Origin of the sequence: Janthinobacterium sp. SUN211 (assembly GCF_030587315.1) — a bacterium.
GTDB lineage: Bacteria > Pseudomonadota > Gammaproteobacteria > Burkholderiales > Burkholderiaceae_D > Janthinobacterium > Janthinobacterium kumbetense.
This window is the reverse complement of sequence record NZ_JAPWIC010000002.1, coordinates 974,476-1,032,146: the sequence shown is the minus strand read 5'-3', so window position 1 is coordinate 1,032,146 and position 57,671 is coordinate 974,476. Positions and strand designations below refer to the sequence as shown.

The window sequence follows — 57,671 nt, the reverse complement described above, 5'->3', positions numbered from 1 at the left end:
TGACGCAAGTACATTCCGTATGGATCGCCTACCCGCTGCTGATACTGATCGGCGCCCTGTCCGGCTTTTTCGTCGTGCCCATGAATGCTCTGCTGCAACATCGCGGCCACGTGCTGATGAGCGCAGGCCACTCCATCGCCGTGCAGAACTTCAATGAAAACCTGTCGATTCTGACCATGCTGGCCGTGTATTCGATCATGATCCGCTTGCACCTGCCGCTGAACATCATCATTACCCTGTTCGGCCTGTTCGTCGCCGGCACCATGTACATGATCATGCGCAAGCACAAGCTGAACCAGGCCGAGCACGACAATCTTTCCTTGATTGGCGAGCAAAAGCATTAATTTCGGGGGCTGACCCAGCGGATCAGCCCCCGGCATTACGCTGGCAGCATGCCAGCCAGCCGCCGCGCGGCAGCCTGCTCCGTCCAGTCAGGCGGCACGATAAAACCACGCGTGCACTCCACTTCCCAGCCTTCGACATTATCCACCGTGGCCACCATCACCGGTTGCGCCAGATCAAACAAGCGCGCGCGCAAGGCCTCCACGTCCAGCACTTCCACGTCGCGGCCCTTGAAGGGCGCCAGCCATTGCAATCGCGGCAGCACGACATAGCGCTGCGCCGGCAATTGTGTGGGCACGCACCAGAAGCCGTGTCCATGATCCTGGGAAATACCGTCCAGGGCGGGCGTGGCGTCCGGGGCATAAAACAGCCAGCCCTTGACCAGCGCCTGCGCCGCGTGCACGGGCTGCGCCAGCAGGGTTTGCGCGGCCGGATGGCGGGACAAGGCCAGTTGCTTGTCGAGGATCTTGCGCATCTTCAATCCCAGGGTGTCGGCCAGGTTGGGGCCGATCAAGTGATTGAAGACGCCGGGATCGGGCGCGCCTTCGAGCAGGTAGAACTTGGTGGCGAATTCCCAGTGCAGCAACGCGTCACCCTCCGCTCCATCGCGCAGCAGGAAATCGAACTCTCCCACCGTGTCGTTGCGGTTGACCTGCACTTGCAAGCCATGCGCTTGCAGCAGCCCGTGTTGCTCAAAATAAAAGGCCAGCAGCTTTTCAGCGTACAGGCCAAGGCGGGAATAGAATTTCGGCCCCAGCGCCGCATCGAGCGGCGACGGATCGTCTTGCAGCGCGCCCAGCCAGCTAATAACAGCAGGCGTGACGGGCGCGAGGCTGGCGATGCGCCCGCCCCAGTGGGAGCTGGCCGGGTCCAGCAAGTCGGGCGAGTCAAGCAGCCAGGCCAGCGCACGCACGCGGGGGTGCGTCAGATGCCCCCAGCGGCGCTCGAAGCGGGCCTGGAAAGTGCCGGCGGCGGCATCACTCACCGTGCGAATCACCGTGCGTGCTTTTCGCCAGGCACAAATCGGCCCAGGCGCGCGCCTTGGCCTTGCCCGTCTCGTCCTGCAGCAGCATTTCCGGGTGGAAAGTGGCAACGACGGCAGCCTTGCCCAGTTGGCGCACGGTACCGCGCACGGGTTTCTCGCCGGGATTGATGCCGGCGGCGGCCATCGAGCCGAGCGTCAAAATAGTACGCGGTTGCAGCAGGGCCAGTTCGCGCTCGAAATACGGGCGGCAGGCGGCCGACTCGGCTTCTGTCGGCAAGCGTTCCTGGCCCGCCTCGTCGAGCGGACGGCATTTCAGCAAGTGCGTGATGTACACATCGCGATCCGCATCGACGGCGATGGCTTTCAGCATATTGTCGAGCAATTTGCCCTGCTCGCCCGGCAAGGCGCGCCCTTCCCGCTCTTCCAGGCGCGACGGGCTGCTGGCCAGCATCAGCCAATCGCCCTGGCGGTCGCCACGGCCCATGACGACGCCCTTGCGCGTCTTGCACAGGTCGCAGCGCGCGCACTTGGCGACGGCCGCCGTCAAGCCATCCCAGTCGAGGGCGGCGATATCCGTATCGCTCAGCTGTCTGGCGGGCGGCGGTGGCGGCGCATCGTCGAACCAGGCCGTATCGTCGGATGCGGCGGGAGCGGCAGGCGTGGCGGGAGCGGGAGCGATGGCGACTGGCGCAGCAACGTCAACGGCTTTCAGCTCAGCAACGACCTCCGCTGCGGGTACGGGCGGCGCAACAGCTTCAACCACGGCGGCCACCGGTGCCGCTGCTGCTTCCACGATCTCGGCAACGTCAGCCGCTTCGGCGGCCTCGGCTGCGCCACCCTGGCGCAAGCGCCACAGGGGGCCGACGCCCATTTCATCGAGGAAAACGGCGCTGCGGCTCATAAGGTATAACGCATCACGATGGCGTCCTCACGTTGCGAGTTACTGGCCGGATAGTATCCCTTGCGCCGGCCGATCTGTTCAAATCCATAGCGCTGGTAAATATCGAGCGCGCGCACGTTCGACGGGCGCACTTCCAGCAACATCGATTCCATGCCCAGCTGGCGCGCGCAGGCGCAGGACTGGCTCAGCAGGAAGCGGCCCAGTCCCTGGCCCTGGATGGCGCCTTCGACGGCCACGTTGAGCAAGTGCGCCTCGTCGACGACCAGCATCAGCAAGAAGTAGCCAAGCAGGGTGCCATCCACGTCGCGCAGCACCCAGGCCGGATAGCCGCTCTTGAGCGAATCGACAAAGTTGCCGTGCGTCCAGGGATGCGGATACACGCGCTGCTCCAGCGCCAGCACTTCCACCAGGTCCGCTTCGGCCATCGGCTGATAGTCGAGGCGCAGCAAGTCCCAGCCGGCAGCGCGGTCCTGGTCCGCCACACTCATTGCGCGGACTCCGCAGCGGCCTTGGCCTGTTGCATCTCTTGCCGTTCCGCGCTGGTAAAGGCGATCTTGTTGCGCAAATACAAAGGCTGCGCCTCGGCCGCCGTCACGAACTGGCCGGCCGCAAAGGCGATGCGCGCCAGCTGCGCCACTTGCACGGCGTGCGGCATGATGGCGGCGTCGGCAGTCGCGGCGCACGGCAGCGGGGCCAGCGCCTCGGCGTATGCACTGAAACCGTTGCCGCAAGCGGCCACGTCGCCTTGCGGCGCCACGCCAGCCGGTGCGCTCAGGGCCGGTGGCGCAACAATCTGCAAGCCATCCTGGTAATCATATTGCGCCCAGTACACTTCGCCCATGCGGGCGTCGAGCACGGTCACGATGCGTTGCGCGCCATGTTGCTGATGGCACGCGAGCGCCATGGCGTCGAGGGTGACGACGGGCACGACGGGCAGCTTGGCGCCATAGGCCAGGCCTTGCGCGATGCCGCAAGCCGTGCGCACGCCCGTAAACGAACCGGGGCCGGAGCCGTAGGCGATGGCGTCGACGTCGGCCAAGGTCACGCCCGCTTCAGCGAGCAATTCCTGCACCATCGGCAAGATGGACTGGGAATGGGTGCGCACGCCCGACGACGCGCGGGACAGGACGACATCGCCGCGCAACAAGGCGCAGGAGGCGAGTTCGGACGAGGTTTCAATGGCAAGCAGGGTGGGAAGTAAGGTAGACATAGCGTATTTTACCTTGCCGCGCCATGGCATGGCACTCCCCGCTGCGGCATGCCGTGGCAAGCCGGGCAGCCCTCACGCCGATGCGGCTTGCACAGCGGCCCCGCGAGGACGGCTATAATGAAAGACGCGGCTCATTATTTGACCGGCATCAAGTCTGCCGCGCCAAGCAATCGCCTAGCAATCGCTGAGCAACATCGTCTTTCCACTCTTGCCCTGGTCCGTTCCGTGAATCCACTTCTTGCTAAACTGCAACCATATCCCTTTGAAAAGCTGCGCCAGCTGTTTGCCGGCGTGACGGTCAATCCCGAGTATGCGCCCATCAGCCTGGGCATGGGCGAACCCAAGCATCCGACGCCGGCTTTCATCGAGCAGGCATTGGTCGACAATATCCATGGCCTGGCCAGCTATCCGACCACCATCGGTTCGGAAGCCTTGCGTACAGCCATCGCCGGCTGGCTCGAGCGCCGCTACGGCATCCCCAAGCTCAATCCTGCCACGCAAATCCTGCCCGTGAACGGTTCGCGCGAAGCGTTGTTTGCGCTGGCGCAAACGGTGATCGATCCGGCCGCCGGTTCGCTGGTGATCAGTCCGAATCCGTTTTACCAGATCTATGAAGGCGCGGCCTACCTGGCCGGCGCCGAACCGTATTTCGTCAATTCCGACCCGGCGCGCAATTTCGGCTGCGACTACGACAGCGTACCGTCCAGCGTGTGGGAAAAGGTCAAGCTGCTGTTCCTGTGTTCGCCCGGCAACCCGACGGGCGCCGTGCTTACCCTGACGGACTGGGAACATCTGTTCGCCCTGTCCGAGCGCTACGATTTCGTCATCGCCGCCGACGAGTGCTATTCCGAGATTTACCACGGCGACACGCCGCCGCTGGGCGCGCTGCAGGCGGCGCACATGCTGGGCCTGTCCACCATCGAGCGCCCGTATGCGCGCCTGGTGGTGTTTTCCAGCCTGTCGAAGCGTTCGAACGTGCCGGGCATGCGCTCGGGCTTTGTCGCCGGCGATGCCGAAGTATTGAAAAAATTCCTGCTCTACCGAACCTACCACGGCGGCGCCATGAGCCCTGCCGTGCAGGCGGCCTCCGTCGCGGCCTGGAACGACGAAACCCATGTCGAGGAAAATCGCGCCAAGTACCGCGCCAAGTTCGACGCCATCACGCCGCTGCTGCAATCGGTGATGGACGTGCAATTGCCGGACGCCGGCTTCTACCTGTGGGCCGACGTCAGCCGCACGGGCCTGTCCGACACCGAATTCGCGCAACGCCTGTACGCCGAATATAATGTGACGGTATTGCCTGGCAGCTACCTGGCGCGCGACGCGCACGGCATCAATCCGGGCCGCAACCGCATCCGCATGGCCCTCGTGGCCGAAACGGCCGAAGGACTGGAAGCGGCCTTACGCATAGTAAAATTCTGCCAGCAGCTTTCCGCATCCGCATTAACTCACTAATAAGACATCATCATGAGCCAACAACTGCAAAACATCATCGACCAGGCCTGGGAAAACCGCGCCGAGATCAATCCGGGCAACGGCACGGCCGAACTGCGCGACGCCGTCTCCCACGTCATCAATGGCCTGGACAACGGCAGCATCCGCGTGGCGGAAAAAACCTCGGGCGACTGGGTCGTCAACCAGTGGGTCAAGAAAGCCGTGCTGCTGTCGTTCCGCCTGGAAGACAACGTCGTGCTGCCATCGGACGGCACGATGCAGTTCTACGACAAGGTCCCGACCAAGTTCGCCAACTACACCAAGGAAGACTTCGTCAAGGGCGGTTTCCGCGTGGTGCCGCCAGCCGCCGCCCGCCGCGGCAGCTTCATCGCCAAGAACGTCGTGCTGATGCCGTCCTACGTCAACATCGGCGCCTACGTCGATGAAGGCGCCATGGTCGACACCTGGGCCACCGTCGGTTCCTGCGCGCAAATCGGCAAGAACGTCCACCTGTCCGGCGGCGTCGGCATCGGCGGCGTGCTGGAGCCTATGCAAGCGAACCCGACCATCATCGAAGACAACTGCTTCATCGGCGCCCGTTCGGAAATCGTCGAAGGCGTGATCGTCGAAGAAAATTCCGTCATCTCGATGGGCGTGTACATCGGCCAGTCGACCAAGATCTACGACCGCGCCACGGGCGAAGTGACCTACGGCCGCGTGCCAGCGGGCTCCGTCGTGGTCTCGGGCAACCTGCCTTCGGAAGACGGCAAGTACTCGCTGTACTGCGCCGTGATCGTCAAGCGCGTGGATGCGAAGACCCGCGCAAAAACGGGTATCAACGAGCTGCTGCGCGGTATTTAATTACTGCACCGTAAGGTGCACGTAGCACCCTGAATGTCCCGCCCCGGCGGGACATTTTCATTTCCAGATAGCAACTTCAATCGTCGCGCAGCCATCACCCATCCTGTCCTATACTGGATGACATGAATACTCCTCCCGTATTGATCGTCGGCGCCGGTCCTACCGGCCTCATGCTTGCCTTGCGCCTGGCGCGCCATGGCGTCGATTGCCGCATCATCGATAAAAACAGCGGACCGGGCCAGGCGTCGCGGGCCATGGCCGTGCATGCGCGCACCCTGGAGTTTTACCAGCAGCTGGGCTTTGCCGACGAGCTGGTCAGCCTGGGCATCAAGATCAATGCCATGCACATCCACGAAGGCGGCGAGGAGCTGGTGAAACTGGCGCTGGGCGAGATCGGCGAAGGGCTGAGCCCCTACCCCTTCGTGCTGAGCCTGCCCCAGGACGAGCATGAACGCTTTCTTATCAGCAAGCTGGCGGCGGCCGGCGTACATGTGGAATGGAACGTCGCGCTGGACCTGTGGACGCAGGACGATAGCGAAGTGCAAGCCATTCTGCTCAACAATGGCGAGCGACAATATTGCACGTTTAACTATATTTGCGGCTGCGACGGCGCGCGCAGCAAGGTACGCGAAATCGCCGGCTTCGCGTTCTCCGGCGGCACCTACGACCACCTGTATTACGTGGCCGATGCGCAAGTGGCCGGCAAGAATACGGATTTGCACGCCCACCTGGGCGCGAACTCTTTTGCGCTGATGTTGCCCGTGCGCACCAGCGGCATGCAGCGCCTGATCGGCATCCTGCCCGACCGCCCGGAAGGCGCGCCCGCGCCCGTCTTCGAGGACGTGCGGGAACAGGTGGAAAGCTTGCTGAATATCCAGGTCGAGCACGTGAACTGGTTTTCCACCTATAAAGTACATCACCGGGTGGCGGCGCAGTTTCGCGAGCGGCGCTGCTTCATCCTCGGCGACGCAGCCCATCTGCACAGCCCTGTGGGCGGCCAGGGCATGAACACGGGACTGGGCGACGCCGTCAACCTGGCCTGGAAACTGGCGCAAAAGCTGCGGGGACAAAGCAACGACGCCCTGCTCGACACCTATGAAAGCGAACGCATCGTGTTTGCCCGCAAGCTCGTCGCCACCACCGACCGCGCCTTCCAGGCCATCGTCGCGCAAGGCATCGCCGGGCAATTCCTGCGCCGCTGGCTGGTGCCGCACGCGCTGCCCTTCCTGTCCGGCTTCGGGCGGGCGCGCCGCTTGCTGTTCCGGACCGTGTCGCAAATCCAGATCAGCTATGAAGACAGCGCCCTGTCCGCGGGCCACGCGGAATACTTGCGCGGCGGCGACCGCCTGCCGTGGTTCTCGGACGGCACGCAAGACAATTTCACGGCCCTGCGCAGCATGGACTGGCAATTGCACATCTATGGCGAAGCGGCGCCCGAACTGCTGGACGAAGCGCGCGTGCTGAAACTGCCCGTGCATTGCTACACCTTCAATGTCGCCGCCAAGCTGGCCGGCCTGGGCCGCGACGCAGCCTACCTGGTGCGCCCCGACGGCCACATTGCGCTGGCCCTGCACCTGCAGGAAAGCGGCGCCCTGCGCGCCCTGGCCCTGCGACTGGGCCTGCATTTCGGTCCGGCCGAATCGGGCAAGGCGGCGCCACGGCCTGTGTAACATCACAGAGTTGACGGTTTGTGCCACATCAAGCCAACCACCTTAATTTCTTTGCTTTGTTTGCTTTGTTTGACTTCCTGTCCTATGCTGAAACATGCGTTTCAAGGATAGGGCCATGTCGAATACATCGAACACCTCGGATACTCGCGCCCCTGCCGGCAAGGGCGACACCGGCACGATTGATAAGGCCGCCGCCGACACCGGGCATGCGCCTGCCACGCCCTCGCTGGCCAGCAAGCTGGCGGACACACTCGCATCCAGCGCCACCGGCTTGCGCTTTAATATTGCACAAGATACGTTCCAGGAAGCGTATGCATCGCTGCTGGACGCCGTGCCGCGCGACGACCGGCCCGCGCTGCTCGCGCAAATGCGGCGCGACCTCGATATCGTGGCCGAGCGGGAGTTGAACCGGGTTTCCGGCATCGACGCGCATGCCGGCCACGTCAGCACCCGGCAATTCATGCGCGGCCTGGAAGAGCAGGAACGGCAGCAGCGTGAAAAAGACTTGGCGTCGCACAGCTTGCTATCCGGCCCGGAACTGCGCGCCCGGCTGGAAGTCACGCCGCAAGCGCTCAGTGCGGCACTCAAAGCCAGACGCCTGTTTGCCTTGCGCGGCGCCTCCGGCGAATATGTCTATCCAGCATTTTTCGCCGATCCCCGCCACGACCGCCACATCCTGGAAAAAATCAGCAAAATCCTCGGCGACTTGCCCGGCGCCGCCAAATGGGATTTTTTTACTGTCCCGCGCCTGTCTCTGGGCGGCAAGTCGCCGCTGGAGGCCCTGACCAAAGGGAAACTCGATGCCGTGATGGCGGCCGCCCGCGCCTACGCAGACGAATAACAGCACGACCGTGGCAATCTTGCGCCTGCCCCGTCTGCCGCAACTGCCCGCAGCGCTGCAGACGGCGCGCTGCGATCCCGCCACGCTGTACCGGATCTCCGGCCATGCCACGGGCGAACCGTATTTCGGCAGGGCAAACACCTACCGCTTCGACGATCCCCATCCACAGGCGGCGACCCGATTCGGTACCTGCTATCTGGGTAGTTCGCTGGCCGTCGCCCTCGCTGAAACCTTGCTGCATGACCGCAAACCCATCCATAACCGCTTCGTGATCGAACTGGCCGTGATTCGGGCGCGTTTTGTCATTCGGCTCACGGGGGAAACGCTCATCCTGGCCGACCTGACAGGCGCCGCCCTCAGAAAACTGGGCGGCCATGGAGGGCTCAGCGGCACATCGTCGTACCAGACGACCAAGACATGGTCGGCGGCCATCCATGCACATCCGGACACCGTCGACGGCATGCTCTACATGTCGCGCCACAAAAACGATGAAACGGCCCTGGTGCTGTTCCACCGCGCCGCGTCCAAGCTCGCGATGGTATCCGCCACGCCGCTCTCGGTCCATCCGGACTTCGGCCAGGCCGCCACGCTGCTGGGCATCCGCAGCGCCTGGTCCTGAACCTGCCATGAACATGCAACCTTGTTGCACTGCCGCATCGACTGCGCATCGACTGTATAATGTCGGCTGACATCGCATATCGCGCCAGCGCAAGCGCCGCGATCAAGCGAACCGCATTCATACCCCCTTAGCCCTACCCATGACGACCATTACACTCTACGGTATCCCCAACTGCGATACCGTCAAAAAGGCCCGCACCTGGCTGGCCGCGCAGCAACTCGATTTCACCTTCCACGACTTCAAGAAGCAGGGCCTGGAACGCGCCACCGTCGAGGCGTGGCTGGCGCAATTGCCGTGGGACGTGCTGGTCAACAAGAAAGGCACGACCTGGCGCGCCCTGTCCGACGAGCGCAAAGCATCGATCACCGACGCGGCCAGCGCCCTGGAGCTGATGCTGGAAAACCCGTCCATCATCAAGCGCCCCGTGCTGGACAAGGATGGCCAGTTCAGCGTGGCGTTTTCGGATGCGCAGTACCAGACCCTTTTCTCGCTGTAACCATACTTAGTTGACCACCGGAACGATGTTGCCGGCACGACCTTACCCATGACCACCTCCAAAACCCTCGCCCTGACCGAAAAACTGATCGCCCTGTCCTCGGTCACGCCCGACGACAAGGGCTGCCAGCAGCACCTGATCGATATCCTCACGCCGCTGGGCTTTGTCTGCGAAACGATACAGTCGAACGACGTCACCAATCTGTGGGCGCGCCGCGGCACGACGTCGCCCGTGTTCGTCTTTGCCGGCCATACGGACGTGGTACCGACCGGCCCCGTCGAGCAATGGCGTTCGCTGCCCTTCATTCCCACGCACCGCGACGGCAAGCTGTACGGCCGTGGCGCGGCCGACATGAAGACCTCGATCGCCGCCATGGTAATTGCCTGCGAGGAATTTATCGCCGCCACGCCGGAGCACACGGGTTCGATCGCCTTTTTGATCACCAGCGACGAGGAAGGCCCGGCCACGGACGGCACCGTCATCGTGTGCGAGCAACTGAAGGCACGGGGCGAGCAGATCGACTATTGCCTGGTGGGCGAGCCGACGTCGAGCGCGCGGCTGGGCGACATGATCAAGAACGGCCGCCGCGGTTCGCTGTCGGGCCGTTTGACGATCAAGGGCGTGCAGGGCCATATCGCCTACCCGCACCTGGCAATGAATCCCATCCACGAAGCGGCGCAGGCGCTGGCCGACCTGGTCGAGGAAAAATGGGATGCGGGCAACGAGTATTACCTGCCCACCTCGTGGCAAATGTCGAATATCAACGCGGGCACGGGCGCGAACAACGTGATTCCGGGCGACATGGTGATCGACTTCAATTTCCGCTTTTCCACGGCCAGCACGGCCGAGGGATTGCAGGAACGGGTGCACGCCATCCTCGACCGGCATGACTTGCAATACGATTTGCAGTGGACCCTGAGCGGCCTGCCCTTCCTCACGCCGCGCGGCACCTTGAGCGATGCGCTGTCGGCCGCCATCCTGGAAGAAACGGGCCTCGCGACGGAGCTGTCGACCACGGGCGGCACCTCGGATGGCCGGTTTATCGCGCAAATCTGCCCCCAAGTGATAGAATTCGGGCCGCCCAATGCCAGTATTCACAAGATCGACGAGCACATCGAACTGCGCCACATCGATCCCCTGAAGAATATTTACCGGCGCACCCTGGAGCATTTGCTGCCCGTCTGAACCAGAATACCGAGGCCCGTCACGGCGGGCCAGAACACCGTCTTTTCGAGAATGCCATGACCCCGAACCCGTTTTCCACGCCACGCGACCTGCTGCGCTACGCCGTTACCCGTTTTAATACCGCCAAGCTGTTTTTCGGCCACGGCAGCGCCGAAGCGTTCGACGAAGCGGCCTATCTGATCCTGCACACGTTGAAGTTGCCGCTCGACAAGCTCGAACCGTTCCTCGACGCCAAGCTGCTGCCGTCGGAAGTGGCCAGCGTGATGAGCGTCATCGACCGCCGCAGCATCGACCGCGTGCCGGCCGCCTACATCACCAAGGAAGGCTGGCTGGGCACGTATAACTTCTACGTCGACGAGCGCGTGATCGTGCCCCGCTCCTTCATCGCCGAGCTGATCCCTGAATACTTCTCGCCGTGGGTGGCGGAACCGGAAGCCGTGGAAAACATCCTGGAACTGTGCACCGGTTCGGGCTGCCTATCGATCATGATGGCCGACGCCTTCCCGAACGCCCAGGTCGACGCAGTGGACATTTCCGCCGATGCGCTGGCCGTGGCCAAGCGCAACGTCGACACGTACAAGCTGCAGGATCGCGTCACCCTGATCGAATCGGACCTGTACACGAACGTGCCGGCCAAGAAATATGATTTGATCATCAGCAACCCGCCGTACGTGAATTCCGCGTCGATGGGCGCCCTGCCCCAGGAATACCTGGCCGAACCGCAAATCGCCCTCGACGGCGGCAGCGACGGCATGGACCTGGTGCGCAAGATCATCGCCGGCGCGGCCGAGCGCCTGACGGATGACGGCATCCTGATGATTGAAATCGGCAACGAACGCGCATACGCGGAAGCGGCCTTCGGCGAACTGGGCCTGACCTGGCTGACGACGAGCGCAGGCGACGACATGGTCTTCCTGCTGACGGCCGAGCAGCTCAAGCTGGTATAAGCGCTGGCGTCAGCGCGCAGCGCCTTAATTTACAACACAAAGAAAAAAATGATACGTTTCCTACAAGTAAGCCTGATGCGCGGCATCAAACCGTTGCTCGAACAAGTCGATGTCACCCTCAATCCGGGCGACAAGATCGGCCTGATCGGCGCCAATGGCGCGGGCAAATCGAGCCTGTTCGCCATGATGCGTGGCGAATTGCACCCTGACCAGGGCGAGATCGATTTCCCGGCCAAGTGGCGCGTGGCTTACGTGGCGCAGGAAACGCCGCCGCTGGACCGTGCCGCGCTCGACTATGCGATCGATGGCGACGTCACCCTGCGCAAACTGGAAGCGGAACTGGCGCGCCTGGAATCGGAGCCTGCCACGTCGGAAAACGGTATCGCCATCGGCGAAATCTACAGCGCCATGGCCGATGCCGACGCGTATACCGTGCAATCGCGCGGCGAGCAATTGCTGCTGGGCCTGGGCTTCACCCTGGACCAGATGCAGCAACCTGTGGCCAGTTTCTCCGGCGGCTGGCGCATGCGTTTGAACCTGGCGCAAGCGCTGATGTGCCCGTCCGACCTGCTGCTGCTCGATGAACCGACCAACCACTTGGATCTGGACGCCATCATCTGGCTGGAAGACTGGCTCAAGCGTTACGCCGGCACCTTGCTGATCATTTCCCATGACCGCGACTTCCTCGATGAAGTCGTCAACGTGGTCGTGCATATCGACGAGCGCAAGCTGAAACGCTACTCGGGCAACTATTCGAGCTTCGAGCGCCAACGCGCGGCGCAGATGATCCTGGCCGCCGGCGCGCTGGAAAAGCAGCAGCGCAAGCGCGCCCATCTGGAATCGTTCGTGAACCGCTTCAAGGCGCAAGCGTCCAAGGCCCGTCAGGCGCAAAGCCGCATGAAGGCGCTGGCGAAGATGGAAGAACTGGCACCACTGCGCGCCGCTGCCGAATTCTCGTTCGAATTCCGCGAGCCGCTGTCGGCTCCGAACCCGCTGCTGGTGATGGAAGACGTCGATGCGGGCTACAAGATCGAGAACGAAGCGACGGGCGAAATCACGCATAAAACCATCGTCAACGGCATCAAGTTTTCGCTGCAGATCGGCCAGCGCATCGGCTTGCTGGGCCAGAATGGCGCCGGCAAATCGACCCTGATCAAGACCATCGCCGGCGAACTGATGCCGCTGACGGGCGACGCCACCATGGGCAAGGGCCTGAACATCGGCTACTTCGCCCAGCACCAGGTGGAAATGCTGCGCCACGACGAATCGCCGCTGTGGCATCTGGCGAAGATCGCCCCGACCGTGCGCGAGCAGGAACTGCGCAACTTCCTCGGCGGCTTCAACTTCCCAGGCAACATGGTCACCGCGTCGATCGCACCGTTCTCGGGCGGCGAAAAAGCCCGTCTGGCGCTGGCCCTGATCGTCTGGCAGCGTCCTAACCTGCTGCTGCTCGATGAACCGACCAACCATCTGGATCTGGAAACGCGCGAAGCGCTGACGGAAGCGCTGGCCCAGTTCGAAGGCACCCTGGTCGTCGTGTCCCATGATCGCCACTTGCTGCGCGCCACCACCGACGAATTCATCATCGTTGCCGACGGCAAGCTGCAACCGTTCGACGGCGACCTGGACGACTACAAGGATTGGCTGTTCAAGACCAAGCTGGGCAAAGGCACGGACGTGCTGCCGGCCGCCGGCAAGGCCAACAAGACGGACTTCCCCGTGACGTCTTCCGTACCTTCGCCGGTAGCTGCCGCCCCTGCCGCGCCCGTGCGCGACAAGCGCAAGGAAGCGGAAGAGCGCCAGAAAACAGCCGCCCTGCGCAAGCCGATCGAAAACAAGATCAAGCGCCAGGAAGAGCAGATCGCCAAGCGCAATGCGCAAAAGGCGGAAACCGACGCCAAGCTGGGCGAGCCGACCATCTACGACGCGGCCAACAAGGCCAAGCTGAAGCAATTGCTGGCCGACCAGACCTTCTTCACCAAGGACCTGGCGCAGCTGGAAGCGGAGTGGCTCGATCTGCAAGATCAACTCGAAAAGCTCGGTTAATGCAGTAGCGACAAAAGACGACTCCCGGGTCGTCTTTTTTTATGCCGCCTGCATGGGGCTGGGGCTGCGGATCGCCATCAGGCGGTCGATGTCGACGAGGATCAATCGGCGTCCCGCCACCGTGCCCAGGCCCAGCAGGTAATCGGCTTCCGTCTCGCCCAGGCCGGGCACGGCGGCGATGTCGGCGGGCGCCAGGCTGACGATATCGGTGACGCCATCGACCACCATGCCCATCACGCCATTGCTCAGCTGCAGGATGATCACGTCGGTGGCCGGGTCGGGCGCGCCGTGGGCGCTGCCGAACGCGGCGCGCATGTCGACGATGGGAATGATCACGCCGCGCGAGACGGCCACGCTGTGCAGCACTTCCCCTTCCGAGGAAAAACGGTCGAGTTCCTTCAGGGGGCGCAATTCCCGCACGCAACGGTAATCGAGGCCGTATTCCAGGCCGCCCAGCCGGAAGCTCAAGTACTGCGTCAGGTATTGCGCGGTTGCGGCGCCAGGCGTGGTCGTGGGCTGCATGGTGTTCCTTTCATCCGGTAAGCGCTGCCAGGATGCGCAGTGGCGCAACGTTGGCCCCATGCTAACCAGCATCGCCGCAGGCGGCGTTGAGAAAACTCAACTTTCCCGGAAGGCCAGCCTGACCTCGGCGCCCCGCCTTGCGCCGGCGCAGCCATCTTCCCTTACAATACCGACATTCCCCCCCAACAGGCAGGCCATGCAACACCTCGTCAACCCCGCTGAAGTTGAATTTTCCGCCATCCGCGCCCAGGGCCCGGGCGGGCAAAACGTCAACAAGGTGTCCAGCGCCATCCATTTGCGCTTCCCCATCGCCGCCTCGTCGCTGCCGGAAGCGTACAAGGAACGGCTGCTGGCCCTGCGCGACAGCCGCATCAGCAAGGATGGCGTGCTGGTGCTCAAGGCGCAGCAGTCGCGCAGCCAGGAGCAGAACAAGGAAGAGGCATTGCGGCGCTTGCAGGAAATCATCGACAGCGTGACTTTCCTGCCCGCCGTGCGCCGCGCCACCAAGCCCACGCGCAGCTCGCAGCGGCGCCGCCTCGACAGCAAGAGCACGCACAGCGTCCTCAAGCAGTCCCGCGGCAAGGTCACGGATTAACTACGGTAACTACGGCGGCGGCGCATACGTCCAGTCCAGGCTGCCCGTGCTGTCCGCGAACACGGGCTGCGTGGCTGGCGTGGCGCTGCGCAGCAGGGCCTTGATTTCTTTCGGCGGCCGGTCGTAGACCTTGGCCGGTCCGGGCGGCACCACGAGGGCGCGCACCGTCGTCTCGCCATCGACGAGTCCCAGGGTGCAGCGCGACTGGCCCGCCGTCGCCTGCCGCTCCTGGCGCAATTGTTCCACCAGCGCCAGCATCTGCGCGTGCAGGATTTCCGACTGTTTCACTTCCACGCGCAGCCGCGCCACCTCCTTCAGCACGGGAGCGATGCGTGCGGCCAGCTTGTCGTACTGCAGCTGCTGCGTTGGCTGCAGCTGCAATTCGCCGCGCCGCAGCTGGCCCGCCAGGGTCAGGTAGTTGCGCACCTCGGGTAATTGCGCGATAGCATCGATTTCCTGCTGGCGCTTGTGCTGCACCTGCAGGAATTGCGCCGCCTTCGCCAGGCTTTCCCCGATCTTTTGCTCCAGCGCGCTCAAGTCGGGCACGAGGGGGAACAGCAGCATTTCCACCTGCCTGCGGGGACCGGCGCTGCCGATGCGGATGGTGCGCGCCGCCACGGCGCAGCCTTCGGCCAGTTCGATGACGACCTCGTCGGCGATGATCTCGCAATTGCTGGCGCTGTCGATCACCACGCGCGTGCCAGCGATGACGCAGCTTTCGGCCCGCTTCACATGCACTTCGCCGCTCAGCGCCTGCAGCACGGAACCGGAGGCGACGCCCTCGACGCGCACGTCTCCGTGCTCGTTGAAGGCCGTGCCGCCCACCAGGTTGCGCTTGAGCCATATCAACCCGCCATGCGAGTGCAGATGGCCATACACGTCGCCATGGATGGTGATGTCGCTGCCGTCGAGCTGGCGCTGCTCCTGCACTTCGCCATACTCCTCATAGGCGGCGCGCAGCTTCAGATTGCCCGTGGTGCGGCTGCTGACGCCTTCGCGGCTGACGATCTTGTTTTCGATCGACATCTTGCCGTGTTCATCGACATTCACATAGCCATCCATGGTGGCGACGACGAAAGCGCCATCGCTGAAATACTCGACCGACGTGCCTGGCCCCGCCACCGCAGCCAGGTCCAGCTCCAGCGGCGCGGGCGGCGGCAGTGCCTTGCCGGCCAGGTCATAGCCTGGCAAGCCGGGCGTGCCGGGCAGCAGGCGCAGCAGGCGCGCGTGCTTTTTCACTTGCGGGAAGCGGTTCTTGAAGCTGAGCAAATCCAGGCGGCCATCGGAACGTTCGCGCGGCGCGTCGTCGCGGTGGATGCCTTGCGACACTTCGACCAGCTGGGCGTCGCGCCCCGGCTGCGGCGGCAGCACCCGCGCCACCGTGATGCGCTCGGCCTTGCCGCTGGCGAGCATGGCGCGCACGGCCACGCTATCGATGCCGTAGTGCACGCCCTTGCACCACAAGTCAGCCACCAGCTCGTCAAACTCGCGGCGCGCCGGCACCTGGCCATCCGCGTCGGCAGGCAAGGTTTCAAAGTAAAACTCGGCGCTGTCGCCACGGATCTTGACCTGTTTATACAGCGCGCGGCGCGGGGGCGGGAATGGCGCCACGCGCACGGCGATGCGCAGCAAGGCATCGCCCTTGGGCGCGGCGCGGGGTGCGGGCGCATGGAACAGGGTCAGCAGGAACAAACCGTAATCTAGGCCCGCCAGCAACTGCCCCGACTGGAACAGCTGGTCGACGGCGGCGCGCAGCTGCGCCGGCGCCAGCGACAGGTCCAGGAACACGCCCTCGTCGCGCTGGACCAGGCCGTGCGGCAAGCCGCCTGCGGGGACCGCATCCGGAACGGGTGTGTCGTCGTCGCTCACGCCTTGCCTCCCCCAGCAGCCATTTCAAAGAATTGCCTCCGTGCACTAGAACAATATCACGGGGCGGGGCCGTGTGCCTGACTCAGCAACAATGCATGCGGCCAGATGCAAACAGGGCCATGTCTTGCGAGATGGCCCTGTCGGAGGGGGGGATGGCTGCCTAGCGGCGCGGCGGGTTGGAATAGATATCCTGGCCCACTTCGTTGATCTGGCGGCGCAGGTCGCGCCGCTCGTCGGGCGTCATGCGGCCCGTGCGGCGCGAAGCGTCGGCGCCTTCGTTGGCGCGGCGCTGCTCTTCGGCGCGCGTGTCGAAACTGCGTGCGTCACGCTGTTCGCGCAGTCGCGTATCATTGCTGCTGGTGCGCTGTACCTGTTCATACCGCTGAGCCTGCATTTGCTGCTGGTCGTCACGGCGTGGCGGCGGCTGGTTTTGCGCTGACGCCAGGCTGGCGGCAAACACGGAGCAAACGGCAAATGCGGACAGCACAGTTGTACGTGCGGCAATAGCTGCGCTGGGAGCGGCGTGAATTTTTTTAGTAAAGATATTCATTGAGTTCCTCTTCCGCGATGCCGTATAAACTTAAAGCTGATTTCCACTGTGGCCCCAGTGTATGATGCTTTACACGGTGCAGTAAGAGTAATTGGGTAAAGTTTGTAACACTTTGTAATGGGTCGCCACAGCCCCTTGCCGACGCCGCGCGAGGCGTTACTATAGCAACTAATATAAGATAACACGACACCCTAAATGACCACAACCTCCACTTCCGGCAGCAACACACCAACGCAATCGATCCACGGCCACCAGGCAAAAATCATGGTGGTCGATGACGATGTGCGCCTGCGCGACCTGCTGCGCCGCTACCTGACCGAACAGGGTTTCAATGTCTTTACGGCAGAGAGCGCGACGGCCATGAACAAGCTGTGGCTGCGCGAACGCTACGACCTGCTGGTGCTCGACCTGATGCTGCCAGGCGAAGACGGCCTGTCGATCTGCCGCCGCCTGCGCGGCGCGGGCGACCAGACGCCGATCATCATGCTGACGGCCAAGGGCGAAGACGTGGACCGCATCGTGGGCCTGGAAATGGGTGCCGACGATTACCTGCCGAAACCGTTCAATCCGCGCGAGCTGGTGGCCCGCATCGGCGCCGTGCTGCGCCGCAAGGGTCCCGATGAAATCCCGGGCGCGCCGTCGGAAACGCCGCAAACCTTCGAATTCGGCGACTTCGTGCTGGACCTGGGCACGCGTACCCTGAAAAAGAATGGCGAGACGGTGCCCCTGACCACGGGCGAGTTTTCCGTGCTGAAAGTGTTTGCCCGCCATGCGCGCCAGCCCCTGTCGCGCGAAAAACTGATGGAACTGGCGCGCGGCCGCGAATACGAAGTGTTCGACCGCAGCCTGGACGTGCAAATCTCGCGCCTGCGTAAACTCATCGAGCCTGATCCGTCGAGCCCGCTGTTCATCCAGACCGTGTGGGGCCTCGGCTACGTCTTCATCCCGGACGGACAGCCGCGCTGATCGCTGGCGAGGCATGATGAAGCTTTTTCCCGATATCAGCCTGGCGCGGCTGAAAAGCGGCTTGTTCTGGCGCACCTTTTTGCTGCTCGGCACCTTGACCACGGTCAGCATGATCGCGTGGTTCAGCATGATTTCCTTCATCCAGCGCGAGCCGCAGGCGCAGCAGATTTCCGCCCAAATCATTTCCGTCGTCACCATCACGCATGCGGCCTTGACGCACTCGGCGCCCGAACTGCGGCGCGAGCTGCTGTTCGACCTCGTCAGCAATGAAGGCATCCGCATCTTCTCGCTGGAAGAAGACGACCGCATCGAGCCGCCGCCCGACAATTACCTGATGCCCGACATCGAGGCGCTGGTGAAGGCCAAGCTGGGCAAGGACACGCGCTTTTCCGCGCGCGTCAACGGCGTGGCCGGCTTCTGGGTCAGCTTCAAGATCGACGACGACGAGTACTGGCTGATGCTGGACCGCGAGCGCCTGCGCGGCCTGACGGGCTTCCAGTGGCTGGGCTGGGCCAGCCTCGTGTCCCTGCTGTCCCTGCTGGGCGCGGCCATCATTTCCAGCCTGATCAATCTGCCGCTGTCGCGCTTGACGGCGGCCGCGCGCGACATCGCCAAGGGCAAGCAGCCGGCGCCGCTGCCGGAAAAGGGCCCGATCGAAATCATCGAGGCGAACCGCAGCTTCAACCAGATGGTCGACGACCTGAAACAGGTGGAATCGGATCGCGCCGTGATCCTGGCCGGCATTTCGCACGACTTGCGCACGCCGCTGGCGCGCATGCAGCTGGAAGTGGAAATGGCGAACCTGTCGGACGAGGCGCGCGAAGGCATCCAGTCCGATATCGGGCAAATGGACGCCATCATCGGCCAGTTCCTCGACTATGCCAGGCCGACGGAGGCGTCGAGCTTTACCGACGTCGACCTCAGCGGTTTGCTCAACGACATGACGCGCGAAGCGATGCGCCTGCCGGACGTGAAGATCAACGCCAGCATCGCCGACGGCGCGCATGCGATGGGCAACCCCACCGACCTGCGCCGCGTGCTCAACAACCTGATCGAGAATGCGCGCCGCTATGGCAAGACGCCGGACAGCGACGTGACGGAAATCGACATCGCCTGCCAGGTGCGCACCAGCCACGGCGCGAAAAAGGTGATCATCGAGGTGCAGGACCACGGCACGGGCGTGCCGGCGGAAAAGATCGAGCAGCTGATGAAGCCGTTTACCCGCCTCGACACGGCGCGCGGGCAGGCAAATGGCGCAGGCTTAGGTCTGGCCATCGTCGACCGCGTGCTGCTGCGCCACGGCGCCGAATTGCAAGTGCGCAACCGCGAAGGCGGCGGCCTCGCGTTTCAGATCAGCTTGCCAGCGGCGTAAGAGACACACGGCGCAGGCAGGTGGACGATAGTCTGGGCTTGGCCATCGTCGACCGCGTGCTGCTGCGCCACGGCGCTGAATTGCAAGTGCGCAACCGCGAAGGCGGCGGCCTCGCGTTTCAGATCAGCTTGCCAGCGGCATAAACGGACGGGAACGGCATAGCTGTGCCGTTCCCTGCCGCTCAGGCGGATGCCTGTTCCTGCGCCAGCAATTTATTCATTAACAATTCCGTCGCCCCATAGCCGTACAGGGAATCGCTTTCCATGCCCGGCGTATCGAAGGGAATCGATTCCTCGCGGTTCAGCTTGGCAGGGTCGGCATCCGCATAGCTGGCGCGCCAGGCGCGCTGCAAGGATTCATTGCGGCGGATAAAGGCCGGCATGGGCCAGGCGTCGCGCTCCCAGTGGCGGCTGTCGCCCAGCAGGGGCCAGCGCTCGTTGAGCAGGGCCATGTCGCCCGTGCGCAGGCGGCGCACGGCCTGTTCCGGGCGCAAGCCTTCCAGCTCTTCCAGCGTGGGCAAGCTGTCGCGCTTCGGCCCGAACATATACGCCAGCATGATGCGCCCGGCAGGCGCCCTGCGCGCCACCACGCCGACGGCATAGCCGCCGCCCGGCAAGGGCACGGCAAACCAGCTGCCTTCTCGGTATGGTAATGATCTCATTTCTTGAAGCCCCCTGAAATACACCGGACAGCCGCTGCTATCCGACGTTAAATTTAATTAGGGGCACAGTCTACGCGAAGCGATGCGAAAGTGGCGCATGGTACGCCACAGCAACAAACCAATAGTTACAATATTTTCTCGTCATAGTGATACTGGGCAACAATCGGCCCCGCCTTGAACAGCGCTTCCTTCATGGCCGTGTCCAGGCGCGCGTCGCGGCGGCGCATCCATTCGAGCAGCATGGCCGCTTCCTTGCGGCTGGTGTCGCCCGCATGCGCGAGCACGCGGCGCAGTTCCGGGTCCGTGCACGCCTCGAAGCGCTGGCTGTTCAAGTCCAGCGCCTGCAGTGCGGCGATGGTGGCGCCGATGGCGCGGTGCATGTCGAGCGCGGTGGCCGGCAGGCCGGATTCTTCCAGTGGGACGGTGGTCATGCGCATTCCTTTTCGCGTGGTGGTGACATCGGCTGCATTCTCCACCGCGCGGACGAAAAGCTCAAGCGTCCACGGCACGTTTCCACCCATTCGGCCATAATCATGGCTCAGCAACAGCCTAAACCTCAGCGGCAGGAGCCCCATGTTCAATTTCGACTTTTACAATCCGACGCAAATCCTTTTCGGCCAGGGCCAGATCGCCGCCATCACGGCGCTGATCCCGCCCCAGGCCAGAGTGCTCATGACGTATGGCGGCGGCAGCATCAAGCAGAACGGCGTCTACGATGAAGTCAAGGCGGCGCTGGCCGGCCATACGGTGCTGGAATTTGCCGGCATCGAACCCAATCCCAGCTATGAAACCCTGATGCAGGCCGTGGCCATGGTGAAAAGCGAGCGCATCGATTTCCTGCTGGCCGTCGGCGGCGGTTCCGTGGTCGATGGCACCAAGTTCATCGCCGCGGCCGCCCTGCACGAAGGCGTGGCCTGGGACATCCTGGCCAAAGGCGGCAAGATCGTCGAAGCCGCCCTGCCCTTCGGCACCGTGTTGACCTTGCCGGCCACGGGTTCCGAAATGAATGGCTCGGCCGTGATCACGCGCAAGGCCACGCAGGAAAAGCGCTCGTTCATGAGCCGCAAGGTCTATCCTAAATTCTCTGTGCTGGACCCGTCGAAGACGTTCACCTTGCCGCTGCGCCAGGTGGGCAATGGCGTCGTCGATGCGTTCGCGCATGTGATGGAACAGTATTTGACCTACCCTGTGAACGCGTCCGTGCAAGACCGCTTCGCCGAAGGCATTTTATTGACCCTGATCGAAGAAGGCCCGAAGGCCCTGTCGCACCCGGACGACTACGACGTGCGCGCCAACGTGATGTGGAGCGCCACCCTGGCCTTGAACGGCCTGATCGGCGTGGGCGTGCCGCAGGACTGGTCCACGCACGCCATCGGCCACGAATTGACGGCCTTGTACGAGCTCGACCATGCGCAAACCCTGGCCATCATCCTGCCCAGCATGTTGCGCGTGCGCAAACAAGCCAAGCGCGCCAAGCTGTTGCAATACGCGGCCCGCGTGTGGGGCCTGGACGGCGGCGACGAGGATGGCCGCATCGAGGCCGCCATCGCGCGCACGGAATTCTTCTTCCGCCACATGGGCGTCAAGACGCGCCTGGCCGACTACGGCCTGAATCACGCCAGCGTGGACGCCGTCGTGTCCGCCCTGGAAGCGCACGGCATGACGGCCCTGGGCGAACAGCGCGAAGTGACGCCCGCCGTCAGCCGCAAGGTGCTGGAACTCAGTCTGTAGATTCGCACCACACTGTTGTAAAACGGTCAGCCAGGTGGGACAGCTGGCCGTGGTTCATGCTAAGCTGTCATTTCGCTAGGGGTCCTGGAGCAGTCATCCGGGTGAGAGATACCCTTCGTACCTGATCTGGATAATGCCAGCGAAGGAAAGCGCAAAGTACCTCCCTCCTTTGATAGCTCCTGCGTTGGCGCCAGCCGAACAAGCAGCCTGCCGTGCTCTTTTCCGAGACGGCTTGAACCACGAGCAATCTATGTCCACACCGAATTTATCCGTTTCTGTTCTGACCCTGGCCATCCTGCACGCGTTTGCCGCGCCCGCCCTGGCTTCCGACGCAGCCGACCCGCAGGCGCAAAGCATGGCCGAAGTCGTCGTCACGGCCAGCAAGGCGCCGGCCGCCAAGCGCGCCTCCGTGGGCGGCTTCAGTGACGCGCCGCTGCTGCAGACGCCGGCATCCGTCACCGTCATTTCGCAAAAAGACATGCAGGACTTGCAGATCCGCAATCTCAGCGATGCCGTCAAGCTCGATGCCAGCATCAACGATTCCTACAACGCCGTCGGCTATGCGGAACAGTTTACGATACGCGGCTTCAAGCTCGACACCAATTCCAGCTACCGCAAGGATGGCGTGGCCATTCCTGGCGACACGCAAATCCCGCTGGAAAACAAGGAACGCATCGAAGTGCTGAAGGGCCTGGCCGGCTTGCAGGCAGGCGTGGCCGCGCCGGGCGGCGTGATCGACTTCATCGTCAAGCGCCCCACCGCCGCCCCGCTGCGCACGGTCACCGTGGAAACGCGCGAGCGCGGCACGCTGTATGGCGCCGTCGACCTGGGCGGCCGCCTGGAAGACACGCGCTTCGGCTACCGGATCAACGTGGCGGCAGAGCGCCTGCGCTCCTACATCAAGGGCGCGGACGGCAACCGCAAGTTCATTTCCGGCGCCTTCGACTGGCAGATTTCCCCGCAAGCCCTGCTGCAAATCGATGCCGACTACCAGGACAAGGCACAAGTGACGGCGCCCGGCTTCCAGTTGCTGAGCAATGGCAGCCTGCCCGCCAACGTCAGCGCCGACGCCATGCTCAACAAGCAACCGTGGACGCACCCCGTGGAAACCGTCACCAGCAATCTCGGCCTGCGCTTCCAGTACGCGTTCAATGACGACTGGCATGCCACCCTGTCGGCCAACCAGCACTCGTTCAAGCGCGACGACTACACGGCCTATCCGTATGGCTGCAGCCCGGAAGGCTGGATGCCTGTATTCTGCAGCAATGGCGACTTCTCCGTGTGGGACTTCCGCAGCCTGGGCGAGACGAAAAAACCGCTGAGCGCGCAAGCCATGATCCAGGGCAAGTTCGCCACCGGTTCCCTGCGCCATGAATTCACGGCCGGCGTATCGACCTTCCGCCGCAAGGACCGCGCCGGCCTGTACGTGTATAAGGAAGTGGGCATCAGCAATATCTACCGCCCTGTCATCGTTGCACCATCGCCGGCTTCGACTGGCCCCGTGCGCCTGGTGCGCGACGATAAGGAAAACGCCGTCTTCGTGCAGGACATCGTCAGCCTGGCGCCGAACTGGAAGCTGCATGGCGGCTTGCGCCACATCAATGTCGATGGCTACCAGTACGTACTGAAGGCCGACACGGAAATCCGCGCCAAGCACGACTTCCTGCTGCCCAACGTGGCGCTCGTCTACACCCCGCTCGACAATCTCTCCGTGTATGCGGCCTACTCGCAGGGCATGGAACATGGCGGCACAGCCAGCATCTATGAGAAAAACGCCAATGTGGAGCTGACGCCCAGCCGCTCGAAGCAGGTCGAACTGGGCGTGAAGATGGATGTGACGCCGGACTTCATGCTGGCGGCCAGCCTGTTCCAGATTCGCAAAGGTCTCGAATATGTGAACGCCGAGAATTATTTCGTCCGCAATGGCCAGGCCCAGCACCGGGGGCTGGAATTGTCGGCCCAGGGCAAGGCATCGTCCAGCCTGAGCCTGGGCGCGTCCGTAACGGCCCTGAACAGCCAGCAGTCAGGCACGGGCAATGCGGACCTCGACGGCAAGCGCGTGCCCAATGTGCCAGCCTTCAAGGCAGCCGTGCATGCGGATTACGCCGTGCAACAGGTGGCGGGCTTGAGCGTGAATGGCAGCTGGGAATATGCGGGCAAAAAAGCGTTCGAGTACAGCAACACGACCTTCGTGCCGTCGTACAACGTGTTCAACCTGGGCGCCGCGTACGCCACGCGCATCGCCGGCACGCGCGCCGTGCTGCGTGCCGCCGTCAACAACGTGGCCGACAAGTTCTACTGGCGCGACGTGACGCCGGAAGCGGGCGGCTACCTGTTCCCGGGCGCCAGCCGCACCTTCAAGGTCTCGGCGCAGTTTGACTTTTAATTGAGGGAAATGGCAGGCGCCGCAGCGAGCGCCTGCTGCAGCAAAGGCGCCGCCTGTTCCAGGCGCGCTTCCAGGCTGTCGCGCAGCACGTGGTAGACGATGCCGCGCGCGTCGAGCTCATCGAGCAGGTAGCGGTAGATCAATTGGCGCACGGCTTCCGACTCGCGCTGCAAGCCATCGGCCACCCAGGGGCTGTCGGGCGCCGTGACCAGGGTCAGATCGTACTGTGTGGCATCGGCCAGCGCCGCCAGTTGCGCATCGGCGCCGTGAAAATAATGGCGGCTGTAGACCACCGTCATCAAGGGCGTCGTGTCGCAGAACAGGAAGTGGCGGGCTTGGGCGGCAGCGGCCGCTTCGCGTTCGACTTGCGTACGCGCAATACCATACTGATCCGCCGCCACGGGCACCCTGCCTTGCGTTTCCACAAACTCGCGTAAATACTCGGGCACCCAGACGCTGCCATAGCGCTCGGCCAGGGCCGCCGCCAGGGTCGACTTGCCCGACGATTCCGCGCCCAGGATGGCCACGCGCACGCAACGCTCCATCACTTGAGGACCATCGCGCTCGGCGCGGCCGGGGCCGACTTTCTCCACGCCAGCAAGCCGATGACGGCCATCACGACGAAGAACGCATACAGCACGGCCGTCAGGGTCAGGCCCTTGTGCACATACAGCCACACGTACAGCACGTCGACGATGATCCAGGCGATCCAGTTTTCCAGTTTCTTGCGCGACAGCAGGAATTGTCCCACCAGGCTGCCTGCCGTGAGGAAACCATCCGCATGGGGCACGTCCGTGTCCGTCGTCGTCAGCAGCCAGGCGATGAGCAGGAAGCCTGCCAGCCAGCCGACGGCGCATGCCAGCCAGCCGCGGCCGTCGAGGCGCGTCACGGGCAGGGTCTTGCCGCCGCTGGCCGGATGCAGCCACTGGTACCAGCCCCAGAACGAGACGCTGATAAACAGCAGTTGCAAGGCCATGTCGCCATACAGGCGCGATTCGAAAAACACGAAACCGTAGGCGGCCGAGGAAATGATGGCGAACAGCCACGCCCAGTGATTCTGGCGGATGTTCAGCGCAACGGTTGTCAATGCCAGGACAAAGGAAATCAGTTCAAGCGGCGTGGTGGCAAAACCCAGCAGGAGAAGCGTATCGTTCATGGGAATCGTGATGAGGCTGGTGGTGCAGTATGCAATACCAGCCATGAATAAGCAAGATTGCCCGCACCGCCAGCCGCCTTCCCCGCTCAGGCAAAGCCGCCCTTGACGGCGCGCGCCAGCGAACGCTGCACGATCAGCTTGTGGAAGGGCCGGATCAGCAGGATGTAGGCGCGTCCCACCCGATTATGGCAATGCACGACGCTGGACATGGTCACGCTGCCATGCCGTCCCGCGTCGCGGTTGCGCAGCACCGACAAACGGAAGTCCAGGTGGCTGTCATCCTCGCCCACGATGATTTCATCGTCGCTGACGGCAAAGATGCGGAAGATGCCGATGCGCTTGCCAGGCCTGGCTTCCATCTGCCTGGCCGTCCGGATGCCGAAGCGCGCCACGATGGCGTCGCGCACCACCATCAGCTTGCGCGCCCAGCCGGGCTGACTGCCCAGCAGCACGCGCGCCAGGCTTTCCATGTCCATCTGGCGCGCCTGCGCAGTCGGCAGCTCGACGGCATACGCGTCGGCCAGGTGGCTGCCCGGGTACAAGGGGGCGATGCTGGCGCCCGGCGGCAAGGCCACGGCGCGTACCGCATTGTTCATCTCTTGCATGTGCTCTCCATGTGTTCAGTGATAACATGGCCATCATACACGACAATGTGAACAGCGATAACATAACATGAGCACGAACAGCAATTATCACCATGGCAACCTGCGCGACACCCTGGTCGCCGCCACCATCGCGCAACTGGCGCAGCAGCACGACGCCGCCCTTTCCCTGCGCGAACTGGCACGCACGGTGGGCGTGTCGATCGCCGCCGTGTACCGCCACTTCCCCAGCAAGGAAGCCTTGCTGGCCGACGTGGCGGCGGCCGGCTTCGCCAGCCTGATCGCCAAATGGGAAGCCGAACTGCCGCCGCAGGGCAGCCTGCCATCCGAACAGCGTTTTCAGCTGCTGGGCCAGCAATACATCGAATTCGCCCTGGCCGCGCCGGCCCACTACCGGCTGATGTTCGAACACCAGGACGTGCGCCAGTTCCCCGCCTTGCAGGACGCGGCGCAGGCATGCTTCCAGTACGTGCTGCAGACGGCAGGCGCGGCCGTGCGCGAAGCGGGCCTCGATGCGCGCTGGGACAAGGCCGCCGCCAGCGCAGGCTGGTCGCTGGGCCACGGCTACGTGATGCTGCTGCTGAGTGGCCGCCTGGCCATGGCGGACGGCGGCGACGAGCTGTCGCCGGCCATGGTGCCGCGCTTTTTTCAGTTGCCAGTGGAGGCGCTGCGGCAGCTGCCTTGCCAGGCGGGACAACCGCAATAAAGCCAAATTGACTCGCTTATCGGCAAGTGCCACCTTCAGGAACTGATGATTCATGGATAACATATCGATAGACACGCTCTCCGTGATTGCCAGGCAATGCCTTGCGCTCACGTGCCTGCAACGCTTTTGCCGGCAGCATGCCCTGCACCACCCGGCGCTGTCCGCGTTCGCCGGTCACGCGTGGAAGGTGGCGCAGCTCGCGCCGGGGGATTTTGCCGCCTGGGAGCGCGGCTTTGCTGGCCTGGCAGTGACGGGCATGGGCGATCCCTGGCCGGACGACCTGCGCATGGCGCTGCCCGGGCACCTGCTCGGCGCGCTGGAGCAACTTGTCGGGCATGTGCTGGAAACGAGCGCCTGTACCTGGCATGGCGATGACCTTGCGGCAAGCCGGCGCCAGCTGGAAGCCGTGCTTGAAATCTGTGCCAGGCATGGCGTGGCGGCGCCGCCGCTTGCGCACTATGTGCAGCACGATGCGGCGCTGCGTGGCGGCTGGGGGCCGATGCTGACGGACGCGGAAGTCAGGCGCTGGCAAGCCCTGCTATAGCGCGCGGCTTGCAATAGCGGCGGAGGCTCACGCCGGCAGACCCTGGCGCACCTGGTCGAGCAGCCGCTCCTCCTCCTCCGTATCCGCGTCGATTTGCGTGACGACGGTCCAGAATCGCGGGCAGGTCTTGATCTGCTCGAACGCATGGCTCGTTTCAAGCCGCACCATGGTTTTCCTCAGGCTGTGCAGATAGCCCTCCTCGATGGCATCGAGCAGTTCGTCATCGGCAGCGTCGATCAGCTCGAGCAGCGCGCCTTCGATCCTTGCATAGCCCTCCTCCCACAGCTGGCCGATTTCCGGCACGTCGACTTCGATGCACTCGTTCGACCAGTCCGGAGGATAGTAATCGCGCTCCCGGTTGGCGGGATCGGTGTCAAAACTCAGCGAAAGGGAGGGGAACGATACGGCGTTGAAGGCAAAGGCGGAAAATGCCTGGTCCTTGAATGGGGACGCGCCCAGCAAGGCCAGCGACGCGCTGGCCAGCTTGAAGCAGGTTTCTTCGACGTCGTAGGCAGTTTCAAATGTCTGCCAATCAAGTGGCAAAGCGGGAGTCGGGGGCATGGCGGGCCTGTCGAAAAAATAAGAGTGGAAAGTGATCGGAATTATACGTGGCGCAACCGATGCGGCAGGCGCCGGCCGCGCGTACGGTGCGGCCGCAAAAAAGCCGCATCGGCCCTGCGGCGGATGCGGCTTTGCGCTAGCGCAAGCTGAAGCTTATTTCTTGGCAGCTTTCACTGCCTTCGGATACTTGATCGTCATTTCCTGCAGCAAGTTATCCGCGTGGTCCACTTCCTTCATCACCCACAGCATGTAGCGGATGTCGAGGTGGATGGCGCGCGTGATGGCCGTGTCGAAGTACCAGTCCTTGGTGATCGATTCATACGTCGAATCGAAGTTCAGGCCGATCAATTCGCCGCGCTTGTTCATCACGGCCGAGCCGGAATTGCCGCCCGTGGTGTCGGCGCTGGTGAGGAAGTTGACGGGCACCGTGCCCAGTGCCGGGTCGCGGAACTGACCGTAGCGTTTTTGCTTGACGGCGTCAATCAAGCCTTGCGGCGCTTCGAACGGAGCCTTGCCCGTGACTTTCTCGACGATGCCTTCCACGGTCGTGAACGGCCCCTTGGTGATGCCATCGCGCGGCGAGTACGGCGATACCGTGCCATACGTGACGCGCAGGGTCGAGTTGGCGTCAGGATAGACCGGCTTGCCTTGCGATTTCTTCCAGGCAATCACGGCTTGCATGTATTGCGGAATCACGCGTTCCAGGTTGCCGTCGATTTCCTTGCGGCGCTCTTCCAGCGCCGCCTCGACGGGCTGCAGCTTGATGGCCAGCGCCATGAAAGCGTCATCGGACTGGGCAACAGCGGCCTGGTCCTTTTCCAGCCAGGCCAGGCGCTTGGCCGTGTCAGCCAGTTGCGTCTGCTGATACAGGGCCGCCACGGCGCCTGGCGCCGGCAGCAGCGCGTCCAGGCCTTGCGGATGGCTCTTCGCCGCCAGTTGCGCGTAACGCTTCAGACCGGCTTCAAAACGCGCCTGGTCAACCTTGTTGACATACGACTGTTCCAGGCGGGCCAGGCGGGCCTTGATGAAGGCCAGGTCGCGCTGCTGGAAGCCCGATTCGCGCTCGGCGTCCGCTTTCTGGCGCTCCAGCGACAGGCGGTAGATGGTGCGCGCGCTTTTCAGCAAGTCGCTGTTGGTGGCCACGCTCCAGGCGAACTCTTCTTCGCTCAAGGCCATGTCGCTGGCGATCGCCGCGTCCAGTTCGGCCAGCAGGGTCGGCGACACGTTCGGCTGTTTCGCGTACCAGGCGCGGAACTCGGCATCCTGCACGTCCTTGATGGCGGCGATGTCCTTGCGGGCGAAACCGTCGAGCAAGCCCTGGGTTTTCTTCAGCACGTTGTTGATGCTTTTCACCACGCTCGCATAGCGCACGGCAGCGGCCGCGTCGCCCTTCGTCGAGTCGGCCATCACGGCCAGGTCCGCTTGCAGTTCGGATACTTTCAGGGGGAAGGCCGTATCGCGCGCGAAACGGATTTCCGCCGGCAGCTTGTAGCGGCTGGTGCGGCCGGGGTAGCCCGCCAGCAAGATGCCGTCACCGGCTTTCAAGCCTTCGGCCGAGACCACCAGGAAATCCTTCGATTGGTACGGCACGTTGTCGGGCGACGGGTCGGCCGGACGGCCATCCTTGCCCACGTAGGCGCGCAGGAACGAGTAATCGCCCGTGTGGCGCGGCCACTCGTAGTTGTCGGTATCGCCGCCGAAGTTGCCGATCTTGTCCGATGGCGCGTACACGAGGCGCACGTCGCGTATCATCATCTGGCGGATGCGGTAGTACTCGAGGCCGCGGTGGAAGGCGGGCACGGAGCAGCGGTACATCTTGTCCGTTTCGCATTCGGCGATCAAGTCCTTGACGCGCTTTTCCACGGCTTCGTGGCGCGCGCGGCCGCTCATGTCGGCCGTCAAGCCCTTCAGCACGCGGTCGCTGACGTTTTCCACCTTGTCCGTCACATACACGAGGCTGTTCGGACCGCCCGGCAGCTCTGCGGCGCGCGTCTTGGCCAGGAAACCGTCGGTGATGTAATTGTGTTCCGGCGTGGAATTGCGCTGCACGGCGCCATACGCGCAATGGTGGTTCGTCACCACCAGGCCGGCGTCGGAGACGAAGGCGGCCGAGCAGCCGCCCAGCGACACGATGGCGCTCATCGGGTGCTTGCTCAGGTCGGCCAGTTTTTCTGCAGGAATGTCGATGCCGACCCGTTTCAGTTCGGCTTTCAGCTGTGGCAATTGGTGTGGTTGCCACTGCCCTTCGTCAGCGTGTGCGCCGGCGAACGCGCCCAGCAAGGCGACTGGTAATACGATTGTCTTGAACAAGATTTGCTCCTCCATAAAAAGCAGGCGAAAGTATAGCCTGTCCAGGCGGCCTGAGTCGGCAAAAATTATGGCTCTGTCATCGGCAAGTAGGGGAAATGCCGGAATCTTCCGTTGGCTGCGCTGTCTGACTCTGCATATTCACCACGCAGGGAGCAGATCATGCAGCCAGCCGAATGGATCAGCTTTATCGCACAGTTTGCTTACCTGAACCGGCGCCAGCGGCAGGCAAGCATGGCCTTGCTGCGTGGCAACGCGCCACACGACGCGACCGTCGCGCTACTGGAAAGCGTGGCGCAGCCGCGCCTGGCCTGTCCCGCCTGCCACGCGCATCAGCTGCACCGGCATGGCCATACGCATGGCTTGCAGCGCTACCGTTGTGTACCGTGCGGGCGCACTTTCAATGCCTTGACGGGCACGCCGCTGGCCCGCTTGCGTCACAAGGCCCTATGGATCGCCTATGCCGATTGCCTGCTCGATTCCAGGTCGGTACGCCAGGCCGCTCAGCAGCTGGGATTGCACCGCAACACCACGTTTCGCTGGCGCCACCGTTTTCTCCGCGTCGCCAGGACAGATCGGCCGCATGGCCTGCATGGCATTGCCGAGGCGGACGAGTTATATGTGCTGGAATCGGAAAAAGGATCCAGGCAGATGACGCGTCCGGCCCGCCGCCGTGGCGGCCATGCCCGCCAGCGCGGCATTTCCGATGAGCAGGTCTGTATCCTGGTGGCGCGCGACCGTACAGGCCAGACCCTCGATTTCGTCACGGGCAAAGGGGCGTTGACGAAGGCACAGCTGCACCGCTGTTTGTTGCCCGTCATCGATAAGGATGTCCTGCTGGTAACGGATGGCCATGCCGCCTACCGGGCGTTTGCCAGGGAAGCGGGCATCAGCCACCAGGCCGTCAACTTGCGCGCCGGCATCCGTGTGCAGGGCGCCGCGCATGTGCAGAACGTCAATGCGTATCACAGCCGTCTGCGGGACTGGCTGCGGCCCTTTCGCGGCGTGGCGACGCGCTACCTGCCGAATTACCTGGGCTGGCGCTGGATACTCGACGCCAGGCGCATCCGTTCACCAGAAACGTTATTGAAAGCAACGCTGGGAGCATTCCCACATTTGACGGTGACATAGCCAAAATTATCCCATTGCAATTTCTGTATCAGGCGGCCGGCCGTCCCGTCCCCTGCAAGGGGATCTGCAGGGCCAGCCGGCAACCGGCGCCCGAGGCCGGCACACCGACCTCAAACTGCCCGCCCAGCGCCGTCACCCGCTCGGCGATGCCGATCAGGCCAAAGCACTGCTTCTTGCGCTGCTGCTGCGGCGTGATGCCGATGCCGTTGTCGCTGATGGCCACGTACACGGCGCAGGCATCCGAACTGAGCTCGATCTCGACCTGGCTGGCCTGGGCATGGCGCATGACGTTGCTGAGCGCTTCCTGCACGATGCGGAACAGCACGATCTCGACCTGGCTGCCGATGGCGGCAAACAATGCCTCGTCGCGTATCAGCAGCTGGCAAGCGACGCCGCTGCGCTTGCGGAAGTCGCCCACCTGCCACTCGATGGCGGCTTGCAAGCCCAGGTCCAGCGCCATCGGGCGCAGCTCGTTCATGATGCCGCGCACGCTCTTGATGGTGGTGTCGACGTTGCTGAGCACGGCGCCGACCCGGCGGTGCAGGCGCGGATGGGAGCCTTCCGTGCGCGCGCTGAGCATGGAAATATCGATGCGCAGCGCCAGCAGGTTTTGCCCCAGTTCATCGTGGATATCGCGCGAAATGCGCTTGCGCTCGTCTTCCTTGGCCGTTTCCAGGTGCAGCGCCAGCTGGCGCAGCTGCGCATGCGACTGGCGCAGGGCGCCATCCATCAGCTTGCGTTCGGTGATGTCCGTGTGCGCCACCACCACGCGCAGCGGCCCCTCCCCGAGGAAACGGCTGATCCTGGCCTGCGACCAGCGGGGACCCGAGCGCGTGGCAAACTCATACTCGAGCGCAAACGTGTCCGCGTTACCGGCGATGACGGAGCGGATGCCGGCGGCCAGCTCGCGCCCGGCGCTGCGCTGCCAGCGCGGGTCCGTGTCGCAAAATTCCAGGTAGTGCAGCGGCTGCGGCGTTTGCCCGACGAAGGCCAGGCAAGCCTGGTTGGCATGCACGACGCGGCCCGACCGGTCCAGCACCAGCACCCGGTCCGTCAGGGAATCGATGGTGGCGTGAAAGAAGCGCTCGGCATCGCGCAAGGCTTCCTGCGCCCGCTCGCGCTGGTGCACTTCCAGCTGCAGGTGCTGGTTGGCCCGCAGCAATTCGGCCGTGCGGTCGACCACCCGCTGGTCCAGCTCGCGGTGCAGTTCGCGCAAGTCCGCCTCGGCCAGCTTGCGCTCGGTGATATCGGAAAACACGCCGACAAAGTGGCTGATCGCGCCATCCGGGCTGCGCATCGGCGTGATCGACAGCGATTCGACGAAGCGCTCGCCATTCTTGCGCCGGTTCACCAGTTCGCCATACCAGCTGCCATCCTGGTGCAGGCTGCGCCACATGGCTTCATAAAAATGCGGCAGATGCGTGCCGCCGCCGAGGAAGGACGGATCGCGGCCGATGGCTTCCTCCGCCTGGTAGCCGGTGATGGTGGTGAACGCGGGGTTGACGGAAATGATGCGGTTGGCGCTGTCCGTCACCAGCACGCCTTCGCGTATACTGTCGAGTATCACGAAGGCGCGCCGCAAGGCCGATTCGCGCGCGTGCTCGTCGCCCAGGTCCGTCACCAGCATGCGCGCCGTGGCGCTGTCCGCATCGTAATTGGCTTCGATGCGCACCATGCCGCACATGCCGCCCGCTTCGCCTTCGAACAGCGGCGCTTCGAGCACCTGGCGCGCGCCGCCGGTGAAGACGGCGTCGAGGAAGCGCCGGAAGCCGCCCTGCGCCTGGGGCGCGACGAATTGTTCGAAACGCCGTCCCAGCAGCCGGTTCTTGTCGCGTTGCAACAAGCCGCAAGCCGCCACGTTGACACGCGTGATCACGCCTTCGCGCGCCAGCGAAAAGTAACTGACGGGTGCCTGTTCATACAGCTGCGCATAACGGTCGCGGCTGCTTTCAAATTCATTTTTCAGCTGCTCCAGCTCGGCCAGGGCCGCGCTCTGCATTTCCAGCTCGATCTGGCTGACCTGCAACTCATGCAACTGACGCATCACGTCTTCATTCGACTGCGGCACGGGCTGGCGCTGCTCCGCGGCCAATTGCTCCGCCTGCTCTCTCAGGCGTGCCGGCGCGCTGCCGTCGAATGGTTCGCTCATGACACGTGCTCGCCGCTACTGCCGCCGGCCACGGCGCCGGACTGGATCTGGCGCAGCTGGGCTTCCAGCAGTTTCGACTCTGTAATGTTGATGAAGGTCACCACCACGCCATCGATCACATTTTCGATCGTGCGGTACGGCATGATGCGCACGTTGTACCAGCGCCCCGTCTTGGTTTCCACTTGCCGCTCGCAAAACACCAGGCTGCGGATCACTTCCAGCGCATCGTCTTCCAGGCCCGGATAATCGAGGTCGTTGACGATGTCGCTGAGCGGGCGGCGCAAGTCCGTCTGGATCAGCTTATAGATTTGCGTGGCCGGCGCCGTGAAGCGGCGGATGCGCAGGTCGCTGTCGAGGAAAATGGTGGCGATATCGGTACTATTGAGCAGATTCTTCATGTCGCTATTGACCAGCGACAAATCATCGACCTTCGATTGCAGCTCGGCATTGACCGTGTACAACTCTTCGTTGAGCGACTGCATCTCTTCCTTCGACGTGGTCAGCTCTTCGTTCGTCGATTGCAGCTCTTCATTGGTCGACTGCAGTTCCTCGTTGGCCGATTTGAGCTCTTCGCGCGACGTCTGCATCTCGTCGCGCACGGCCTGGATTTCATTGCGCGCCTGCGCCAGTTGCTGTTCCAGTTCCAGCACCTTGGGGTTCGGCGAGCGGCCGCGGCGCGCCTCGGCCACCAGCGGCGCGCTGGCAAACGTCACGAACACCATGCCGCGCAGGGATTCAGGCTGGCTCAGCGCTTCCGCGCTCAGGTCGACGCCCAGCGATTGTCCCAGGTGATCCTTGACCACCAGCCCCTTCAGGCGCACCACCCTCTCGCTCTGCAAGGCTTCCTTGATGAGGCCAGCCAGCTCGTAGCGCAAGCCTTCGCGCGCCATCGCATGGATATTCCAGTTGGCCTTGCCGGCTGCCGGTTCGAGGAAGGCGCCCGTGCGCCCGTTGATGTACAGGATGTCGCCATCCTGATTCAGCAGCGCGGCAGCCGGTGAATATTTCTGGAGCAATAATTGCTCGACATGGGATTGAATCTTTCCAGTCATGCTGACTTCTCTCGTGTCGCTAGGTGTAGGGGGGGATGCCAACGATACCTTGGTAGGAAAATACGTGGGCAGGCGCTGACGCGCCAGGTTGTCGAGGCGGCGGTACAACCGGGTCGACGTGGTCAGCGGTGAAAACAGGTCGGAAAAATGGCCGGGCGTGTCGGCGCTGCCCAGCAGCAAAATCCCGTCGCGGTTCAAGGCGTAATGAAACAGGGGTATCAAACGCTGCTGCAGCTTGGCATTGAGATAAATCAACAAATTGCGGCAGCACAGGATGTCGAGCTTGGTGAACGGCGGGTCGGAAATGATGTTTTGCTGGGCAAAGATGATCGTGTTGCGTATCTCTTTTTTCACGTGATAATCGTTCTTGTCGCGCAAGAAGAAACGCCCGAGGCGTTCGGCCGACACGTCGCTGCTGATGCTGTGCGGAAAGCGTCCCTGGCGCGCGTGGTCGATGGCGTCGGCCGACAGGTCGGTGGCAAAGATCTGCAGGCTGTACTTCGACGGCGGATTGATGCTGGCCACCACTTCATGGAATACCATGGCCAGCGAATACGCTTCCTCGCCCGTGGAACAGGCGGGCACCCAGGCCTTGAACGCGCGCCCGTCCGGATGGGCCGCCAGCAATTGCGGCAAGGCGACCATCTTCAGGTATTCCCACACTTTCGGGTCGCGGAAGAAACTCGTCACGCCGATCAGCAATTCCTTGAACAGCAAGTCGATTTCGCCCGGATTGGCGCGCAAGTACGGCACGTATTCTTCCATCGACGTCATTTGATACAAGCTCATGCGCCGCTCGATGCGCCGCAGCACCGTGTTGATCTTGTAATCCGTAAAACTGTTGCCCGTGTGTTCGGACAGCAAGGCGACAATTTCCTGCAAGGAATTGCGCCCGTTCGGCTCATGGCCCGGCAGGCTGAGGAAGCTGCTGCGGAACAGATAGGTGATGATCTTGTCCGGCATCTTGTCGGGAAAGTCGACCAGGTCCACCACTTCCGCGGCAATCGCGCTTTGCGGCATCATGTCGAACTTGGCCGTGTCCGGATGCTGGGCCAGGGTCAGACCCCCTGCCTGCTTGATCGCCTGCAAGCCGCGCGTGCCGTCATTGCCCATGCCGGAAAAAATCACGCCCACGGCCAGTTCGCCCAACTCGCTCGCGAGGCTCTCGAAAAAGATATTGATGGGCAAGCGGTGCCCGCGCAGCTGCACCGGTTCGCTGAGCAAGAAACGCCCCTTGGACAAGCCCAGGTCGGCATTCGACGGTATCACATAGATATGGTTGGGCCGCAACTCCGCCTGGTGCGTGATTTCCGTGACGGGGATGCTGGTGGCGCGCTGCAGCAGTTCCGGCAGCATGGCCTTTTGCGTGGGATCAAGATGCTGGATCACCACATAGGCAATCCCGCTCTCCTGCGGCACGTTCGCCAGGAAGGCAACGATGGGATCGAGTCCGCCGGCGGATGCGCCGATGGCCACCACGGGGAAAACGATGGTGGCCACTTCAGGGACGGAAGCATTGCTGTGTTTACTGCGTGTCATCTTCTGCAAGAGTGCAGCCACGGCCAAAGCGTCAGGCTGGGAATTGATAATCTTGCATTCTAGCACTCAAGATGCGCGGAAAAACACGAATTTGGCGCAGGGCTTTTCCCTGCGCCAGGCTGCCCCCTAGCCGTCCCCTTTACTGCGCCTGCGGCACGTGCCAGCCGCCGCCCAGCGACTGGATCAGGGCCACGGCCGTCGTCTGACGGTCCGCCTGCGCCTGCACCAGCGAACGGCGCGCCGACAGGGCCGTCACTTGCGCCGTCACCACGTCCGTATAGCCGACCTGGCCCGCGTTGTAGCGGTTCAGCATCTGCTGCTCGACCTGGTCGGCGGCGGATGACGCCTGCTGGCGCAGGGCCAGCTGTTCGGCCAGCGCGCGCGTGGCCGACAACTGGTCTTCCACGGCGCCAAAGGCACTCAATACCGTCTGGCGGTAGCGCGCCACGGCCGCCTCGTGTCCCGCCTTGGCCGCATCCACGCTGGCCGTGGTGGCGCCCGCGTTGAACAGGGTTTGCGCGGCCGACACGCCCAGCGACCACAGGCTCGATGAGGCATTGAACAGGTCGCCCACCTTGCTGGCGCCGGAACCGTAGGAACCCGTCAGGTTCAGGCTCGGGTAATACGCGGAACGGGCGATGCCGATCTGCTCGTTGGCCACGGCCACCCGGCGCTCGGCTGCGGCGATGTCGGGACGGCGCTGCAGCAGGGTCGACGGCACGCCCAGCGGCACCTCGGGCACGGTCAGGGTCCACGGCGCCACGGCCAGGCTGAAGTCGGACGGCGCGCGGCCCAAAAGTATCGCGATCGCATGTTCCAGCTGCGCGCGTGAACGCGTCTGGCTGGACAGGTCGATCTGCGCATTGGCCAGCTGCGTCTGCGCCTGCAGCAGGTCGGACTTGGCGGCGATGCCCGAATTGAAGCGGTTGCTGGTGATGTCGAGCACGCGCTTGTAGCCATCGATGGTGGCATTCAGTAGCGCGATCTGCGCATCGCTCTGGCGCAGCGAAAAGTAATTGGTGGCCAGTTCGCCCTGCGCCGACAGGCGGGCGGCGGCCAGGTCGGCCGCGCTGGCGCTGGCGCTGGCATCGGCCCCCGTCACGCCGGCGCGCAGCTTGCCCCACACGTCCGGTTCCCACGACGCGCCGATGGCGGCCTTGAAGTTGTTGTTCGTCTGCTGCTCGCCCCCGCCGCCCGAGCGGGCGCCGCTGCCCGTCAGGTTCACGGTGGGGAACAGCGAGGCGCGCTGTTCGCGCACCAGCGCGCGCGCCTGCTCGTAGGAAGCGATGGCGGCGGCCACGTTCTGGTTCGAGATGTCGATGCCTTCGGCCAGCTGGTTCAATTGGGCGTCGCCGAACAGGGTCCACCACGGTCCCCGCTCCAGGGTGTCGGCCGGCACGGCCGGCTGCCAGCCTGCCGCCTCCTTGAACGTTTGCGGCGCGGCGGCCGTCGGCGTTTCATACGTGGGACTGACGGCGCAGCCGGCCAGCAGGAGGAAAGCGGTGGCCGCGCCCAGTGCCAGCAGGTGGCGTGCGGGGACGGTCGATACGATAGGTTTTACTTGCTTCATGATTGTGTGCTCGGGTTATCTGGCCCAGGAATGCGGCTCAATTGCTGCTCGTCGGCGCTGCGCGTGCGCAGCTTGTCGAGCAGGATGTAGACCACCGGGGTGGTCAGCAATGTGAGTAACTGGCTGGCAATCAGGCCGCCGATGATGGCGACCCCCAAGGGCTGGCGTAGCTCTGACCCCTCGCCGAAACCGATCGCCAGCGGCAAGGCGCCAAGCGCCGCCGCCAGGGTGGTCATCAGAATGGGGCGGAAACGCAGCAAACAAGCCTCGCGCACCGCTTCCACAGCTGTCAGCCCGCGCGAACGCTCGGCCTCCAGCGCGAAGTCGATGATCAATATAGCATTTTTCTTGACGATACCGATCAACAGGAACACGCCGATCAGGGCGATGATGGAAAACTCCATGCGGAACAGCAGCAGTGCCAGCACGGCGCCCACCCCCGCCGACGGCAAGGTCGACAGCACGGTGACGGGGTGGATCAGGCTTTCGTACAGGATGCCCAGCACGATGTAGATCACCACGATGGCCGCCAGGATCAGCAGCGGCTGCTCCTTGTTGCTGTCTTGCGCGCTCTTCGCCGAACCCTGGAAGCTGCCGCGCACGTTCACCGGCATGCCGATTTCCGACTCCGCCTGGGCCACGGCAGCCTGCCCGTCGCTGAGCGGATAGCCGTCGGCCAGATTGAACGACACGGTGGTGGCCAGTTCGCCGCCCTGGTGGTTGATCGAGGTGGCCGTCGAGCTTTCCGCGAAGCTGCTGAACGACGACAGCGGCACCATCTTCGCCAGGGTGGTGCTCAGGGCCGAGCCGCTGGACGGGTCGCGAGCCGCCGTCGTATTCGACGTCGTCGCCGCCACGCTGGTGCTGGCCGCGGCGGCGCTGGCGGCCGTCGTGCCGGTGGCGGCGACGGTGGCCGCATTCGACGCGGGCACGTACACGGAGCGCAGCGCTTCCGGGCTTTGCGCGTAGCGGGGCGCCACTTCCATGATCACGTGATACTGGTTCAGCTCATCGTAGATGGTCGCCACCTGGCGCTGGCCGAAGCTGTTGTACAGCGCATTGTCGATATCCTTCACCTGCACGCCCAGCTGCGTGGCGCGGTCCTTGTCGATGGAAACAAAGGTTTCCACGCCGTTTTCCGCCTGGTCCGTGTCCACGTCGATCAGGGCCGGCTGCAGCTTCATCTGGTCGGCCAGTTTCGCCGCCCATTTCTTCAAGTCCGCCTGGTTGTCGCTGATCAGGGTGTACTGGTACGTGGAATTGCTGGAACGCCCGCCCATGCGCAAATCCTGCACGGGGTTGAGGAACAGCGAAATGCCCGTCACCTTGGCCAGCTGCGGGCGCAGACGGGCGATCACGGCTTGCCCCTTGTCCGTGCGCTGCGAGGCCGGCTTCAAATCGATGAACATGAAGCCGCCCCCCGCCCTGCCGCCGCCCGTGAACCCGACGACGGTGGCGACGGCCGGATCGTCCTTGATGATGTCGACCAGCTGGCGCAATTTGGCCTGCATGGCCTGGAACGAGATGCTCTGGTCGGCGCGCATGCCGCCATTGATCTGGCCCGTGTCCTGCTGCGGGAAAAAGCCCTTGGGCGCGGCCGCGAACAGGTACACGTTCAGGCCGACGACGAACACGAGGATCGTCATCACGAGAGCGGCGCTCGACAAGGCCCAGTCCAGGCAGTGTTCATACACGTTCAGCATGCGCTCGAAACCCCGTTCGAACCAGCGCGCGACGACGCCTGGCGGCTTGTGGTGCTCGCCGCTTTTCAGCAGCCAGGCGCACATCATCGGCGTCGTGGTGAGCGAGATGACGAGCGAAATCATCACGGCGGCCGACAAGGTCACGGCGAATTCGCGGAACAGCCGCCCCACCTGGCCGCCCATGAACAGCAGCGGGATGAAGACGGCCACCAGCGACAGGCTGATCGACAGCACAGTAAAGCCCACTTCGCGCGCGCCCAGCAGGGCCGCCTTGAAGCGGTCCATGCCCGCCTCGATGTGGCGCTGCGTGTTTTCCAGCACCACAATGGCATCATCGACGACAAAGCCCGTGGCCACCGTGAGCGCCATCAAGGAAAGGTTATTTAGCGAAAAGCCCAGCATGTACATCACGCCGAAGGTGCCCAGCAGCGAGACGATGGTGGCCACGGCGGGGATGATGGTGGCGCGCACGCTGCGCAAAAAGGCGCTGACCACCAGCACGACGAGCACGATGGACAAGATCAGCGTGAACTCGATCTCGTGCAGGGACGAGCGGATGGAATTGGTGCTGTCGGACGCCACCTGCAGCTTGATGTCGCCGGGCAGCTGCGCCTGCAGTTGCGGCAGCAGCGCGCGCACGCCGTCCACCGTGGCGATGACGTTGGCGCCGGGCTGGCGCGTGATCAGCACGATGACGGCCGGGTCGCCGTTGAACAGGCCCAGGGTATTGTTGTTTTCCACGCCGTCGACCACTTCGGCCACGTCGTCGAGGCGGATGGCGGCGCCGTCGCGCCAGGCCACCACCAGGCTGCGGTAATCGGCGGCGCTGCGCCCGCCCGACGCCGTCGCCGCGCCCGAATAGATCTGCAGGCTGCGCTCGTCGCCGGAAATCGCCCCTTTCGGGCGGTTGGCGTTGCTGGCCTGGATGGCCGCGCGCACGTCTTCCATCGACACGGCATAGTGATTGAGCTGGTACGGCAGCAATTCCACGCGCACGGCCGGCAGCGATCCGCCGCCCAGTTCCACGTCGCCCACGCCTTTGACTTGCGCCACCTTTTGCTGCACCAGGTTCGACACGGCGTCGTAGATCTGGCCCGGCGTGCGCGTTTTCGACGTCAGCGCCAGGATGATCACGGGCGCGTCGGACGGATTGGCCTTGCGGTAGGTGGGGTTGCTGCGCAGGGTGGCCGGCAAGTCCACGCGCGAGGCGGCAATCGCCGCCTGCACTTCGCGCGCGGCCGAATCGATCTTGCGGTTCAAGTCGAACTGCAAATTGATGCGCGCCGAGCCCGTGCCCGACGACGACGTCATCTCGTTCACGCCCGAGATCACGCCCAGGCGCCGTTCCAGCGGCGTGGCCACCGACGTGGCCATGGTCGCGGGGCTGGCGCCGGGCAGGCTGGCGCTGACGGAAATGGTCGGATAATCGACCTGCGGCAGCGGCGAGACGGGCAGCACGAAGAAGGCGCCGATCCCGGCCAGCGCGATGCCGATGGTCAGCAGCACGGTGGCGATGGGGCGCTTGACGAACGGTTCGGACAGGTTCACGCGGCGCTCCCCGCGTTATCGGCCGGCTTGTCCAGCTTCACCGCGGGCGCCTTGCGCGCGAAGCGCTGGCCCAGGCGGTCGAAGCCCAGGTAGATGACGGGCGTGGTAAACAGGGTCAGCACCTGGCTGACGATCAAGCCGCCGAAGATGGCCAGGCCCAGCGGACGGCGCAACTCGGCACCCTCGCCCCAGCCCAGCATCAGCGGCACGGCCGCGAACAGGGCCGCCAGGGTCGTCATCAAAATCGGGCGGAAGCGCAGCAGCGCCGCCTGGTGGATGGCTTCCTGCGGGCTCTTGCCTTCGTCGCGCTCGGCTTCGATGGCGAAGTCGATCATCATGATGGCGTTCTTCTTGACGATGCCGATCAGGAGGATGATGCCGATGATGCCGATCACGCCCAGGTCTTGCCCGGAAATCATCAGCGCCAGCAAGGCGCCCACGCCGGCCGACGGCAGGGTCGACAAAATCGTCAGCGGGTGGATGTAGCTTTCGTACAGCACGCCCAGCACGATGTACACGCAGACGACGGCGGCCAGAATGAGCCACAGCTGGTTCGACAGCGAGTTTTCATACGCGCCGGCCGCGCCGAGGAAGGTCAAGGTCACCGATGGCGGCAAGGCGATGTCTTTCGCCGCCTGGCGAATGGCGTCGACGGCGCTGCCCAGGGCCACGCCTTGCGTCGTATCAAAGCCCAGCGTCGTGGCCGGGTATTGCGCCACGTGCGTGATTTGCAGCGGCGCCTGTTTTTCGCTGACGCTGGCAAAGGCGGACAGCGGCGTCGACTTGCCGGAACCCGTGCGCACCTGCAGGTCCGACAGGTCGGATGGCGTCGTGACGATGCCCGGCTGCGCTTCGAGGATCACGCGGTACTGGTTGGTTTCCGTGAAAATCGTCGAAATGATGCGCTGGCCGAAGGCGTTGTACAGCGCGTCGTCGACGGTGGCCGTGGTGACGGACATGCGCGCGGCGCTGTCGCGGTCGATCGCGACCGTCACGGCGGCGCCCGTGGCGCCCGCATCCGTGACGACGTTGCGCAGCTGCGATTTTTCGCGCATGCGCGCCGCCAGCTTGCCGGCCCACTCGGTGACGGTGGCCGTGTCGGCCCCTTCGAGCGAGACGCGGTACTGCGTCGGCCCCGATTCCGCATCGATGGTCAGATCCTGCGTCGGCTGCAGATACAGGGTCACGCCGGCCACCTTGGCCACGCGGTCGCGCAGGCGCTCCATGATCTCGTCCTGGCTGCCGCTACGCGGACGCTTGAGATTGATCAGCATGCTACCCGTGTGCAGCATGGTATTGTTGGCCGCATCGACGCCGACGAGGGAACTGAGGGTGTCGACAGCGGGATCTTCCAGCAGCGCGCTGGCGGCGGCCTGCTGCAAGGTGGCCATGCGCTCGTACGAGACGGCTTGCGAGGTTTCGATGCGCGCCTGCAGCTGGCCCGTGTCCTGCGTGGGGAACAGGCCTTTCGGAATCGTGATGTACAGAATGACGGTCAGCAGCAAGGTGGCCAGGGCGACGAGCAGGGTCAATCCCTGGCGTTTCAAGACCCACACGAGCGCATGGTCGTACTGCACGATCACCTTGTCGAGGAAAGCCTGGATGCGCTGGCCCGTGGCGCTGATCTTTTCATCGGCGTGGCTCTTCAGCCAGCGCGCCGACATCATCGGCACCAGGGTGAGCGACACCACGGCGGAAATCAGGATCGTGATGGCCAGGGTCATGGCGAATTCGCGGAACAAGCGGCCCACCACGTCGCCCATGAACAGCAGGGGAATGAGCACGGCGATCAGGGAGACGGTCAGCGAGATGATGGTAAAGCCGATCTGCGACGCGCCCTTCAGGGCGGCGGCCATCGGCGTTTCGCCCTCCTCGATGTAGCGGGCGATGTTTTCGATCATGACGATGGCGTCATCGACGACGAAGCCCGTGGCAATCGTCAGCGCCATCAGGGACAGGTTGTTCAGGCTGTAGCCGAGCAGATACATGACGCCGCAGGCGCCGATCAGCGAAATCGGCACGGACAGGCTGGCGATCACGGTGGCGCGCATGCTGTGCAGGAAGGCGAAGATCACCAGCACCACCAGCAGCACGGACAGCAGCAGTTCCATTTCCACGTGTTCGACGGAAGCGCGGATGCCCGTCGTGCGGTCGCTCAGCACGTCGAGCTTCATGGCAGCCGGCAGGCTGGCCTGCAGGTCGGGCAGCAGGGCCTTGATGGCGTCGACCGTCTTGATGACGTTGGCGCCGGGCTGGCGCTGCACGTTCAGGATGATGGCCGGCTGCTTGCCGGACCAGGCGCCCAGGCGCGTGTTTTCCGCGCTGTCGACGACATTGGCCACGTCGGACAGGCGCACGGGCGCGCCGTTTTTATAGGTGATGATCAGGCGCTTGTAGTCTTCCGCCGTGACGAGTTGATCGTTCGCGTTGATGGTGAACGAGCGCGTGGGACCGTCGAAACTGCCCTTGGCGCTGTTGACGTTGGCCGCCGCGATGGCCGTGCGCAGGCTGTCGAGGCCCAGGCCGTAAGAGGCCAGCAATTTGGTGTCGCCCTGGATGCGCACGGCGGGACGCTGGCCGCCCGACAGCGACACGAGGCCCACGCCGTTGACCTGGCTGATCTTCAGCGCCAGGCGCGTGTTGACGATGTTCTGCACCTGCGTCAGCGGCATCGTGTCCGAGGTAATCGCCAGGGTCAGCACGGGCGCGTCGGCCGGGTTGATCTTCGCGTACACGGGCGGCGCCGGCAAGTCGGTGGGCAGTAGCGAGCCGCCCGCGTTGATGGCGGCCTGCACTTCCTGCTCGGCCACGTCCAGGGTCTGGCCCAGGGTGAATTGCAGGGTGATGATGGAAACGCCGGCCGCGCTGGTGGAACTCATGCGCTGCAAGCCGGACATCTGCCCGAACTGGCGCTCCAGCGGCGCCGTCACGGTCTGCCCCATGACTTCGGGACTGGCGCCCGGGTACAGGGTCTGCACCTGGATGGTGGGGAAGTCCACCTGCGGCAAGGCGGCCAGCGGCAGGAACTTGAAGCCGACCAGCCCCGCCAGCACGATGGCCAGCATCAGCAGCGCCGTGGCGACGGGGCGCTTGATGAAGGGAGTCGATGGACTCATTGCGCTGCGCCCTTCGCCGGCGCAGTAGCTGGCACTGTGGCTGGCGCGGATGCGGATGCCGATGCGCTGGCCGCGCCGTCAGCGTGCTGGCGGCGGTGGCGGCGTTCGCCGTTCGCCCCGGCGGCACCGGCGCCGCCCATGGCAGGCTTGTCGCCCGCCAGGGTGACTTTCGCGCCTTCCTTCAGGCGGTCGGCGCCTTCCGTGATGACTTGCTCGCCCGCTTCCAGGCCGGCGCGGATTTCCACCATGTCGGTGGTCGCCTGGCCCCGCGTGACCATGCGCACGGTAACGGTCTTGTCCGCTTTCAGCACGTACACGAAGTCGCCGTTGTTGCTGTGGCGCAAGGCCGTCACGGGCACCAGCACGGCGCCCGTGATGTTGCCCAGTTCCAGGCGCACGTTGACGAACTGGCTGGGGAACAGGGCCATCTTGTCGTTCGTGTAGCGGGCCTTGGCGCGCACGGTGCCCGTCTGCACGTCGACCTGGTTGTCGAGCGCCGTCAGGCTGCCCTTGTCCAGGGTATGCGTGCGCGTGCGGTCCAGCGCCAGCGCCGCCAGGGCCGTGCCGCCACTCAGGCGTTCCTGGATGGTCTGCACCTTATCCTGCGGCACGGAGAATTCCACGTCGATGGGCGACAGCTGCGTCACCACCACCACGCCGCCCGTGTCGCTGGTGCTCACCAGGTTGCCGATATCGACCACCTTCAAGCCCGCGCGGCCGCTGATCGGCGACACCACCTTGGTGTAGCCCAGGTTCAGCCTGGCCGTGCCTTCGGCGGCGCGGTCCGTCATCACGGTACCTTCCAACTGTTTGACCAGGGCGGCCTGCGTGTCGACATCCTGGCGCGCGATGGAATCCTGGCCCAGCAGGGTTTGATAGCGTTTCAGGGTCAGGCGCGCGTTTTCCAGCTGCGCTTCATCGCGCTGGCGCTGGCCCGTGGCCTGCATCAGCGCCATCTCGAACTGGGCGGGGTCGATCTGCGCCACCACCTGGCCCGCCTTGACCATGCCGCCTTCCTTGAATTTCAGCTCCTTCAAAATGCCCGACACTTGCGGGCGCACCGTCACGGTGGACGCGGCCGTCACCGTGCCCAGCGCATCGAGCACCACGGGCAAGTCGGATTTCACGGCCGTGGCCACGCCCACGGTGGTCGAGGGGCCGCCGCGGCGCCCGCCCGGGCCTCCCGGCCCTCCGGGGCCACCGGCGCCGGGCTGCGCGCTGACGCCCGAATGGGTCAGGTACCAGGCACCGCCCCCCAGCGCAGCCATCACGGCCAGCGCGATGACCGTGCCGACGATTTTCGAACGGCGGCTGCGCCGCGGGGTGTTGGGTGTAGTCTGCGAATCCATCGCTTATCCTTGTCTAGGCCGCTGGCACGGCGAGTCTGTGGCGCCGGCCGAGGTGGAACACACTCAGGCCGGACGACCGTTTTTCGGGGTTGTTTCGGTACAAAGCCGGGGGAGTCAAGAGCTGAAAGTCAGCTGAAAAAACATCGCTCCCTAGCGTGAAACGACTCTAGCATAGTCATGTAACTGTTTCATTTCTACTTGAAACAATTACACACAGCCAGACAGGCATGGAAGGATCAGGCGGGCCGGCAGGCACGCCGCCCCTGTGGGGGAACGGTGGAAGAATCAGGCTTGCGGGGTGTCGCGCCCAGGCGCCGGCGGCGCGCGGGCGACTCGCATGCAGATACAAACTCGCTACAAATCTCCCGCCAGCCGGCTTGACCTGGCGCCGCGCAGGCCGTTGGCGCTTACAGCGTCATGCCGAGGATGACATCCTGATAGTCGGTGCGGCCCACGCGGAAGGTGCGCCGGCCCACCTGCGCAAAGCCGCAGCGCGCATAAAACGCCAGCGCATCGTGGTTTTCCGCGTACACGCCCAGCAGCACCCTTCCCGCCCCGCCGGCGCGCGCCTGTTCCACGGCCGCCTGCATCAGGCGCTGGCCCACGCGCTGCCCCTGGAAGCGGTGCAGCAGGTAGATGCGCTTGATTTCCAGGTCGTCCGGCCGCGGGTCGGCCACCGGCAGGCCGGCGGGACTGAGGACCAGGTAGCCGACGGGCGCGCCACCCGGCGTGGCCTCGGCCAGCCACAGGCGCATGGCCGGCAGCGCCAGCCAGTCGCGGTACAGCTGCGCGTCGTGCTGGCGCTGGCAATGGGCGATGACGTCGGCGCCGTCGAGGATGCCGGCAAACGCTTCCAGGAAAGTCGCTTGTCCCACCAACGCCAGCGCCAGCTCGTCGCCCTTGGCGCAGGGGCGGATGGTGATGGCCGTGCCGGTTTTTTCGTTCATGTCGCTTGCCATGCCTTGCTCCTCATCGCTGTCCTGCATATGAAACAAGCCGGGCGAAGCCGGCTTGGGTAGCTTGTCTATGCTGGTGTTACTTGCCGCCCAGGGGCACCTCGCACAGGCAGTGCGTGAGGGCCATGAACGGTTTGTGCTCGCGCGTGATGCCGGACAGCCAGCTCAGGTCCTGCGCCATGCCCAGCGCCGCGTCGGCCGGCAAGCCCGTGCCGGCCAGGCCCAGTTTCACGTGCTCGCCCAGTCCCAGCGAGGCCATGGCCTTGGAGCCGAACATGCCGATCAGGCGGTCCACGTTCGACGTTTCCTGCTCCAGGTACGTGACGCGGTAGTCGGCGCCCAGGTTGGCGCGCTTGGCGGCCGACGCCAGCGCATCGCCGTAGCTGCCGATGCGGTCGACCAGGTTGCGCTCTTTCGCCTGCAAGCCCGTCCAGACGCGGCCCTGCGCCACTTCATTGATCTTTTCCGGCGTCGTCTTGCGCGCCTTGGCGGCCAGGCTCAGGAAGTCGCCATACACGTGGTTGATCGAACCCTGGATCACTTGCGCAAAGCGGGGGTCGAGCGGACGCAAAGGGTTGCCCGCGTCGGCCAGCCAGGTGGTGGGCGAGCCGGCCGTGTGGATGCCCAGCTTTTCCACCACCTTGTCGGCCGTCGGCAGAATCGCGAACACGCCGATGGAACCGGTGATGGTGGCCGCGTCGGCGATGACTTCGTCGGACGAGGTGCTGATCCAGTAGCCGCCCGAAGCGGCCACGTTGCCCATCGAGACGACCACCGGCTTGCCGGCGGCGCGCGTCAGTTCCAGTTCGCGGCGGATCAATTCCGAGCCGAAGGCGCTGCCGCCAGGCGAATCGACGCGCAGCACGACGGCCTTGATCGACTTGTCTTCGCGCGCCTGGCGGATCAGACGCGAGGTGGACAGGCCGCCGATGGCGCCCGGTGGCGCGATGCCGTCGCCGATTTCACCGGAAGCGATGACCACGCCGACGGCGTCGCCGATGTGTACGGGGCGCAGGCGCGCCAAGTAGTCGGTGTAGTTCACCTGGCGGAAATTCGTGCCTTCCGTGTTCTTCGCGCCGCGCGCCATCATGAACTGGCGCAATTCGTCGCGCGTTTTCAGGCCGTCGACCAGCTTGGCGTCCAGCGACAGCTTGCCCAGGTCGCCGCCGGCCGCCGTCATCAGCGCCGGCAACGCATCGATCGATTGCATGATGGCGCCGGCCGGCAGCTTGCGCGCCTTTTCCACGTCCGTCGTGTAGGTGGTCCACAGGCCGTTGTTCAGGTAGCGGTCCGCTTCGGCCGCCGCTTCGGACGGGCCATTGGCGATGAACGGCTCGGCCGCACTCTTGTACGTGCCCACTTTCAGCAGGTTGACCGTCACGCCAACCTTGTCGAGCGCGTCGCGGTAGTAATTGCGGTAGCGGCCAAAGCCTTCCAGCATGACGCCGCCCATCGGGTGCAGGAATACCTCGTCGGCCTTGACCGCCACCAGGTACTGGCGCTGGTTGTAGCTGGAACCCCAGGCCGTCACTTTCTTGCCCGTGGCGCGGAAGCGTTCCACGCCGGCCGCCACCTCGCGCAGGGAAGCGAGGCCGCCACCCTGCAATTCGTCGAGCAGGATGACCATGGAACCGATGTTCTTGTCCTTGGCCGCCGTGTCGAGCACGGCCAGCACGTCGCGCAGCTGCACGTTTTTCTTGACTTCGCCGCTGACATTGGCCAGCACCGCTTCGCGCACGCCGCCTGGGGTTTCCTCGACCAGCGGGCCTTGCAAGTCCAGCACCAGCGTGGTCTTTTCCGCCAGGGGCTTGGCGCCGCCGCCAAAGATGGCGATCAGGATGGCGATGACGATCAGCAGGAAAATCAGATTGATGACCGCGCGGCGGGTGGCGTCCAGCGCGCGCCAGAATGCGCCAAAACCGCGGCGCAGCGGCGGGAAGGGGTTGAGTGACATTGATGCTCCGTGAGGTTATGTACCTAAAGGAAATCAATATAGCTGAAAATGGCCGCGATCGCCTTGGGATTCGTCTTATTTTGACAAGTATTGCGCGCCCTGGGCGCCCTGCCCTGGCGGCGTGGAAATGAGGAACAGGCCGCCCAGCACGAGGGAACCATTCAGTATCAGCAATTCCAGGCCCAGGCGGTAATGCGCAAACAGCAGCGCCTGCTCCTGCTCGATCAGCGCGCACAGCAGCGGCCCGGCCACGGCCACCAAAGGCACCCAGCGGTCGCGCACGCCGCGCCGGCTCAGCAGACCGAAGGCGAACAAGCCCAGCAGCGGGCCGTAGGTATAGCTGGCCAGCTTCAGGATCACGCCTATCATGCTGGGATCATCGAGCCACTTGAAGGCCATGATCAGGATCAAAAACAGGGCCGCAAAGCCCAGGTGCACCTTGCGGCGCCAGCGCATCTGCACGGCCGGGCTCAAATCCGGCCACCGCTGCAAGCCCAGGATGTCGATGCAGAAGGTGGACGTCAAGGCCGTGAGCGCCCCGTCCACGCTGGGAAACAGGGCGGAAATGAGGGCGATGAAGAAAATCAGCTGCACCACGGCGGGGAAATGCCCGAGCACCACGGCAGGGAACAATTTATCGCCCGTGGCCGTCACGCCGACCAGCGGCGCGTACAGGTGCAGCAAGCCGCCCAGGAAGAGGAACAGCAGCAGCACGCCGGTCAGCACCACGGTCAGGCTGAGCATATTCTTTTGCGAGTCGCGCAGGGTGCGCACGGAGATATTCTTTTGCATCATCTCCTGGTCCATGCCCGTCATGGCAATCGTGATGAACATGCCGGCAAGAATATGCTTCCACACGTAGGCGGGGCTGTCCGGGTCGGTGGTGAACATGCGCGTGAGGCCTTGCGCGCGCATGCGTTCAAGGCTGTCGACGAGCGACAAGTCCATCTCGCGCAGCAAAAATACGCTGCAGATGACGAGACCGGCCAGCATGCATGCCGTTTGCAGGGTATCGGTCCAGACGATGGTCTTGACGCCCCCTTCATACGTGTAGAGCAGGATCAGCAGCAGCACGACACACGCCGTCAGCCAGAACGGCACGCCGAAGCTGTCGAGAATAGTTGCTTGCAGGATATTGACCACCAGATACAGCCGCGCCGTGGCGCCCAGCAGGCGCGAAACGATGAAGAACGCCGCCCCGCTCTGGTAGGAACGCCGCCCCAGGCGCAATTCCAGGTAGCGGTAAATCGATGTGAGCTGCAGCCGGTAGTACAGCGGCAGCAAGATGAAGGTGATGGCCAGGTAACCGAGCACATAGCCGATCATCAGCTGGATATAGCCGAAGCCGTTGCTGCCCACGGCGCCGGGCACGCTGATGAAGGTCACGCCCGTCAAGGTCGTGCCCACCATGCCGAAGGCCACCAGCATCCAGTTGCTGTCCTTGTTGCCGATGAAGAAACTGTCGTTGGTGGCATGGCGCGAGGTGCGCCATGCCACGCCCAGCAAGATCAGGAAATACGCGAGGACGACGGCAAACAGGAGGACTGGGGACATGGATGTTGCGCTGGCGGCAAAGGTGAACAGGGGCAGAAATATACAGCAAAGCCCCTGTTGACGCCGGCGTCAGCAGCCGGTCGGTTTGACTTTTTCCACTTCCAGGCCGAACCACGGACGCAAGCGCGTGCCGATGACGTTGCCCAGGAAGGCGCACACCAGCCACAGCCAGCCGTGCAAGCTGCCCGAGACGATGCCGCTGAAATACGCGCCGATGTTGCAGCCGTAGGCCAGGCGCGCGCCGTAGCCGAGCAGCAAGCCGCCGACGATGGCGGCGATCAGCGAGCGGCGCGGGATGCGCCACACGGGCGCGTAGCGGCCGGCCAGCGCCGCTGCCAGCATGGCGCCCAGCACGATGCCGATATCCATCACGGAAGTCTTGTCTTGCGTCAATGGCGCGGCCAGGGCGGCGGCATTCGCCTTGGTGGACCAGTAGGCCCAGCTGGCCGTGTCGATGCCGACCACGGACGCCGCTTTCGCACCCCACAGGGCAAACGCGGACGTCACGCCCCATGGACGGCCCGACAGCGCCAGGGTGGCGAAGTTCAGCACGACGAGGGCGACGGCGCCTGCCACCAGCGGCCAAGGGCCGTGCAGCCAGGGCGACGCCTGCGCCGGGCGCAGGGGCGTGGCGACGAGCTTGCCATGGCGGCGCTTTTCCACCAGCACCGTGATGGCGGCGATCAAGGCAAAAACGATCCAGTTCAGCGCCAGCGCGGGGACCAGGCCCAGGGTCGTGACGAGGGAAATCGGCTTGAGTTGCGGCAATGAAGTCCAGAACGGCATGTGCGCCGTGCCGATCACGGAGCCGACGATGAAGGCGGCCAGGGTGATGAGCATGCGCGTGCTGCCCCCACCGACTGTATACAAGGTGCCGGACGCGCAACCGCCGCCCAGCTGCATGCCGATGCCGAAGATGAAGGCGCCGAAGATGACGGACGTGCCGGCGGGAGAAACGAGGCCCGCGACGGGCGTGCCGAACAGGGTGCCGGCCGACAGCGCGGGGAAAAACAGCGCCACGCCCACGGCCAGCATCAGCATTTGCGCCCGCAAGCCATCGCCGCGGCCATCGGCGATGAAGACGCGCCAGGCGGACGTGAAACCGAAAGCCGCGTGATACAGGGTGATGCCGAGCAAGGCGCCCACCACGTACAGCGCGGCCTGGTTGATGCCGACGGTGTGCGCCAGGTACCACGCACCGATCAGGATGAGCAACAGGGCGACGCCCAGCGGTTTCGGATTGATGGCGGCGCGCAGGCCTGGCGGCGAAGCTGCAATATCGGACATGATGGGGGACGCTAAAGGAAGGGAAACGCCATTTTCCCCCGTTTTGCTGTTTTCTGCCAGCAAGTTAGCCATCCGCCGGGCGCCGCCACGCCAAACGCCCCGTCACCCGGGTCGAGGGACGGAGCGGATGGCGAGGGGCACGCTGCGGCGTCAGCTGACGCGCATCACTTCGACAGTTTCACCTGCGCCAGTTCCGCCGTCAGGTAGCCGACAGCACCGCTGGCCTTGCTGTTGTAGTTGGTGTTGATGATGATGTTGATCTGGTCCTTCAGCGCGGACGGCAAGGCGGGGAAGCGGCTCCACTCGTCGCCCGGATGCTGGAAGTTGCTCATCACATAGGTCCAGCCATTGATTTCATCGACCGCATGCAGGCCCGTCGATTCCGCGCCGGCCGGGCACGACAGCAAGCGCTCCAGCTTCTTGGTATCGACGTTGTACGCCCACAGGAAGTTGTTCAAGTGGTTGCCGCTGTCCTCGCCGATGAACAGGGTGCGCAGTTTTTCCGAGAACTTCAGGTTGTCGGGGCTGGCGATCTTGGCCGGGTTGGCCGTGTTGCCCAGGCCATCGGCCGCGATATCTTCGCCTGCGATCAGCAGGGTCGATTCGCTTGGCACCCATTCGCTGTCGATCGCCGCGCCCGTGTCATCCTTCTGTCCGCCCGTCAGCTTGTGCGACACGACGGCGCCCGCCACCAGTTTCTTGAACTTGACGTTGTGGCCGGCCACGTAGCCCGAACCGCCTTCGACCATCGAATCCTGGATGTTGGCATACGCCGAGTAGGCGATCTTGTCCTTGGCGTTGACCGTTGTGCCTTCGTTCTTGGTAAAGGCCATGCTGCCGCCCTTGAGGGCCGCGTAGCGGTGGGTTTCCAGGAAGGCGGCGGCTTTTTCCTGGCCGGCCTTGACCCTGACCCAGGCGGTTTTCTTGTTCAGCACGATCTTCGTGTAGCTGGCGTCGGACGGATCGGCCAGGGTCGAATCCATGATGTCGGTGGCCTTGATGCCGCCGTCGACCAGCGCCTTGATCTCGGCGTGCGTCGCATGGCCCAGCTTGACCCATTGCAGCTTGCCAGTAGTGGTCTCGGTCAGCTGGGTCGTGTACTTGGCGACGTACAGGGTGCCGCCTGCGGCCAGGTCGGCGACCTTGTCGGCCACGAACATGAACAGTCCGCCATTCGTATAGTCGTCGCCGCCCAGGATGGTGCGCTGATCCGGCATCACCTGCACCAGTTCGCGCGAGTAGCGGCCCAGGCAATAGTGCTTCTTGATGCTGCCGGTGCCGTCCGGGTTGACCGACACTTCCGGCAGGTGGCCGTAGTCGTACGGATTGGCGGTTGTCGTATCGCCGAAGACGTTCTTGCTGAATTCCTTAAGCACGGCCAAGGTCTGGCCGCCCAGGCCCTGGTCAAAGGCGTCGGGTTCGTACTCTTCGCTCGACAGATGGGTATTCCACGGCGACAGGCTGGCGCCGCAGGTAATCCACAGGCCCTTCACCAGCGAGGTATCGACATTGTGGTATTTCACCAGCGACAGCTTGCCGGTGGTCTGGTCCTGGTCCAGGCTCAGCACGGCGATCGGCGACGGCAGCGTGCCGTAGGTGGAAGCGCCGGCCTGGTTCAGCGAGTTGTATTCAAATTGCACCACGGCAAACACCGGCTTGCCCTTGACGCCGCTCACGCTGGCGTTGGCCACCGTCAGCATCGAGCTGCCGTCCGGCGAATCCGAGAAGAACTGGCGTTCCTTGCCCGGCACCGAACTGTCGATGATGGGCTGGTTCTTGATGTCGAAGTAGCCGCCCGCGATCACGGTACCGCCCTTGCCGTCCGGCACCCGGTCGCCCGTCAGGAAGAAAGGCTGGTACGCCAGGTTATAGCTGTTGCTGCTGCCATCGCTGAAATTGACCTTGAGCTTGGAGCCGACGGTGGTCGTGGCCAGCGCGGCAGGCGAACTCGCCAATGGCGCGGCCATGCCGGTGAATTCCGCCGTGGTAAACGTCGCGGTGGGCGTGACTGGCGGCGTCACCGCTGGCAGGTCGTTGTCCGAACTGCCGCCACAACCGGACAGAAAAGCGCTGACGCCGGTCAAGCCGGCCAAAGGCAGCATGGGGGCACCGGCAAACAGTTGCAACAGGCGGCGGCGTGAGGACTCAGGGGCGTAATTCGACATTTTTTGTTTCTTCCGTTATAAATAAATATCGTGGGACAGACCTGCTGGAATACGAGGCCGGAGCATAAACGACAAATATTTCAGCTTGATTACAGGCAAGCTGCACCGTGGAAGCGACGCCAAGCGGACGCCCCGCTTCTCAATGCCCCGTCGCCTGCATCGCTTTTGCGCCAGCGGGCCGCACGGGGATCGGGTTCAAACGGTCCAGGCGGCCGCTCAGGGCCGTCAAGCCGAATGCGCCCAGCACGACGAGGGCGCCGATCCAGCCCGTGTGCACGAGACCCAGGTGTTCCACGATGAGGCCGCCACCCCAGGCGCCGCCGGCGATGCCCAGATTGAAGGCGGCGATATTCAGGCCGGATGCCACGTCGACGGCGCGGGGCGTGAAGTGTTCCGCTTGCTGCACGACATACACTTGCAAGCCAGCCACGTTACCGAAGGCCACGGCGCCCCACAGCAACACGGTGATGACGACGAGCACGGGATGCGGCGCCGTGAAGGTCAACAGCAACAAGACGGCCGCCAGCAGCAGGAAGATCAGTTTCAGAGCGCTGACAGGGCCTTTCTTGTCGGCCAGCTTGCCGCCCCAGATATTGCCGAACGCCACGGAGACGCCATACACGAGCATCACCACGCCCACGGCGCCGGCGCTGAAACCCGACACTTGCTGCAGAATCGGCGCCAGGTAAGTAAAGGCGATGAAGGAGCCGCCATAGCCGACGGCCGTCATGGCGTACACCAGCAGCAGGCGCGGCTGGCCCAGCACCTGCACTTGCTGCAGCAGCGAGGCCGGTTTGCTGTGCTTGATGGTCGATGGCACGTACAGCAGGCTGCCGACAAAGGCGATCAAGCCCAGCGCCGAAACGGCGAGGAAAGTTTCGCGCCAGCCGAAATGCTGGCCGATGAAAGTACCCAGCGGCACGCCCGTCACCAGGGCCACGGTCAAGCCCGTAAACATGATGGCAATCGCGCTGGCCGCCTTGTCTTTCGGCACCAGGGACGTGGCGATGGTCGAGCCGATGGAAAAGAAGACGCCATGCGCCAGCCCCGTCAGGATGCGGGCGATGACGAGGGTTTCGTAGCCGGGCGATTTCCAGGCCAGCAAGTTACCCAAGGTAAACAAGACCATCAGCGAGAGCAACAAGGTCTTGCGCGCAATCTTGCCCGTCAGGGCAGTCAGCACGGGCGCGCCGACGGCGACGCCCAGCGCATACAGGCTGACCAGCAAGCCGGCCGATGGCAGGTTGACGCCCAGGTCGGCGGCGATGGTAGGCAACAGCCCGACGATGACAAACTCCGTGGTTCCGATGGCAAATGCGCTGAGGGTCAGCGCGAGCAAGGCAATGGGCATGGCAAACTCCGATAAATGATGTTGGCATGCAGTATCGGGGTTTTCTTTGTTTCGAAAAATACTTCATCAGGCAGAAGATAGTTGCGCTCAGCTCAATAATAGAGCGGTCTGCTACACTGGCCGCATCCACACGGGGTCACCACCATGAATTCAGAAAAACTGGCGCTGCTGGTCACGCGCGAAATGCCATATGGGAAATATCAGGGACGCTTGCTGGCCGACTTGCCGGGCCACTACCTGGGCTGGTTCGCGCGCGAGGGCTTTCCCTCGGGCGAACTGGGCAGTCTGATTGCGCTGATGTACGAACTCGACCACAACGATCTGCGCAGCTTGCTCGACCCCTTGCGCACGCGCAAGTCGCCGTGGCGGCCGGGCGAGTAAGACAGCGCTTAAAACTCGCGCACTTTCTTTGCCAGCATGGCGCTGAACTCGCCGTTTTCCACGAGCTTGTGCAGCTCGCTGGCGCCACCGATGAGCACGCCGTTGACAAAGACCATGGGGAACGTGGGCCAGCCCGTCCACATCTTGAGGGCATTGCGGCGGTGCCACTGGTTCAAATAGCTGCCGTATTGCAAGTACTGGTAGGGCGTGCCCAGCACGTCGAGGATCTTGCGCGCCTTGCGCGGAAACGGATTGAGCGCCATGCCGACGACGACCACCTGGTGCGCGGCGATGGCCGCCTGCACTTCGCGCACGATGTCCTTGTGCTTGCTGCCGATCAAAGGGCGGGCGGCGGGATGGATCTGGGCTTGGTCAAGGATGGCGCGGGTCATGAAAGTCCTGGGGTGAGTGGCATGCGGAACACGCATTGTGCCACGCGCCCAGGCCGGCGTGGGCTACACTGCACCTCTTCTCCTCCACGCGTGAAATATATGCAAGGAATCATTCCCATGCCTGAATACCGCACCCGCCGCCTGCTCGGCGCTCTTCTGCTCGCCGCCGCCACTTGCGCCAGCGCCGCCGCTGCGGCATCTGCTGCCGCTGCCGATGGGGGGCTCGAAAGCGGCCTGATCCATGCGCTGCACCTGAAAAAGGGCACGACGCAGCGAGTGGGCACCTCCGGCAAGGCCATCGCCGCCTACATGCGCGAAGGTTTTATCGGCAAGCGCCCCAACCAGCGCTTCGACTACACGGATTATTACCTGCTCAAGAAACCGGCCAGCTTCATGGGACACGAACTGGTGCTCATCGAAGAGGAATACATCACGCAATACATAGGCTGCTGCGTCAGCCCCGGGGCCGGCGTGACGGTAAAGGTCAACGGCAGCACGCAAAAGCTGCAAGCGTTCGCCCGCGCCCAGCGCTGCACCCTGACCGACCCCGTCGATATCCGGAAAAACCTGCGCGAAGTGGCCATCCAGGCCACGCTGCCCAAGGGCCATTACGCCTCCTTGAGTTGCCGCGAACGCGACGCCGAGCGCGAAGAGCCGTGATGACTGCCAGCACTCAGAACAGCTCGTCGAGCAGCAGATGGAATTGCAGCTTGCCTTGATCGATATCAACGATCCCATAGTGCTGAACAAACCTTGGCGGTAGCGCGGCGTCCAACTCACCAAGAGCACGCCAAACGATGGCCAGGTCCTGATAACGGTCGGCAACGCCCGCCCGGCCCACGTCGAGGCAGCCGACGACGGCGCCATCGTGCATCAGGATATTTTCCAGCGAAAAATCGCCATGCGTGACGACGAGGTCGGGGGTGAGCGGCAGGTAGTCTTGCAGCGCCAGCCATACTTGCTGCGCCGTCCAGCCTTCCCGCTCGGCATCGAAATCGCCGGCATCGACGAAGCCCGCATCGATGCGCCGGCGCGCCTGGGCCAGCCGCACGGCATGGCCGGCGTCGAATGGGCAGTCGCTGACGGGAAGCGCGTGCAGGCGGCGCAGGAAGGCCGCCAGCGCGTCGGCCACGGCGGGACCCAACGCAGGATTGTCTTCCAGCACCTGGCACGCCGTGTTGCCCGGCAGGGCCGCCGTCAGCAGCCATGCCTGGTCCGGTTCTGCCGCGCAGGCAAATTGCGCCACGGCCGGCACGGGCAGGTACTGCGCCAGCCAGCGCAGGCGCGCCAGTTCATCGGCGAGCTCGGCAGCGGCGGCACCCGTGCCGTGTTTCAGGAACAGGTCCGGCGCGCCATCCCTGCCCTGCAAGCGGTAGACGGCAGCGTCCGACTCTCCGACGCTGTCGCGCGTCCAGTCGTACCCTGCCACGGCGGCGCGCATGCTGGCGGGCATGGCGGCCAGCACGGCCGCTTGTATCTGGTTAGAAATGCTCATCTGCCTGGCCCTTGTTCTATGTCAGCGGCACATGCAAGCCCATCTTGAGGCAAGTCAAGGCCACCGACGTGCGGTAGCGGCGGATATTGTCGTCGCCGCCAAACAGGCGTTCCGTCAGCGCCTCGTATTCGGCCATGCTGCTGGCCGTGATGACCAGCAGGTAATCGGCCTCGCCCGTGATGCCGTAGCACTGCTGGATGGCGGGTTCGGCCATGATGCGGGCGCGCATGCCGGCCGTGCGCAGCGGATGCTCGTCGTGCAAATGCACTTCCACCGTCAGTATCAGAGGGCGGCCCAGGCGGCTGGCGTCGAGCACGGCCACCTCGTTGCGGATCACCCCGCTCTCGCGCAGGCGGCGGATGCGCCGCTGCACGGCCGGCGCGGACAAGTGCACGGCATGGGCGATTTCCCGCTGCGAGGTCGTGTTATCGCGCTGCAAGATATCGAGGATGGCCAGGTCGAAGGCGTCGAGGGCGACAGCAGGCGTGAGCGAAAGTTGCGTCATAAAGGTCAAAATGCAGTGCAAATATCGGAGCAGACACAATAAACTTTCACCACTTCGATATCAAGCCATTTATCACCATGCCATTACGCCGCTATTCCTCCTTGATTCCCCTGCTGGCCATCCTCGGCTCCGTCACCTGCCTGGGACTGGGCACGTCATGGGCCAAGCACAGCCTGTTCCCGCTGGTGGGCGCGCAAGGCACGACGGCCGTGCGCGTGGGCTTTTCCGCCTTGCTGCTGTTGCTGTTCTGGCGCCCGTGGCGCTGGCAGCTGAGCCGCGCCGACCTGCGCACGGTGGCCCTGTACGGCGCGGCGCTGGGTTTGACGAACCTGTGCTTCTACATGGCCTTGCGCACGATACCGTTCGGCATCGCCGTCGCCATCGAATTTTCCGGCCCGCTGGCCGTGGC

The 57,671-nt window shown here is 64.0% G+C and carries 51 protein-coding genes and 1 riboswitch (2 of these 52 only partly in view); of the genes, 22 read left to right on the top strand and 29 right to left on the bottom strand.

The features are described 5' to 3' along the window. Positions 1–344 carry the final stretch of a lysophospholipid transporter LplT gene (gene lplT, locus O3301_RS10415; protein WP_034779369.1) on the top strand. Its footprint begins 919 nt before the window's first position, so only the last 344 of its 1,263 coding nucleotides appear in the window; its start codon lies off the left edge, out of view; it ends in the stop codon at positions 342–344. A 35-nt stretch (positions 345–379) separates the two neighbouring features. Here the strand turns inward: lplT and O3301_RS10410 are convergent, their stop codons facing one another. The 4 genes from O3301_RS10410 to tsaB are packed head-to-tail and all read right to left on the bottom strand — an operon-like array spanning position 380 to position 3,438. Then, positions 380–1,327 carry a DUF1853 family protein gene (locus tag O3301_RS10410; protein WP_369812186.1) on the bottom strand — a complete coding sequence of 316 codons (948 nt, stop codon included), beginning with the start codon at positions 1,325–1,327 and terminating at the stop codon, positions 380–382. After that, positions 1,320–2,228 carry a uracil-DNA glycosylase gene (locus O3301_RS10405; RefSeq protein ID WP_305056304.1) on the bottom strand — a complete coding sequence of 303 codons (909 nt, stop codon included), beginning with the start codon at positions 2,226–2,228 and terminating at the stop codon, positions 1,320–1,322. Before O3301_RS10405 ends, O3301_RS10410 begins: the two co-directional genes overlap by 8 nt. Then, the gene (gene rimI / locus O3301_RS10400; RefSeq protein WP_305056303.1) at positions 2,225–2,716 is read right to left on the bottom strand and encodes a ribosomal protein S18-alanine N-acetyltransferase; all 492 of its coding nucleotides are present in this window, start codon (positions 2,714–2,716) and stop codon (positions 2,225–2,227) included. Before rimI ends, O3301_RS10405 begins: the two co-directional genes overlap by 4 nt. Continuing rightward, complete coding sequence (gene tsaB, locus O3301_RS10395) at positions 2,713–3,438, bottom strand: tRNA (adenosine(37)-N6)-threonylcarbamoyltransferase complex dimerization subunit type 1 TsaB (protein ID WP_305056302.1); 726 nt, start codon at positions 3,436–3,438, stop codon at positions 2,713–2,715. Before tsaB ends, rimI begins: the two co-directional genes overlap by 4 nt. A 225-nt stretch (positions 3,439–3,663) precedes the next feature. On the opposite strand from tsaB, the gene dapC reads away from it, so the two are divergent. The 9 genes from dapC to O3301_RS10350 all read left to right on the top strand — a co-directional run bounded on the left by dapC (position 3,664) and on the right by O3301_RS10350 (position 13,537). Further along, the gene (gene dapC / locus O3301_RS10390; RefSeq protein WP_305056301.1) at positions 3,664–4,893 is read left to right on the top strand and encodes a succinyldiaminopimelate transaminase; all 1,230 of its coding nucleotides are present in this window, start codon (positions 3,664–3,666) and stop codon (positions 4,891–4,893) included. A 12-nt stretch (positions 4,894–4,905) separates the two neighbouring features. After that, complete coding sequence (dapD, locus tag O3301_RS10385) at positions 4,906–5,733, top strand: 2,3,4,5-tetrahydropyridine-2,6-dicarboxylate N-succinyltransferase (RefSeq protein ID WP_305056300.1); 828 nt, start codon at positions 4,906–4,908, stop codon at positions 5,731–5,733. A 122-nt stretch (positions 5,734–5,855) separates the two neighbouring features. Beyond that, the gene (locus O3301_RS10380; protein WP_305056299.1) at positions 5,856–7,403 is read left to right on the top strand and encodes an FAD-dependent oxidoreductase; all 1,548 of its coding nucleotides are present in this window, start codon (positions 5,856–5,858) and stop codon (positions 7,401–7,403) included. A 115-nt stretch (positions 7,404–7,518) separates the two neighbouring features. Beyond that, the gene (locus tag O3301_RS10375; RefSeq protein ID WP_305056298.1) at positions 7,519–8,244 is read left to right on the top strand and encodes a hypothetical protein; all 726 of its coding nucleotides are present in this window, start codon (positions 7,519–7,521) and stop codon (positions 8,242–8,244) included. A gap of 10 nt (positions 8,245–8,254) precedes the next feature. Continuing rightward, complete coding sequence (locus O3301_RS10370; protein WP_305056297.1) at positions 8,255–8,863, top strand: RES family NAD+ phosphorylase; 609 nt, start codon at positions 8,255–8,257, stop codon at positions 8,861–8,863. A gap of 139 nt (positions 8,864–9,002) precedes the next feature. Further along, positions 9,003–9,359, top strand: a complete 357-nt coding sequence (locus O3301_RS10365; RefSeq protein ID WP_099667207.1) for an ArsC family reductase — start codon at positions 9,003–9,005, stop codon at positions 9,357–9,359. Positions 9,360–9,407: 48 nt separating this feature from the next. Further along, positions 9,408–10,544 carry a succinyl-diaminopimelate desuccinylase gene (dapE, locus tag O3301_RS10360; RefSeq protein ID WP_305056296.1) on the top strand — a complete coding sequence of 379 codons (1,137 nt, stop codon included), beginning with the start codon at positions 9,408–9,410 and terminating at the stop codon, positions 10,542–10,544. Positions 10,545–10,600: 56 nt separating this feature from the next. Then, on the top strand, positions 10,601–11,491 hold the full coding sequence (gene prmB, locus O3301_RS10355; RefSeq protein ID WP_289910767.1) for a 50S ribosomal protein L3 N(5)-glutamine methyltransferase: 891 nt from the start codon (positions 10,601–10,603) through the stop codon (positions 11,489–11,491). Between the two features lie 48 nt (positions 11,492–11,539). Beyond that, entirely contained in the window at positions 11,540–13,537 is a 1,998-nt protein-coding gene (locus O3301_RS10350; protein ID WP_289897235.1) for an ATP-binding cassette domain-containing protein, read from the top strand. A 39-nt stretch (positions 13,538–13,576) separates the two neighbouring features. Here the strand turns inward: O3301_RS10350 and O3301_RS10345 are convergent, their stop codons facing one another. Further along, positions 13,577–14,059 (bottom strand): chemotaxis protein CheW, encoded by a 483-nt coding sequence (locus O3301_RS10345; protein WP_077406904.1) that lies wholly within the window; start codon positions 14,057–14,059, stop codon positions 13,577–13,579. A 196-nt stretch (positions 14,060–14,255) separates the two neighbouring features. On the opposite strand from O3301_RS10345, the gene arfB reads away from it, so the two are divergent. Next, the gene (gene arfB / locus O3301_RS10340) at positions 14,256–14,654 is read left to right on the top strand and encodes an alternative ribosome rescue aminoacyl-tRNA hydrolase ArfB (RefSeq protein ID WP_034749850.1); all 399 of its coding nucleotides are present in this window, start codon (positions 14,256–14,258) and stop codon (positions 14,652–14,654) included. 9 nt (positions 14,655–14,663) lie between these two features. Here the strand turns inward: arfB and O3301_RS10335 are convergent, their stop codons facing one another. Together O3301_RS10335 and O3301_RS10330 are read right to left on the bottom strand one after the other, a co-directional pair. Then, a complete protein-coding gene (locus O3301_RS10335; RefSeq protein WP_305056295.1) occupies positions 14,664–16,523 on the bottom strand; it encodes a flagellar assembly protein A in 1,860 nt (619 codons plus the stop codon). A 160-nt stretch (positions 16,524–16,683) separates the two neighbouring features. After that, a complete protein-coding gene (locus tag O3301_RS10330; protein ID WP_099378341.1) occupies positions 16,684–17,073 on the bottom strand; it encodes a hypothetical protein in 390 nt (129 codons plus the stop codon). Positions 17,074–17,337: 264 nt separating this feature from the next. Between O3301_RS10330 and ompR the strand changes: the two genes are divergently transcribed. The 3 genes from ompR to O3301_RS10315 are packed head-to-tail and all read left to right on the top strand — an operon-like array spanning position 17,338 to position 19,554. Beyond that, a complete protein-coding gene (gene ompR, locus O3301_RS10325; protein WP_223278807.1) occupies positions 17,338–18,039 on the top strand; it encodes a two-component system response regulator OmpR in 702 nt (233 codons plus the stop codon). 13 nt (positions 18,040–18,052) lie between these two features. Then, positions 18,053–19,411, top strand: coding sequence for a sensor histidine kinase (locus O3301_RS10320; protein ID WP_077406916.1), 1,359 nt, complete (start codon positions 18,053–18,055; stop codon positions 19,409–19,411). 20 nt (positions 19,412–19,431) lie between these two features. After that, positions 19,432–19,554, top strand: a complete 123-nt coding sequence (locus O3301_RS10315; RefSeq protein WP_354670183.1) for a hypothetical protein — start codon at positions 19,432–19,434, stop codon at positions 19,552–19,554. Between the two features lie 38 nt (positions 19,555–19,592). Here the strand turns inward: O3301_RS10315 and O3301_RS10310 are convergent, their stop codons facing one another. Together O3301_RS10310 and O3301_RS10305 are read right to left on the bottom strand one after the other, a co-directional pair. Continuing rightward, the gene (locus O3301_RS10310) at positions 19,593–20,072 is read right to left on the bottom strand and encodes an Imm26 family immunity protein (protein WP_099667202.1); all 480 of its coding nucleotides are present in this window, start codon (positions 20,070–20,072) and stop codon (positions 19,593–19,595) included. Positions 20,073–20,197: 125 nt separating this feature from the next. Next, entirely contained in the window at positions 20,198–20,503 is a 306-nt protein-coding gene (locus O3301_RS10305; protein ID WP_034750230.1) for a hypothetical protein, read from the bottom strand. Positions 20,504–20,645: 142 nt separating this feature from the next. On the opposite strand from O3301_RS10305, the gene O3301_RS10300 reads away from it, so the two are divergent. Together O3301_RS10300 and O3301_RS10295 are read left to right on the top strand one after the other, a co-directional pair. Then, positions 20,646–21,803 (top strand): iron-containing alcohol dehydrogenase, encoded by a 1,158-nt coding sequence (locus O3301_RS10300; protein WP_099667201.1) that lies wholly within the window; start codon positions 20,646–20,648, stop codon positions 21,801–21,803. Positions 21,804–21,870: 67 nt separating this feature from the next. Further along, a riboswitch (TPP riboswitch) is annotated at positions 21,871–21,968 on the top strand. An 85-nt stretch (positions 21,969–22,053) separates the two neighbouring features. Continuing rightward, positions 22,054–24,189, top strand: coding sequence for a TonB-dependent siderophore receptor (locus O3301_RS10295; protein ID WP_305056294.1), 2,136 nt, complete (start codon positions 22,054–22,056; stop codon positions 24,187–24,189). Here O3301_RS10295 and O3301_RS10290 read toward each other — a convergent pair. The 3 genes from O3301_RS10290 to O3301_RS10280 form a co-directional block, all read right to left on the bottom strand. Further along, positions 24,186–24,734, bottom strand: coding sequence for an ATP-binding protein (locus O3301_RS10290; RefSeq protein ID WP_305056394.1), 549 nt, complete (start codon positions 24,732–24,734; stop codon positions 24,186–24,188). The genes O3301_RS10295 and O3301_RS10290 overlap by 4 nt on opposite strands. Then, on the bottom strand, positions 24,734–25,345 hold the full coding sequence (gene pnuC, locus O3301_RS10285) for a nicotinamide riboside transporter PnuC (protein WP_305056293.1): 612 nt from the start codon (positions 25,343–25,345) through the stop codon (positions 24,734–24,736). Before pnuC ends, O3301_RS10290 begins: the two co-directional genes overlap by 1 nt. An 86-nt stretch (positions 25,346–25,431) precedes the next feature. Continuing rightward, positions 25,432–25,950 carry a DUF2867 domain-containing protein gene (locus O3301_RS10280; protein ID WP_251351635.1) on the bottom strand — a complete coding sequence of 173 codons (519 nt, stop codon included), beginning with the start codon at positions 25,948–25,950 and terminating at the stop codon, positions 25,432–25,434. Positions 25,951–26,017: 67 nt separating this feature from the next. Here O3301_RS10280 and O3301_RS10275 point away from each other — a divergent pair, with 67 nt between their 5' ends. Next, positions 26,018–26,653, top strand: a complete 636-nt coding sequence (locus O3301_RS10275) for a TetR/AcrR family transcriptional regulator (protein ID WP_251351636.1) — start codon at positions 26,018–26,020, stop codon at positions 26,651–26,653. A 52-nt stretch (positions 26,654–26,705) separates the two neighbouring features. Beyond that, entirely contained in the window at positions 26,706–27,197 is a 492-nt protein-coding gene (locus tag O3301_RS10270) for a hypothetical protein (RefSeq protein WP_305056292.1), read from the top strand. A 27-nt stretch (positions 27,198–27,224) separates the two neighbouring features. Here O3301_RS10270 and O3301_RS10265 read toward each other — a convergent pair whose 3' ends face one another. Both O3301_RS10265 and O3301_RS10260 read right to left on the bottom strand, forming a co-directional pair. After that, positions 27,225–27,758, bottom strand: coding sequence for a hypothetical protein (locus tag O3301_RS10265; protein WP_305056291.1), 534 nt, complete (start codon positions 27,756–27,758; stop codon positions 27,225–27,227). Positions 27,759–27,911: 153 nt separating this feature from the next. Continuing rightward, positions 27,912–30,068, bottom strand: coding sequence for a S46 family peptidase (locus tag O3301_RS10260; protein ID WP_369812185.1), 2,157 nt, complete (start codon positions 30,066–30,068; stop codon positions 27,912–27,914). A gap of 159 nt (positions 30,069–30,227) precedes the next feature. Between O3301_RS10260 and O3301_RS10255 the strand changes: the two genes are divergently transcribed. Next, positions 30,228–31,196, top strand: a complete 969-nt coding sequence (locus O3301_RS10255) for an IS1595 family transposase (RefSeq protein WP_305056290.1) — start codon at positions 30,228–30,230, stop codon at positions 31,194–31,196. A gap of 28 nt (positions 31,197–31,224) precedes the next feature. Here the strand turns inward: O3301_RS10255 and O3301_RS10250 are convergent, their stop codons facing one another. From O3301_RS10250 to O3301_RS10195, 12 genes are all read right to left on the bottom strand, one after another. Continuing rightward, positions 31,225–33,345, bottom strand: coding sequence for a PAS domain S-box protein (locus O3301_RS10250; RefSeq protein ID WP_305056289.1), 2,121 nt, complete (start codon positions 33,343–33,345; stop codon positions 31,225–31,227). Then, positions 33,342–35,936: a chemotaxis protein CheB gene (locus O3301_RS10245; RefSeq protein WP_305056288.1), complete on the bottom strand. Its 2,595-nt coding sequence runs from the start codon at positions 35,934–35,936 to the stop codon at positions 33,342–33,344. The genes O3301_RS10250 and O3301_RS10245 overlap by 4 nt, the downstream gene beginning before the upstream one ends. Positions 35,937–36,075: 139 nt before the next feature. Continuing rightward, the gene (locus tag O3301_RS10240) at positions 36,076–37,506 is read right to left on the bottom strand and encodes an efflux transporter outer membrane subunit (protein WP_305056287.1); all 1,431 of its coding nucleotides are present in this window, start codon (positions 37,504–37,506) and stop codon (positions 36,076–36,078) included. Continuing rightward, the gene (locus O3301_RS10235) at positions 37,503–40,757 is read right to left on the bottom strand and encodes an efflux RND transporter permease subunit (RefSeq protein ID WP_305052697.1); all 3,255 of its coding nucleotides are present in this window, start codon (positions 40,755–40,757) and stop codon (positions 37,503–37,505) included. Before O3301_RS10235 ends, O3301_RS10240 begins: the two co-directional genes overlap by 4 nt. Next, a complete protein-coding gene (locus tag O3301_RS10230) occupies positions 40,754–43,873 on the bottom strand; it encodes an efflux RND transporter permease subunit (protein ID WP_305056286.1) in 3,120 nt (1,039 codons plus the stop codon). The genes O3301_RS10235 and O3301_RS10230 overlap by 4 nt, the downstream gene beginning before the upstream one ends. Continuing rightward, positions 43,870–45,222: an efflux RND transporter periplasmic adaptor subunit gene (locus tag O3301_RS10225; RefSeq protein WP_305056285.1), complete on the bottom strand. Its 1,353-nt coding sequence runs from the start codon at positions 45,220–45,222 to the stop codon at positions 43,870–43,872. The genes O3301_RS10230 and O3301_RS10225 overlap by 4 nt, the downstream gene beginning before the upstream one ends. 407 nt (positions 45,223–45,629) lie before the next feature. After that, entirely contained in the window at positions 45,630–46,169 is a 540-nt protein-coding gene (locus tag O3301_RS10220; protein ID WP_289904254.1) for a GNAT family N-acetyltransferase, read from the bottom strand. A gap of 88 nt (positions 46,170–46,257) precedes the next feature. After that, positions 46,258–48,132 (bottom strand): signal peptide peptidase SppA, encoded by a 1,875-nt coding sequence (sppA, locus tag O3301_RS10215; RefSeq protein WP_305056284.1) that lies wholly within the window; start codon positions 48,130–48,132, stop codon positions 46,258–46,260. Positions 48,133–48,207: 75 nt separating this feature from the next. After that, positions 48,208–49,686, bottom strand: coding sequence for a sodium:solute symporter (locus tag O3301_RS10210; protein WP_305056283.1), 1,479 nt, complete (start codon positions 49,684–49,686; stop codon positions 48,208–48,210). 69 nt (positions 49,687–49,755) lie between these two features. Continuing rightward, positions 49,756–50,973, bottom strand: coding sequence for a YeeE/YedE family protein (locus tag O3301_RS10205; protein WP_305056282.1), 1,218 nt, complete (start codon positions 50,971–50,973; stop codon positions 49,756–49,758). Between the two features lie 164 nt (positions 50,974–51,137). Further along, complete coding sequence (locus tag O3301_RS10200; RefSeq protein ID WP_305056281.1) at positions 51,138–53,138, bottom strand: PhoX family phosphatase; 2,001 nt, start codon at positions 53,136–53,138, stop codon at positions 51,138–51,140. Positions 53,139–53,277: 139 nt separating this feature from the next. Continuing rightward, positions 53,278–54,489: an MFS transporter gene (locus O3301_RS10195; RefSeq protein ID WP_251351462.1), complete on the bottom strand. Its 1,212-nt coding sequence runs from the start codon at positions 54,487–54,489 to the stop codon at positions 53,278–53,280. A gap of 144 nt (positions 54,490–54,633) precedes the next feature. Between O3301_RS10195 and O3301_RS10190 the strand changes: the two genes are divergently transcribed. Beyond that, on the top strand, positions 54,634–54,870 hold the full coding sequence (locus O3301_RS10190) for a DUF3820 family protein (protein WP_034749909.1): 237 nt from the start codon (positions 54,634–54,636) through the stop codon (positions 54,868–54,870). Positions 54,871–54,878: 8 nt separating this feature from the next. On the opposite strand, the gene O3301_RS10185 is transcribed toward O3301_RS10190, so the two are convergent. Continuing rightward, positions 54,879–55,262 (bottom strand): glutaredoxin, encoded by a 384-nt coding sequence (locus tag O3301_RS10185; RefSeq protein WP_251351461.1) that lies wholly within the window; start codon positions 55,260–55,262, stop codon positions 54,879–54,881. Between the two features lie 117 nt (positions 55,263–55,379). Between O3301_RS10185 and O3301_RS10180 the strand changes: the two genes are divergently transcribed. Next, a complete protein-coding gene (locus tag O3301_RS10180; protein ID WP_305056280.1) occupies positions 55,380–55,922 on the top strand; it encodes a hypothetical protein in 543 nt (180 codons plus the stop codon). Positions 55,923–55,935: 13 nt separating this feature from the next. On the opposite strand, the gene O3301_RS10175 is transcribed toward O3301_RS10180, so the two are convergent. Further along, a complete protein-coding gene (locus O3301_RS10175) occupies positions 55,936–56,757 on the bottom strand; it encodes an APH(3')-I family aminoglycoside O-phosphotransferase (protein ID WP_305056279.1) in 822 nt (273 codons plus the stop codon). Between the two features lie 16 nt (positions 56,758–56,773). Beyond that, positions 56,774–57,262 (bottom strand): Lrp/AsnC family transcriptional regulator, encoded by a 489-nt coding sequence (locus O3301_RS10170; RefSeq protein WP_305056278.1) that lies wholly within the window; start codon positions 57,260–57,262, stop codon positions 56,774–56,776. A gap of 77 nt (positions 57,263–57,339) precedes the next feature. Between O3301_RS10170 and O3301_RS10165 the strand changes: the two genes are divergently transcribed. Further along, positions 57,340–57,671, top strand: the 5' portion of a protein-coding gene (locus tag O3301_RS10165) for a DMT family transporter (protein ID WP_305056277.1). Its footprint extends 559 nt past the window's final position; the window shows 332 of its 891 coding nt (coding positions 1–332); it begins with the start codon at positions 57,340–57,342; the stop codon falls past the right edge of the window.

Coding starts and splice junctions, on each gene's coding strand:
- O3301_RS10405 (WP_305056304.1), bottom strand. CDS start 2,228: ATGAGCCGCAGCGCCGTTTTCCTCGATGAAATGGGCGTCGGCCCCCTG.
- rimI (WP_305056303.1), bottom strand. CDS start 2,716: ATGAGTGTGGCGGACCAGGACCGCGCTGCCGGCTGGGACTTGCTGCGC.
- tsaB (WP_305056302.1), bottom strand. CDS start 3,438: ATGTCTACCTTACTTCCCACCCTGCTTGCCATTGAAACCTCGTCCGAA.
- dapD (WP_305056300.1), top strand. CDS start 4,906: ATGAGCCAACAACTGCAAAACATCATCGACCAGGCCTGGGAAAACCGC.
- O3301_RS10380 (WP_305056299.1), top strand. CDS start 5,856: ATGAATACTCCTCCCGTATTGATCGTCGGCGCCGGTCCTACCGGCCTC.
- O3301_RS10375 (WP_305056298.1), top strand. CDS start 7,519: ATGTCGAATACATCGAACACCTCGGATACTCGCGCCCCTGCCGGCAAG.
- O3301_RS10365 (WP_099667207.1), top strand. CDS start 9,003: ATGACGACCATTACACTCTACGGTATCCCCAACTGCGATACCGTCAAA.
- dapE (WP_305056296.1), top strand. CDS start 9,408: ATGACCACCTCCAAAACCCTCGCCCTGACCGAAAAACTGATCGCCCTG.
- prmB (WP_289910767.1), top strand. CDS start 10,601: ATGACCCCGAACCCGTTTTCCACGCCACGCGACCTGCTGCGCTACGCC.
- O3301_RS10350 (WP_289897235.1), top strand. CDS start 11,540: ATGATACGTTTCCTACAAGTAAGCCTGATGCGCGGCATCAAACCGTTG.
- O3301_RS10345 (WP_077406904.1), bottom strand. CDS start 14,059: ATGCAGCCCACGACCACGCCTGGCGCCGCAACCGCGCAATACCTGACG.
- arfB (WP_034749850.1), top strand. CDS start 14,256: ATGCAACACCTCGTCAACCCCGCTGAAGTTGAATTTTCCGCCATCCGC.
- O3301_RS10330 (WP_099378341.1), bottom strand. CDS start 17,073: ATGAATATCTTTACTAAAAAAATTCACGCCGCTCCCAGCGCAGCTATT.
- ompR (WP_223278807.1), top strand. CDS start 17,338: ATGGTGGTCGATGACGATGTGCGCCTGCGCGACCTGCTGCGCCGCTAC.
- O3301_RS10320 (WP_077406916.1), top strand. CDS start 18,053: ATGATGAAGCTTTTTCCCGATATCAGCCTGGCGCGGCTGAAAAGCGGC.
- O3301_RS10310 (WP_099667202.1), bottom strand. CDS start 20,072: ATGAGATCATTACCATACCGAGAAGGCAGCTGGTTTGCCGTGCCCTTG.
- O3301_RS10305 (WP_034750230.1), bottom strand. CDS start 20,503: ATGACCACCGTCCCACTGGAAGAATCCGGCCTGCCGGCCACCGCGCTC.
- O3301_RS10300 (WP_099667201.1), top strand. CDS start 20,646: ATGTTCAATTTCGACTTTTACAATCCGACGCAAATCCTTTTCGGCCAG.
- O3301_RS10295 (WP_305056294.1), top strand. CDS start 22,054: ATGTCCACACCGAATTTATCCGTTTCTGTTCTGACCCTGGCCATCCTG.
- O3301_RS10290 (WP_305056394.1), bottom strand. CDS start 24,734: ATGGAGCGTTGCGTGCGCGTGGCCATCCTGGGCGCGGAATCGTCGGGC.
- pnuC (WP_305056293.1), bottom strand. CDS start 25,345: ATGAACGATACGCTTCTCCTGCTGGGTTTTGCCACCACGCCGCTTGAA.
- O3301_RS10280 (WP_251351635.1), bottom strand. CDS start 25,950: ATGCAAGAGATGAACAATGCGGTACGCGCCGTGGCCTTGCCGCCGGGC.
- O3301_RS10275 (WP_251351636.1), top strand. CDS start 26,018: ATGAGCACGAACAGCAATTATCACCATGGCAACCTGCGCGACACCCTG.
- O3301_RS10270 (WP_305056292.1), top strand. CDS start 26,706: ATGGATAACATATCGATAGACACGCTCTCCGTGATTGCCAGGCAATGC.
- O3301_RS10265 (WP_305056291.1), bottom strand. CDS start 27,758: ATGCCCCCGACTCCCGCTTTGCCACTTGATTGGCAGACATTTGAAACT.
- O3301_RS10255 (WP_305056290.1), top strand. CDS start 30,228: ATGCAGCCAGCCGAATGGATCAGCTTTATCGCACAGTTTGCTTACCTG.
- O3301_RS10250 (WP_305056289.1), bottom strand. CDS start 33,345: ATGAGCGAACCATTCGACGGCAGCGCGCCGGCACGCCTGAGAGAGCAG.
- O3301_RS10245 (WP_305056288.1), bottom strand. CDS start 35,936: ATGACACGCAGTAAACACAGCAATGCTTCCGTCCCTGAAGTGGCCACC.
- O3301_RS10240 (WP_305056287.1), bottom strand. CDS start 37,506: ATGAAGCAAGTAAAACCTATCGTATCGACCGTCCCCGCACGCCACCTG.
- O3301_RS10230 (WP_305056286.1), bottom strand. CDS start 43,873: ATGAGTCCATCGACTCCCTTCATCAAGCGCCCCGTCGCCACGGCGCTG.
- O3301_RS10225 (WP_305056285.1), bottom strand. CDS start 45,222: ATGGATTCGCAGACTACACCCAACACCCCGCGGCGCAGCCGCCGTTCG.
- O3301_RS10220 (WP_289904254.1), bottom strand. CDS start 46,169: ATGAACGAAAAAACCGGCACGGCCATCACCATCCGCCCCTGCGCCAAG.
- sppA (WP_305056284.1), bottom strand. CDS start 48,132: ATGTCACTCAACCCCTTCCCGCCGCTGCGCCGCGGTTTTGGCGCATTC.
- O3301_RS10210 (WP_305056283.1), bottom strand. CDS start 49,686: ATGTCCCCAGTCCTCCTGTTTGCCGTCGTCCTCGCGTATTTCCTGATC.
- O3301_RS10205 (WP_305056282.1), bottom strand. CDS start 50,973: ATGTCCGATATTGCAGCTTCGCCGCCAGGCCTGCGCGCCGCCATCAAT.
- O3301_RS10200 (WP_305056281.1), bottom strand. CDS start 53,138: ATGTCGAATTACGCCCCTGAGTCCTCACGCCGCCGCCTGTTGCAACTG.
- O3301_RS10195 (WP_251351462.1), bottom strand. CDS start 54,489: ATGCCCATTGCCTTGCTCGCGCTGACCCTCAGCGCATTTGCCATCGGA.
- O3301_RS10190 (WP_034749909.1), top strand. CDS start 54,634: ATGAATTCAGAAAAACTGGCGCTGCTGGTCACGCGCGAAATGCCATAT.
- O3301_RS10185 (WP_251351461.1), bottom strand. CDS start 55,262: ATGACCCGCGCCATCCTTGACCAAGCCCAGATCCATCCCGCCGCCCGC.
- O3301_RS10180 (WP_305056280.1), top strand. CDS start 55,380: ATGCCTGAATACCGCACCCGCCGCCTGCTCGGCGCTCTTCTGCTCGCC.
- O3301_RS10175 (WP_305056279.1), bottom strand. CDS start 56,757: ATGAGCATTTCTAACCAGATACAAGCGGCCGTGCTGGCCGCCATGCCC.
- O3301_RS10170 (WP_305056278.1), bottom strand. CDS start 57,262: ATGACGCAACTTTCGCTCACGCCTGCTGTCGCCCTCGACGCCTTCGAC.